Here is a 57,671-nt window from a genome sequence, read left to right as displayed (position 1 = left end):
ACCGTCATCGTTCCCGGTCTGCATCGCATTCCAACACGGGACACTTACTCCGCATTGGAATGGCTGGAAATGCCTACGCGCGGCGAAGACGGTTCCGGCGACGTCCTCATAGCGCCGCTTCCCGGCAAAGGTGGCGAGCCGGGCACTCTATTGAACTTCATCCGCACACGCAAACGCGCGCGGACCTACGCTGAAATCAAGCGGCTCTTCTACGTCGCCGTCACGCGTGCGCGCACCTCGCTGCATCTTTTCGCCTCACCAGAACTCTCTCAGAAAGGCGAGATCATTAATCGCGCCGGTACGCTCCTGAAGGCAGCCTGGCCAGCCGCGCAGAACTACGTGGTCATCCCTGTCGTTACGGAAGCCGAACAGGCGGAAGAAGCGGAGGCTGAATTACTCGCACTCGCAGCGGCCGCGGAACTCATCCCATTTCCAGCGCCGACGGCAACGCGTGAAGTTCGCCTGCCGACCATTCAACGTCTGCCGTCGGACGTTCACGCTGTAGAACGTCTCCGTGCAACGATGCCCGCCAATGCGGACAATACTCCCGCAACGCAACCATTCGCTCGCCCAGCAGGGACCTTTGGAGCACGCGCCGTCGGCAATGCCATTCACGCGTTTGTGGACCGCCTCTCCGGCGAACTGGCGACGCGCATCACCACAGGAGAAACCGTCGCCGAAGCGGCGCACTCTCTGCTCCACATCGTGCAATCCTGGCAACCCGCCATCCGCGCTACGCTCCGTGCAGGTTCACTGCCACCATCGGTAGTAGAACGCGCTTCGGCAACCGTCCTCCGCGCATTGACGGCCACACTGCAAAGCCCGGAGGGCCGCTGGATTCTGACACCTCACACCTCTGCTTCCGGCGAATCCGCATGGCATACCGGCGCGGCCGGTTCGGAAACACGCATCCGCCTGGACCGCAGTTTCTTCGCCGGTCGCGAACCGAATCAACCCGGCGATGACGTCTTCTGGATCATCGACTTCAAAACCGGAGACCGCACCGGCCCCAACGAAACCGAAGCAACCCGCAACGCTTTTCTGGAAGAAGAACGTGCCACCTACGAGGGGCAACTCCGTACCTATGCCGAGGTTCGCCGCCTGACCTTACCGCCCGATACGCCAATTCACCTGGCACTTTTCTATCCGCTGATGGATCGTCTTATCTGGTGGCCGTACGAAACATCCACATCCGTAACGCCAGAGCAGCCCATCGCTGCCAGCGAAGCAAACACCGACGGCCAGTATTCACTCTTCGGGTAAAACGATCACAAAAGTGAATGCCTGCATCGAAAGGATGCAGGCATTCACTTTGTAGCGAGTTGTTCGTTAGAAAATCTGGAAGTTCACAGCCACGTTCAACTCCACTGGCACGGCCTGGCCACCCTTGCGAGCCGGGCGGAACTTGTACTGTGCCACCGCCTCACGGGCCTTTTCATCCAGTCCCATACCTACCGGACGAATGACCTTCACGTTCGTAGGCCGTCCCTGCGCATCCACGATCAGGTGCACCAGCACTTCGCCCTGGAACTTCGCCTTGCGAGCCTCTTCACTGAACTCCGGATCCACCTGGTAGATCAACACAGGAGCGGAAACATCGCCACCAATGCGATACGCGCCACCACCGGTATTGCCACCGCTGCCGGGTCCAAGGCCATTTCCGTTGCCGCTGCCCAGACCACCACCACTCCCATTACCCAGCGACGCCACGCCAACATTTGGCGCATTCGGAATACCCAGGTTCGGCATGTTGTTGTTGGTCATGTGCAGATTTGTCTGCACGTTAATGGCAGGGTCGACCGTCAACTTCGGTTCAATCTTCGGCGGATTGGAGGGCGGAACAATCGGATGTGCTTCGAACTTCGGCAGGCGCCCTTGCGTCACCGGAGCGATATCATGCGCTCCGCCGCCGCCGCCCATAGCCTGCTTTGCAGGAGCCTTCAGGGGTGGCTGCGGTGCGGGTTTGTCGAAAGTGATGTCCGCAATCTGCGGCTTCTTGGCCACCACCACGGTGATGACTTTCTTGCCGATGTACCAGATCAGCAGGAAGATAAGCGCGTGGACGACAACAGCCACCGCGGTCGACTTCGGATCGCGCTTGACGTCCATCGGATTATCGACGGCGATCGGCTGCGATTCAAGGACAAGCGGTGGAAGCTTCTCCGGAAAGAAGACGTCCTTAACGTTCTGCACCAGCGACGCGAATGGGCTGACGGATTTCAGCTCTTCCGGTTCGCCGAGGTTCGGCCCGGCGTCGGTGCGGCGGCTATGTTCGGTGGGCGGTTCCTGAAGTATTGTCGCCATCGCCTCTTGATCTCAATCACTCGGCACGCTTAAACCGCGTGCGGAAAACTTTCTGTGGCCCGTACTCCGGATTCTTTTCGATCCTCCGGCTCACGAACAGTGCCGGATTTCAGAGTACACAAGCCAGGGTGCGGCGTCTTTGGCTTCCGTCCGCATTGTACAAAAGCGAATACCCCGGCGTCAGGTTCCGGGCACACAACAGCGCCAACTGTCGTGTACCTGTTTGACGCGCGAAACCCTGCATAAGTCACAACGCAGAGGTACGAAGTGTGGAACGCAGAAGTTCCAATTGTTCTGGCAATGACAGAAGACCGCTTACAATAAGAGTTTGGGCGCTGTGACGGGAGCGACTGGCCGTAAGTGCCGGTACGTCAAAGCCGGGGCCCACGAGGAACAGGATGGATCAGGCGAATACGCCGCAGCAGTTGCCCGTTCAGTTGAAAGATACGCTGAACCTGCCCAAAACCGCCTTCCCCATGAAGGCCAACCTGCCCGGCAATGAACCGGCGCGCCTGCAGGGATGGAACGAATCCGATCTCTACGGTCAGATTCGCAAAAGCCGCGAAGGCCGCGAAAAGTACATCCTGCATGACGGCCCGCCGTATGCCAACGGCGCCGTCCACCTGGGCCATGCGCTGAACAAGTGCATTAAAGACTTTGTTGTGAAGTCGAAAACCATGGCTGGCTTCGACGCTCCCTATGTTCCCGGATGGGACTGCCACGGCCTGCCGATTGAGATCAAAGTAGACGAACAACTTGGCCGCAGGAAACTGGAGATGGACGCACTGACCGTCCGCCAGCAGTGTCGCGAATATGCGCAGAAGTACGTCGATCTGCAAAAGTCGCAGTTCGTCCGCATGGGCGTGCTTGGCCGCTGGAATGATCCGTACCTGACCATGAGTTTCGGCTACGAAGCGCGCATCCTGGAGACGTTCTACGCCTTCTTTGAGAAGAATTTCGTCTACAAGGGTTTGCGCCCCGTGTACTGGTGCATGCACGACAAAACCGCATTGGCCGAAGCGGAAGTCGAATATGAAATGCATACTTCGCCCAGCGTTTACGTGCGATATGCGTTGACCTCTGCACCGGAAAAGATTGATCCGGCACTCGCTGACCTGAGCGTCTTCGGCCTCATCTGGACGACGACACCCTGGACCCTGCCTGCATCGCTGGCCATCGCGTTTCATCCTGAGTTTGAATACGCGGCCATCCAGATTGCCGAAGACAACGCCACGTGGGGCAAGGGCAACGTATACATCGTTGCGATGGAACTGCTGGAGTCGCTGAGTGCTGCGGCGCAGTTGCCTGCGTTTGAAATCCTCGCTCGTTTCCACGGACAAAAGCTGGAACGCGCCACCTTTGCGCATCCGTTCCTGCCGCGCGAAATCCTCGGCGTGATGGCTGAGTATGTCACCACGGAACAAGGCACCGGCGGCGTGCACACGGCACCCGCGCACGGCCCGGACGACTTCGCGACCGGCAGGAAATATGCCCTGAGCCAGGCTTGCGATGTGGACGAGGCAGGACGCCTTCGCAACGGCCTGCCTGAATACGACAACCTCAACGTTCACAAAGCAAACGCGCCCATCATCGAATTGCTGAAGGATCGCGGCGCGCTGATGTCGCAAAGCGAAATCCATCACAGCTATCCGCACTGCTGGCGCTGCCACAAACCGGTGATCTATCGCGCCACGGAGCAGTGGTTCATCGGCATGGAAACGCAGATGCCCGACGGCCGCACCTTCCGCCAGAGCGCACTGGATGAAATTGCCAAAGTCACATGGGATCCCGCATGGGGCCAGGAGCGCATCAGCAACATGATTGCGACGCGCCCCGACTGGTGCGTCAGCAGGCAGCGCATCTGGGGCGTGCCCATCGCGGTGTTCCTCTGTCAGAAGTGTCATGAGCCACTGAACGATGCCGCGATCAATGCGTCCATCGTGAAGAAATTTGAAGCGGAGAGCGCCGACGCCTGGTACAAGTACAGCGCCGAAGAGCTTCTGCCTGCGGGTACAAAGTGCAAGTGCGGCAGTGCTGAGTTCCGCAAGGAGATGGACATCCTCGACGTCTGGTTCGAGTCGGGTTCATCATGGCACGCCGTGCTGGAGACAGAACCGGAACTTCGTTTCCCCGCCGACATGTATACCGAAGGCGGCGATCAGCACCGCGGATGGTTCCATTCCTCACTGCTGACTTCCGTGGCTCTCCGCGGTGTCGCACCGTACAAGTACGTCGCTACATCCGGCTGGACACTGGATGAACAGCGCCGCGCTTTCTCGAAGTCACTGGGCAACGGCGTCGATCCGGTCAAAGTAATGGATGAGCTCGGCGGCGACATCGTTCGCCTCTGGGTTGCCTCCGTCGACTTCCGCGAAGATGTCATCGCATCCGTACCGCTGATGAAGCGCCTTGCGGAAGAGATCTACCGCAAACTGCGCAACACCTTCCGCTTCCTGCTCGCCAACCTCGACGGCTTCGTTCCGGCAACGGACGAAGTGGCGTGGAACGAGATGGAAGCGCTTGACCAGTACATGCTGGCGCGCACTTCAGAACTCGTCGAAAAGGTTCGAAACGCCTATGACAACTTTGAATTTCATCGCGTCTTCCATGCACTCAATGAGTTCGGCAACTCCGAACTATCAGCGTTCTATCTCGACGTACTGAAGGACCGCCTCTACACGCTGGCTCCGAAGGACACGCGCAGACTGAGTGCGCAGACAGCGGCATGGAAGATCACTGAGACACTCGTGCGCCTGATCGCTCCCATCCTTTCCTTCACTGCGGACGAGGTGTGGGGATATCTGCCGGAAGTATCAGGACGCGCAAAGAGCGTTCATATTGCGGAGTTCTCCGCTGCTTCCGATCTCGCCCCTGCTTCGTCTGAACTGCTGAAGGACATGGCGCAAATCCGCACCGTTCGCGAAGCCGCGCTCAAGGTACTGGAAGCGGCGCGTGCAGCGAAGGAGATCGGTAAAGCACTGGAAGCACGCATTGAAGTGGAAGTGCCCAGCGGTGAAATCGCAGTCGCGCTGTCGAAATACGAGCGCCAATTGCCAGAGCTGTTTGGCGTGTCGCAGGTTGTCCTGAAGCAGATAGAGAACGCGCCGTTGCAGGTTCGTTTTGTAAAGGCTGAAGGAACGCGCTGCGAACGCTGCTGGCGCTACACCGATGATGTTGGCAGCGAAGGCCGCTATCCCACGGTGTGCGCACGGTGTGCGGATGCGCTGGAGAAAATTAGCTTTCAACCTTACGCACAGGAGTAGACGTTCTTGAGCGAGACGCATTCCAAATCCAGGACGTCGCGTGATGCGCGATGGTGGCTTCTGCTGATTGCAGTCGCCGTCATCGCGCTCGACCGCATCACGAAGATCGTTGTGGCGACGCATGTTGAAAGCGGCACAGGCATTGTCGTAATTCCGAAGGTGTTCCGCATCACGCATGTGCTGAACACGGGCGCGGCATTCTCCATGTTTGCAGACGCCGCTTCACCCATTGCGGTGCGTCTTGGCCTGGTGGTGTTTTCGCTTCTGGTCACCATTGGAATCACCTTCCTGCTGTGGCGCTATGGAAAGGCGTGGTCTTCCGCAAGCGTTGGCTTCGCACTGATTCTGGGCGGAGCCATCGGCAACGTGTATGACCGCGCCGTGCTGCATTACGTGGTGGACTTTCTCGAAGTGCACATCGGCTCGTATCACTGGCCGGACTTCAACGTCGCGGATTCGGCCATCTGCGTGGGTGCGGTGCTATTGCTGACGGAGATGATCTGGCCGCAGGAAGAAGCGTCGTCTGCCTCCGAAGGAGAAGTTCGTGGCGCCTGAGAAGAAAGCAGGTCCATCGACTCCGCTTCCATCGGCTCAGAAGGACGGCGTCGCCGTGGAACGAAAACCGGTTTCACCCAACGATCACATCGTGATTCGTGGCGCACGCACGCATAACCTCAAGGGCATCGACGTCGATATTCCGCACAACATGCTCACCGTGGTAAGCGGCGTGTCTGGATCGGGTAAGAGTTCTCTCGCGTTTGACACGGTGTACGCCGAAGGCCAGCGACGTTATGTCGAATCGCTTTCGGCATACGCGCGGCAGTTTTTGGAGCGCATCGAAAAGCCCGATGTAGAACACATGGACGGCCTCGCTCCCGCCATCGCCATCAAACAAAAGAATCAGACACGCAATCCTCGTTCGACCGTCGCGACAGCAACGGAAATTTACGACTACATGCGCCTCCTGTACGCACGCTGCGGCACGGTCATGTGCGTTCACTGTGGCGGCATCGTGAAGCGTGACACGGTTGACGAAATTGCCACTGCGGTTCTGGCGATGGAAGAGGGTGCGCGGTTATATGCGCTATTCCCTATCGTGCGACGCGAGGTCGTGTTGGAACCGATGCAGGAGTTTGCAACTCCTGTGGTGGAAGAAGCTCCGCAGCCGAAAGCGAAGAAAGTAGCTGCAAAAAAGACAAAAACCGCGGAGCAGACAGTTGTCGATCCTTCTGAACCTCTGAAAGAACGACTTGTTGAGCTACGCCGTAGAGGCTTCAATCGCCTGTTTCAGAACAGCAACATCGTTGAATTCTCCACGCCGGAATCGTTGCTGGAACTGAACTTCAGCGAACCAATCTACGTCCTTGCCGATCGCCTCAGCGTGAGCGCGGATGTACGTTCGCGCATCGTCGACGCCATTGAAACGGGCTACCGCGAAAGTGGCGAGATCGTCTTCCTCACCGCACCGCGCGATGAGAGCGAACCGCAGCGCCTGCGCTTCTCTGCCGCATTTGAATGCGTGAACTGCCATCGTGCCTATCGCGATCCCGAACCGCGCCTCTTCAGCTTCAACAATCCCTTCGGCGCTTGCCCACGCTGCCAGGGCTTTGGCAATACCATCGACTTCGATCCCGACCTCATCATCCCCGACAAGTCAAAGACGCTCGACGAAGGCGCGATTGATCCATGGACGAAGCCGAAGTATCGCGAATATCACGGCGTGATGAAGCGCTTTGCGCAGGCAAACAATATCCCGCTCAAGACACCCTGGTATGACCTGACACCGGCGCAGCAGAACGCAATCTGGGATGGCGGAACAGGCTTCCCCGGCATTCGCGGCTTCTTCCGACTATTGGATACGAAAAAATACAAGCTGCATGTGCGCGTGTTTCTTTCGAAATATCGGGGCTACGCGCCATGCCCGGATTGTCGCGGACAACGGTTACGTGCAGAAGCCCGCGCAGTCCTGCTGAATGAGAAGAACATCTGCGAGGCCGCAGGGCTGACGATCAGTGCTGCTCGCGCATTCTTCGATGATCTGAAGCTATCGCCCGCGCAAACAGAAATCGCCGGAAAGATCCTCGAAGAAGTACGACAACGCATCGGATTTCTGGAACAGGTTGGGCTGGAATACCTGACGCTGGATCGCCTGTCGTCCACGCTAAGCGGTGGCGAATCGCAGCGCATTCAGCTTGCCACATCGCTGGGTTCGCGTTTGGTCGGCGCTCTGTATGTATTGGACGAACCTTCCATCGGCCTCCACTCTCGCGACACCGCAAAACTGGTTAAGATTCTTCACGAACTCCGCGATCTGGGTAACACCATCCTCGTCGTGGAACATGATCCCGATGTCATCACCAGTGCAGATCGGCTGATTGACCTCGGCCCCGGAGCAGGTGAACTCGGCGGTCACCTGCTTGCAACGGGAACGGTAGCGGAAATCCGCAAGGACGACCACTCCATCACCGGCAAGTATCTCTCCGGACGTTCGCGGATTCCTGTGCCCGCAGAACGTCGTGAGCCAACACGCGAAATGTTGAAGCTCAAGGGCGCACGCATCCACAATCTGCGCGGCGTTGACATCGAAATACCGTTAGGCATGTTAACGGTCGTCACCGGCGTCAGCGGCTCCGGCAAGAGCACCATCGTTCATCAGGTGCTGCATCGTGCGCTGGAGTTTTCACTTGGCGTGGAAGGCGTAAGCAGCGACGTCCAGCAGCTATACCGCGAACTCACCGGGACACACTTCATCCGCGAAGTTGTACTCGTGGATCAGTCGCCCATCGGACGTACGCCACGCTCCAACCCTGTGACATACATCAAGGCGTTCGATGCCATTCGCGAATTATTTGCCTCACAGCCGGATGCGCGTCGCAAGGGATACACCGCCGGTTCGTTCAGTTTCAACGTTCCCGGTGGACGCTGCGATACCTGCGAAGGCGACGGCACCGTCACAGTCGAAATGCAGTTCCTTGCCGATGTGGAACTCCCCTGTGAAGAGTGCAATGGCACGCGTTACAAGCCCGGCATCCTCGACATCAAGTACAAAAACCGCAACATCCACGACGTACTGAACATGACCGTGCGCGATGCGGTGCACTACTTTGCCGGTAATCCGAAGATCGTGGATCGGCTGCAGGTATTGGAAGAAGTTGGACTGGGCTATGTCCGTCTCGGACAGTCGGCAACAACGCTCTCCGGCGGTGAAGCACAACGCGTAAAGCTCGCTTCGCACCTTGCCAACATTCGTTCTACCTCGTCACGCGGTGAAACGAAGAAGGCCGCAAGTCGCGTGCTCTACATCCTGGATGAACCAACGACCGGCCTGCACTTTGCCGATGTGGCAACGCTATTGCATGCCTTCCGCAAACTGATTGATGGCGGCGGCTCGCTGCTGGTGATTGAGCACAACATGGACATCATCAAGAGCGCCGACTGGATCATCGACATGGGTCCGGAAGGCGGCTCCGCTGGTGGCCAGGTAGTCGCCGTCGGTACGCCGGAAGAGATCGCACGTGTGCCCGAGTCATACACCGGACGCTACCTGAAACCAGTACTGGAAGGTGCAGTGGCATGAGAATTCTGGCAGCAGCATTGCTGCTCTCCCTTCCCGCAGTCGCACAGATGGATCTGCCTCCAGGCACTACGTCTACAGTGCCGCAGCAGCAAACTGCGCCTTCCGCTTCGCAGGCAACGCTGGCCAAAGCAGAAGACGCCATCGCGAATGGCAAGTATGCCGACGCCGTCACGTTATTAACACCGCTCGCCACAGAGACGCAGACAAACGCGCGCGTGTTTTACGACCTGGGATTTGCCCACGATGCGCTGAATCAGGATGCGGACGCGGCAGCAGCCTATGCAAAATCCATTGCGCTGAAGAACGATGATGCAGGCGCGCACGTGTCGCTGGGCCTGCTCTACGCGCGCATGGGCGAAACAGCAAAGGCACAGGAGCAGTTGCGCTCCGCAACCAAGATCGAAGGCGCAGGCAGGGATTTGCTGGCGCGCGCATGGCGTGCGCTGGCAGAACTCGATCTGAAGTCGAACCCGGAGATGGCGCGCAATGATCTGCTCTCGGCATTGAAGTATGCGCCCGAAACACCGGACGATGCTGCCTCCGCCGCGGAAATCGCCGAGGCTATGGGCGATGATGCCGCCGCCGAGCAAGCTTATACGCACGCGTTCTCGCTCAACCCTGCCAGCGTGGATGTGGCGATGGGGTACGCCCGGACGCTGACCCGGCAAAAGAAATTTGTGCAGGCAGATCAGGTGTTGACCAGCGCACTCGCCCAACATCCCGGCAACCACGCGCTGATAGCCGAACGCGCATCGGAACAGCTACTGCAGGGAAAACCCGAAGCAGCGGTACCGGCGCTGGAGTCGCTTCATACGAACGAACCCGGAAACGTCGCCGTGGCCATGCTTCTGGCACGAGCGTATTCGGCGGCAGGTGCCCCGGAAAAAGCGGAACCGATCTACACCGCCCTCCTGAAAACTTCGCCGGACGATGTAACGCTGATGACGGAGGCGGCGGACACGCTGATCCGGCTGCGGCGCTCACCGGAAGCGGAGCCGTTGCTGCAGAAAGCGGTATCCCAGCCGGACAAGTTCCCTTCCAAAACCGCTTTGGCGCAGGCAGCGGGCGAATTGGCGTTCGCCGCTTCTGCCAACAAGGACGCCGCCACGGTCCTGAAAGCACTGGCCATTCGACAGCCGCTGGCGCCTTCTTCTCCCCCCTTTACTTTTCTTGAGGCATCGGCGCATGATACTTTGCATCACACGAAGCAGGCGGCAGATGCATACCGCCAGTTTCTGTCAGAGTCTGGCGGTAAGTATCCGGATCAGGAGTGGCAGGCGCAGCAGCGGCTGCAAATCCTGACAAGAACCAGGTAGGCCTCGTATGTGCCCCGGCTTTGGGGAGGTGTGCTATGCATTTCGCAGTGCCCTCGCAGTTCCGGTCTCACGCAATTCTTCCTTCGCGCCTTCGTGCCGCAGCGTGCTGCGGTGCCATGATGGCGCTTATGCCGCTGGCTTTGCATGCAGCAGACAATCTTGGCACGATTGACCCCACAATGATTGCCACGCTGCAACTGCGCGCGGAACAGGCGCCGCCACGCGAGCAGATGCAGCTATTCGCCGATCTGGCGGACAAAATCAGCTTGCTGGCTACGAAACAGATTGCTGACGGCGATGAAGAACACGCACAGGCCACGCTGAAACAACTGGAAGCCTGCACTTCGCAAATGGAAATCACCCTGAAGCTGGACAGCAAAGGTCTGAAGAAGACTGAAATGCTGCTCCACACCACCAATCGGCGATTGAAGGATCTGGTGCGTGAAGCTTCCGGTGACATGAAGCCTGTGGTGCAGTCCGCGCTGAAGCGACTGGATCAGGCGCAGACGACGTTGTTGAGTGCCATCTTTGCCAAATAAGCAGATGCTGGCGAAACGCTTTCTCCGTCTATGTGGTTGGGTCATGCTGTGTGCCCTTGCGGCACATGGCCAGCGGCATTCCACGGCCATCTCAGAAGCAGAGGAAGAGAAAATTCGCGATGCCGCCGCTGACCCCGCGCAGCGCGTCGTTGTGTTTCAGGAAATCATTGAAACCCGCGTGCACCGAATGCAGTCCATCCTGACCGACAAACGCGCACAGGGCCGCCGTGAAGATCTGAAACAGAACATGGACGAAATTGCCGGGCTGGTCGATGAGTTTGAAGACAACCTTGTGGAGTATGACAAGGCACATCGCGATCTGCGGAAACCGCTCCCGAAACTGGTCACAGCGATGGAACGTTGGGAGAGCGTGCTGAAACAGCCGCCCGTAGACGACAGCTACGAACTGACGCGGAAACTGGCGCTGGAAACCGTTGCCGACGTCAAAGCCGAAGTGACGGAGATGATCCCCGCACAGGCCGCGTACTTCAAGGCACATCCACCCGACAAGAATGCGAACCCGGGTGGCGTGGGCGAAATTCATCGCGAATAACGCGCGCATTTACACTACTTGTAGTGACACCGTTGGAACTGCAGCAGATATTTCAGGTTGCGTATCGCGATCTTCGACCGCGTGCGCCCATGCCCCCGTTTGAGATCAAATTCCGCCGATTTGTCTCGCTGAATACCACAATCCGGCTACGCGAAGGCCGCCTGCATGTCAGCCTCTCGGACTTGCTTGAGGGCGCACCGCCCTCCGTCCTGCAGGCCATCGCACACATCCTTCTCGCCAAGCTGTACCGCAAGCCGATTGAAGCATTTCATGCTGATCGCTACCGTCGTTACACGCAATCCGACGCGGTGAGCAGGCAGGCGGAACAGGCGCGGCAGACGCGTGGCCGCAAACAGATTCACACGCATCTGGGCCACTATTACGATCTGGAAGAGATCTTTGAGACCATCAATCGCCGCTTCTTTCACGGCCTGCTGGGTCGGCCCGTACTGACATGGAGCGCGCATCGTGCCCGCAGAATGCTGGGCCATTATGACGCGGCGCACAACACCATCGTGGTGAGCCGCATCTTTGATGGGCCAAAGGTGCCACGCTATGCGATTGAGTACCTGATGTACCACGAGATGCTGCATCTGAAGCATCCGGTACGTGTGCGTGCCGGGCGGCGATGCGTGCACTCACGCGAATTCCAGGCCGAAGAACGATTATTCCCCGAACTGGAAGAGGCGAAGGCGTTTCTGAAGCAGCTTTAAACGGCTTCGGCGGTCTCCGTTACAGGCTGATGCTTTGCGATCGCAATCAGGATCAAGCCGATCACAATCGTCGCCAGCGCCGCCACCTGCGCGTTGCTCATGCCCAGATAGAGCTTCTCATTGCGGCGAATAATCTCCACCAGAAAACGGCCTACACCGCTGAGGGCAAGGTATTCGCCGGTGAGCTGACCGATGGGCAGATTCTTCCGTCCGCGCACCCACAGGTACCAGCCAAGCGCCACAGAAAACAGGAACTCATACACCGGTGTGGGGTGAACCAGCAGGTCCGGAGGATTGGGCTGCGGCGGGTCAAGCGCGTCATCGTGGATGTGGACGCCCCATGGCAGTTTCGTCGCAATACCGTAGTCGCCATCGCCGGAGGTAAGGCAGCCGATGCGGCCCACACCGTAGCCGATTGCGGCTGCAGGAGCTGCAAAATCGAGGATGCGGACGGCGCCGATCTTCAGTGAGCGCCCCTGCCACATGAGCGTTCCCACGCCGAACAGAAGGCCACCAAACCACGCAAATCCTGCCTGGAACCAGTGCAGGAAGCGCAGAAGGACCTGGCCGGGTTCGTGCCATCCGGGCAGGATGATCTCCTCCATCTGCATGCGGAGTGCGAAGGGGTTCTGCAGTTCGTGCCAGACTTTGGCGCCGATGACGCCGGCAATCATGACCGTGGCGACGACCACAATTGCGTCTGCCGTAACGCCAGCGCGAACAAAAGAGCGGTGCAGCACCCAGGCCGCGGTCACGGCCGCAAGCCACATCAGGATGCCAAAGGTGCCCAGGGTGACTGAGCCGAGGTGAAGATACGGAAACATGCGCTTCACCCAGTATATCGGGGATGCGCCCCGGAATGCCTCCATCGGTTACGCTATACCTCATGGCACAACCCACCACACCCGCAGTTCCCGCCTCCGAGTGCGAGATTCTCTTTTCCGCAGACCAGATTGCCGAGCGCGTCAAAGCCATCGGCAAACAGATCAGCGACGACTATAAAGGCGACAGCATCGTCCTTGTCGGCGTGTTGAAGGGAGCCGCGATCTTCCTCGCAGACCTGGCGCGAGCCATTGAAGTGGACAACACCTTCGATTTCGTCGCGGTGTCCTCTTACGGTAAAGGCAAGACCACCAGCGGCGCAGTCAAGCTCATCAAAGACCTGGATACTCCCATTGAAGGCAAGAATGTCATCGTGGTGGAAGACATTCTTGATACCGGCCTGACCTTGAGCTATCTGCGTCGCCTGATGCTGCAACACAAGCCCGCATCGCTGAAGATTGCCACCTGCCTCGATAAGCCGGAGCGGCGCCTTGTTCCCATTGAAGCGGATTACGTCGGCTTCAGCATCCCCAATCAGTTTGTGATTGGTTATGGCATGGATTACGCAGAGAAGTATCGCAACGTGGCGGACATCCGCCTGTTCCCCGAAGACAAGGCTTAGGTCGTATCCACAGATACGGTTTTGAAATATGAGGTTTTGAAGGGGCCCGGTTTCAGCCGGGCCCCTCTGCATGGAACTATAAATAATTTCTTTACCTCTCTTGTCTTTAGCGGGAGAGGTAAAGAAAAACAGCGGGGATGGAAGATGGATGACGGCGCTTTACAGATGTCCCCCATCTGTTACTCTCCCCTCAGCACCCATTCATCTCAGCGACACACGAGGAGCCGATCATGCTCTTGCGCCGCCGTATTCTCTCCGCTGCCCTCATCGCGGCCACCTGCCTCCCTGCCCTCGCACAGTCAAAGTACCAGCCGCAAAAGGGCTCAGAGATTCTCTGGGACAAGTGGGGCGTCCCTCACATCTTCGCCAAATCGACGAAGGACATGTTCTACCTCTACGGCTACGCGCAGACTGAAGCCCACGGCGAACTCCTGATGCACGTCATGGCCGGATCACGCGGCCGCTCCAGCGAAATTTACGGCCCGGGCGACGGCGATCGCAACCTCAAAACCGACCGCTGGGTCTGGCTCAACGAAGTGCCAAAACGCTCTGCCCTCTGGCTCTCCGAACAAACGCCAGAGTTCCGCGGTTACCTTGAAGCCTTCGCCGCTGGCATCAATGCTTACGCCGCCAAACACCCCGACAGACTCAGCGCCGAAGCAAAGCAAGTCCTCCCCATCACCGCGCTCGATGTCGTGCAACACACGCATCACTTCGTCAACTTCGAATTCGTAGCCGGCAGCCGCCTCATGGATGCGCGCAACACCGAAACCGCCGCACTGGAATCGCCATTCGCTCCCACCAACATGGACATGCAGGACGGCTCCAACGGCTGGGCCATCGGTCCCTCACACACCACCAGCGGCAACGCGATGCTGCTCATGAATCCGCATCTCGCCATGGCAGGCGAACAGAGCTACTTTGAAGCGCAACTCGTCGCGCCCGGCATCAATCTCTTCGGCGCATCGCAGATCGGTCTGCCCGTCATGCGCTTCTGCTTTTCCGACTACGTAGCCATCACCAACACGGTCAACACCAACAACGGCGCACTGCAATTCACCATCAAGGAGCAGGACGGCGGCTATCTCTACGACGGCAAAGTCCTCAAGTACGAAACCGCGCAATATCCCTTCCGCGTGAAGCAGAAGGACGGCAGCCTGACCACCGAAATCGTGCAGGTGCAGAAGACCGTCCACGGCCCCATCGTGCGCCGCGACAACGGCATCCCCATCGCACTCTACGCCGCGGGCCTCGACAAGCCCTTCTTCCTGGAGCAGTACTGGAAGATGGACACCGCGCACAATCTCGCCGAGTATCAAACGCAGCTCAAGCGACTCGAAGTCCCCATGTACAACATCCTGTACGCGGACCGCGATGGCCACATTGAATACCTCTTCAACGCCAACGTCCCGCGCCGCACCGGCGACTGGGCCATGTGGACCAAACCCGTCGATGGCTCCACCAGCGGAACCATGCCGCACGGCATCCTCAGCTACGATGAACTGCCCAAGCAGGTCGATCCCGCCAGCGGCTACATCCAGAACTCCAACCAGCCGCCTTGGGACGCCGCATGGCCCACCATGATCGACCGCGCAAAGTACCCGGCGTACGTCTCATCCTTCTTCCCACTCTTCCGCTCCGACCGCGCCCTGCGCATGCTCAGCGAAGACCAGAAGTTTACCTTTGACATGCTGTTGCAGAAGAAGTTCTCCACCCGCATGGAGATGGCCGACCGCATGATGGACGACCTGCAATCCGCCGTCGCACAGTACGGCTCACCCAAGGCGAAGAAGGCCGCCGAAATCCTCAAGAACTGGGACCACGCCGCCGAAGCCAACTCCCGCGGCGCATTCCTCTTCTACGTGTGGGCGCAGAAGTTCATCGGCCCCTCCGTCGGCATGCAGACTCCAAAATCCATGCAGAACTTCGCCGTGCCTTACAAGTACGACGAACCTCTGACCACGCCGAGCGGCATCAAGGACCCCAAACTCGCCGCGCAGATGCTCGACGCCGCCTACGACGAAACCGTCAAGACCTACGGCGCACCCGACCGCCCCTGGGGCGAAGTGATGAAGTTTGAAATCAACGGCCAGTCCGACGGCAACACATCCGCGCCGCGCGGCGAAGCCCTCAACGGCGTCAGCCTCCCCGGCAACGGCGGCCCCGGCAACCTCGGCATCTTCCGCGTCATCACCTGGGGTCCCCTGATCGACGGCAAGAAAACACCCGTCCACGGCGACGGCTTCACCGTAGCGCTGGAATTCAGCAAAACCGGCGTCAAACAGGCCAAAACCTTCGTCTACTACGGCGAATCGTCCCAGCCCGGCTCACCCTTCCACACCGACGAACTGCCCCTTGCTGAAAAGAAGCAGTGGCGCGACGTGTGGCGCATCCGCAAAGAAGTCCTCGCAAACCTGAGCTCCCGCGAGACGTTCTAGCTGGCATATCCAGGAACGAACGCAGCGCTCGCAGCGGTCCGCCGCGCACGCTGCGTTCGCTCTTTTCAGCAGTTAAACTAAAAGACGATGCGTCACTTCCAACTCAAAGCCCTCGCGGCGCTCCTTGCGCTGCCGTTCTCCGCCTTCGCTGCCAGCACCATCACTGGCACCGTCACCAACGGCACTGTCAACAAGCCGTCCGCAGGTGACACCGTCACGCTCATCCGTCTTGCGCAGGGCATGCAGGAAGCCACGCACACCACCTCCGACGCCAAGGGCCACTACGAGCTCAACGTTCCCGACGAAGGCATCCATCTCGTCCGCGTCACGCATGAGGGAGCGAACTACTTCAAGCCAGCGCCTCCGGGGACCACCAGCGTTGACATCGACGTCTACAGCGTCGCCGCCAAAGTCCCCGGCGTAAAGCTCGAAGCCGACGTCATGCGCCTGCAGACAGACTCCGACGGCAAGAACCTGCGCGTCGTGCAGCACTTCTTCCTCAAGAACGACTCCGCACCGCCCAAGACACAGTTCTCCCCGGAAGCCACCTTTGACTTCACGCTTCCTGAAGGCGCAGTCATTGAAGGCGGAGCAGCACAAGGCCCCGGCGGCATGACCGTCCAGTCGCAGCCCATGCCGTTGCCCAAGAAGGGCCACTACAGCTTCAACTTCGCCATCCGTCCCGGCGGCCAGACGCAGTTCCAGGTCAGCTACCACGTGCCGTACTCCGGCAGCATGAAACTCACCCCAACCACCGTCATGCCTGCGGACAACGTCATCGTCATGATGCCGAAGCAGATGAAGTTCGACGGCGGCAGCACCCCGTGGGCACCCGTGCAGGACGAGGTGGACGCGCAAACCTTCGTCGCCCGCAACCTCGGCGCGAACGACGTGGCAGAGTTCACCGTCAGCGGCAGCGGCCAGCTTCCCAAGCCCACCGAAACCACCGACGGCAGCCCGCAAGCACCCCAGGGAGCACCCGGTGCAGCACAAGGGCCCATGCAGGCTCAGCCCACCGGCGCATCTGCTGAAAAGCCCGGCGGCGGCCTCGGCAACCCCATCGACACCCCCGATCCGCTCTCCAAGTACAAGTGGTGGATCATCGCAGGCGTAGGCCTCGCACTCGCAGCCGGAGCAGGCTTCCTTCTCTCTCGTCCGCAAAACACGCCTGCAACAGCAACCACTCCCGACGCGACGACAAACAGCTCCACCCCGACCACCGTTGTTCCCTCTCACGCGAATATTGCTCCGACAACGCTCCTCAGCGTCCTGCGCGACGAACTCTTCCAACTGGAAAGCGACAAGCTGACCGGAAAAATCACCGAAGAACAATACGCCCGCGTAAAGCCCGCGCTTGAGATCGTTCTGCAGAACGCACTCGAGCGTCAGAAGAACGCGTAGTCACAAAGCACTTCCAAACAAAGCCCGTCATCCCCAACAAGGATGACGGGCTTTTTGTTGCGAACAAGAAACCATCGAACCGCGATCCCCTCTCATCGACGAATCCTCCTCAGCCACAAATCCAAACCAGCTTCGCAAAGCGAAGCTCTTGCGGCCAAAAGGCCGTCCCACTAGCGAAGCTCTAACGGCCAAAGGCCGTCATCCTGAGCGAAACGAAGTGAAGCCGAAGGACCTGCATTCCTCACACCCTCTACGACGCAACAGGAAATCGAAAACCCACAAACAGCGCACGAATCAAACGCCACGGCCACCACGAAATAGTCAACGTCGCAACGAACCAAGCGCCAGAACCGCGACGAATAGCCAGCGTGGCATCGAATCAAACACCATGGCCACGACGAAATAGCCAGCGTGGCAACGAATCAAGCGCCAAAGGCGCGACGAGATATTAGCCTAGGCCGAAGGCCTAGGTAGCAAGCCCGCGAAGACAAAGGGCCAAAGGCCCGCTCTATCGGACCATCGACAAATCCAAATCAGCTTCGCTTACGGCGAGGCTTAAACGCGCTCCGCGAACTTATTACTAGCCACGAGATTCAGCGGATAATTCAATTAGATAAAAATTGGGTTGTCTATTCCCAACTGATATAGGTCACACGGGCGAGCAATACCATGCCATGAGATATGGCCTTCTCCGGATCACGGTTTCGGCTTATCGGGGTCTGAGCGGAATACGCTGCCAAAAAGGAAAAAGGAGCATACCCTCAACCCCGCGCGCCTCGCAGAACCACGCGGCTGGCCCACGCCGAAGGCGTCGAGAACCACCCAAAGTGCTGTCAAGCCCCAAACCATCCAACCCCAACAAACCAAAGGAAATAGAGTTGGCATGGTATTTCCCCAAAACCAACTAAAATAAAAACAAAGGAAAGCAAAAAGCCAAGAGCTAACAGCTAAAGGCTTTAGAAAGACGATTTTGCCCCTAACCCCAGCAGAAAGACGATTTTACAGCCACTAAAAACCGTAACCCATTTAGAAAGAAGATTTTAGAAAACATAGGGGAGGGGTCCCCCCGTACCGGCGCGATACCATGGAAAACGAATGGCGAAGTCAAAGAAAAAGCAGCAGAACCCACCCAAAACCGTCCAGGTCATCGATCCGCGCTGGCTCCTCAAAATGCTCGGCCTCACGATTGGCGCGGCCTTCGTCTGCGCCTATCTGGCAATGGGAGCGATGATCTACATGGGTTCCTGGCAGCTTGTCCTTCACCCCACGCGCAAGGCCAACGGAGGAACCGGGTTAGCCTCGGAGAAGCTCCGCTTCGGCACCGACGCCAGCGGCCAGCCGCAGCTCTCCGGCGAATGGATCACCGCCGGCGCGGAATCGCCGCGCGCCTCCTACGCCGTCCTCTACCTCCGCGGCGCAGACGGTCAGCTTGATGCCGCGGACAGCACACAGATCGCTGCCTTGCGCGACCTCGGCCTCAACGTGCTCGCCTTCGACTACCGCGGCTACGGCGACAGTGCACAGCGCCCGCATCCCAGCCAGGACCACATGCTGGCCGACGCCGTCTCTGCATGGGAATACCTCACCGGAACGCGCCACATCCAGCCGGATCATGTGCTGGTCTTCGGCAGCGGTATCGGCGTCTCCATCGGCACGCAACTACTCCAGAACTACGGTCCCGGCGCAGGTCTGATCGCCTACAACGCCGACCCGTCAGTGGAAACCCGTGTCCGCGCCGACGCCCGAGTACTGCTCTATCCCATGCACCTGGTCTTCCACGATGGCTTCCCGCTCGACGGCCTGCAGCACCTGGCTACACCCAAGCTGCTCTACACCGTCGGCCCACTGGATAAGGCCCGCACTGCCACCTATCAGGGTGCCGCCGACCCCAAGCTGACCGTCGAGGTACCCACCCACGACGCCGTCGTGGAAAGGGCTGCGCTGGCCCGCTTCCTGGACAGCATCCTGCCCGGTGGCCCCGTGCCGGTATTGGCACCCACAACGAAATAGCTACAAGGAATACAGCGAAAACACCTTAGCCTGACTTTGAGAGGTGTGTTTTCATGGGCCGATTTTTCGACCGTCTGCAACCCTTTACCCTGTTGATCCTGCGTCTTGTCTTTGGTGCGGCGCTCATCTCCGCAAGCTGGCATAAGGTGATTCCGCACGGCGGTCTGCACGGCAATAACCTCTTCTCCGCCATTGAGAAGTGGAACCACTACGTGATGACGCTGGGAATGCCCGCATGGCTCGGCACCATCTCCGCACTGGTGGAGTTTCTGGGTGGCTTCTGCATCCTACTGGGACTGTTTACACGCCTCTTCGGCGCGCTGATCACCATCACCCTGATCGTCGGCATCGCCAAGGTCACCTACCCTGCCTACGACGCCTCCAAGTACCCGCTCGCCATCTGCGTACTGGCCCTCGTCGCAGCCGCCTTCGGTGCCGGCATGCTCTCCCTCGACCGTCGTCTCAGCATCGAGTAGTACATACTTGACAGTCACGCACGCTGACAACAGGCATCACCCACAGCCCATACCGCCCTATAGAAGTGAAGGCTCCCGATACTCTGGGAGCCTTACATAAAAGGTGGGAAGATTTGTTGCGGATAGGTGAAACCGGTGTCGTAGAGGGTGACCCCGGCTAATTGCTGACTACATCCAATAAGACGCAATTTTCGACTAAAGGTTGCGCGGTCCAAAGGATGCTTTCACAGGAATCTAAATGGATACGTCGTGACATATCAGATGACGACATTTCCGTGTCCAAACGTGCGTTTGAAACCATCCTTAAACAAACTGCAGATACTGATCCTGCCCCAGTTTGGCGCCCGGAAACACCTGGGAAAGATCGCGTGTTCCCAACGCATGTTGCGTCGCTTCGGCCAATACCTGCCGGAAGTCCGTGGTGATCGCCAGATCGCGTCCCTCATTCAACTGGTGGTCTTCCAATCCGGGCCATTCACCATAGACCTTGCCCCCGCGAATAGTGCCTCCCAGCACAAACATCACGTTGCCATGCCCATGATCTGTGCCGCCGGTACCGTTCTGTCGTGCAGTACGACCAAACTCACTCATCGTGACCAGCGTGATGTGCTCGGCATCCTGCCCCATGTCATTCCAGAAGCACGCAATCGCCTCGCTGAACTCCTTCAGCCGATTCGCAAGACGTCCCTGCACTGCTCCCTGCGCCTGATGTGTGTCCCAGTCGTTGATGTCGGCAAACGCCGCTTCCACGCCGAGATTAGCCTTCATCAACTGCGCCACCTGCTTCAGGCTGTTGGCGAAGGAAGTGCTCGGATACACAACGCCATTGGCAGGCTGATAATGCGCAGGATCAGTTGCCTTTAGCATCCGCACAGCCTCAAACGTCTCCTGCCCTTCACCACTCAGGATGCGATCATGCGTTCCGGCATACATCTCCTGAAACGCGTTGGAGACAGCCGTGGCTTGCGCACCCTGGCTGTTGCCCACGGAGAAGTTCGCCACGTTCGACACAGCAACTGCAGGCAGACGCCCCTGCAACGTACGAGGCACCTGGGTTCCCAGCGCCACAGCACGAAATGCTCTTGCCGCCTTGGGATCGACACGCTCCGCCTGCAACGCACGATTCAGCCATCCATCCTGCGTACTCTTGATGCCGGGCGTGCCGCTCTCCATGTAGTCCTGCGCATCGAAGTGTGACCGCGTGGTATCCGGCGAACCCACGGCATGTACCACAGCCAGATGTCCCTTCTGATACAGCGGCAGCAGCGGAGCCATGGCGGGGTGTAATCCAAACTGCCCATCCAGATCCAGCACTTCATTCGGTTGAATGGCAATGTTCGGACGCATCGCATAGTAGTTCTTCTCGCGATACGGCACCACGATGTTCAGACCGTCCGCCGCGCCGCGTTGAAACAACACCACAAGCTTCTTCCCGTTGGCTTGTGCAGTAGCCTGTTCCGCCATCACGGAACGCACCAGGAACTGCGGAACTGTTGCTGTACCGACTAATGCAAGAGCGCCGTTCTTTACAAATGCCCGCCGTGAAAACATTGTGCTACCTCTCGCCTTACTGTTGCTTCGTTACCGCCGTTGAAACTCCGGCGCACCAAGCAGGAGTCCTGCCATTGCCGCAGCCTGTTTATCCGCAGGTGGCGGTCCCATCTTTGCTGGTGTTGCACCCAGACCGCGCTGCACAACCGCCTGCCCCTTCACTGCGCCTGCTGCTTTCGTGGGTGGCGGCATTCCGTTGCGGTGGCCCATCATCATCTCGTCCAACTTGTCCTGCTGCTGCGCATCTCTCTCAGCCGGCGTTAGCACTCGACCGTTGTTCGTCTGAGAGAACTGCTGCGAAGCCTGCGCTGCTACATTGTCATTGCCTTGCGAAATAACGGCAGAGCGTGTCTGCGCACTAACCGGAACCTCAAAGAGCTTCGCCTCCAGCAACGATTCCTTACGCATCGCCTCCGGATTAGACAATGCAGTTGAAGTCATCGCCACAGGATGCGTGGTTGCTGCATTCGAATCTGCGATCACCGGCGTCCAATCCACACTCACACCGCCAACGCGATTTGTTGCCAGCGTCAGCGAAAAGTTCATGCGATTGATCAGCGCCGAAGAACTTAACCATGTCTCTTCATCCCACTTGTAACCAGTCGGTGGCATGCATCCATACAAAGGCATACCAAGCTGCTGTAGCGATTGCACCAGTGGCAATGGATTTGTCACCTCTGCGCCGCTTGCACGTACTGCACTGGTGACGTATTCCAGCGGCGTCTTCAACTTTGCATTCACGGTCGCTGTGGTGAAGAACTCCTGAGAATGCACCATCGCCAGCAGCACCGCTTTGATATCGCCGTTCGATTTGAGAAACGTTTGTGCCATGCGATCTACCATCGCCTTCGGCGGTGCGTCACTTACAAATCGCTGTGCAAGCTCGGTACTGATGAAGTGAGCTGTCGCAGGGCTGGTGGCCAGCATGTGCAGTACTTCACGGCCTTCATCTTCGCCACCAGACTTAATCGTTTTGCCCAATACCGTCTTGCTTCCCGGCTCATGGCGATTGGGATTGAAGGAGTAATCACCACCGTCGTAAGGGCGTTCCAGTGTCCATCCCGTGAACACTTTTGCCACTTCGGTGACGTCTTTCTGTGTGTATCCCCCATTCACACCAAGCGTGTGTAGCTCCATGAGCTCGCGCCCGTAATTCTCATTCAATCCTGAATTCGATTTGTTCTTTGGGTTGCGTCTTTCACGCTGTGCTGCCAGCGAATTCGGGCCGGTACTGGTGGCGTTATCCAGATAACGAAGCATGGCTGGACTCTGCGCCGTGGCCACCAGAAGGTCTTCAAAATGTCCCAGTGCGTGGTCGCGGATCGTTTGCTCATATTGCGGAATCAGTGAAGGCTCCTGGCCGTCTTTGCCACTGAAAATGTTGAAGTGATTCAGCCAGAAATCTGTCATCACGGCTTCCAGTTGTCGTTGCGAATAGATATCACGTAACAGCCGCGCGCCCTGTGTTTCCGCGTTGATCATGCGGTTGGTGCCGGAAAGAGCCAGAAGCGTTTCCTTCTGCAAAGGAGACATGCCATCGACAAGCTTCGCTTCCAGAGGGCCACGTGCGCCTTTGCGCAGCGCAATCAGTTCTGCAGGAGGCATGTGCAGGAGTTGCACGTAACGGTCATTCGGGGAGAGGGCGAGAATGGCATCCACCTGCGGCTTTTCCATCGCGGGTGTGGTCTGTTCCAGATTGACAACTGCGGCCTGCGCTTGCACCTGCGCTGCTGTCTGCGCAGTAGGCTTTTCTGCTGCGCCGTTCATCATGGGAGCAGCCATGTTGTTGCCAGCAGGCTGCGCCTTGGCGGCTTTATTGTCCTGCACCATCTGGTAGAACTCCACCTGATCGCTGACAATAGCGCGCAACTCCGGATCGGCAGGCAATTTCCCGCTGCGTGCCAACACACGAACCGTCGCTGGTTCCGGATAGCGCTGCAGTCGCTCTGCCTGTGTCATGCGCAACGCGGGATAGACGTCCATGCGCGTTTCAAAACTCGAGTCGGGAATGTTCTCTGGATTCAACTGCTGCTGGAACCATGTCTCAATACCGACGCTGCGAATGCTTTGAAGATCCGATGCCGTAGGACCGAAGGTGAAGCGTTGCAGCATCAACTCCGCACGTGCGTTCCGATCCAGCGGTCGCACAGGATTGACTCGCGGCGCGGCGGGCATAGCCGGTGCCGCCAGGGTGCCACAGAGAACCGCAGAAAGACCGGCACGAAAAGCATTCGAGGCACGCATCGGGCAACAACCTCCGGCAAGCACGCAGGCTCGCTACATCCCTACTGACACGCGTGTTCTTGAGATTGTTGCGCGGAAGGTAAAACTTTGTGAGTCCTGGCGCATGTTCGCCGGCAATTTTTCGTTAAGACGAATATGTTCTGCGGTTTAACGGCGAGTGGCAATCCACTGCATCAGTCCAGATGCCTGTGGCTCCTGGGCAAGAAAACGCATGTTCTGACCAGCAGAAACACTCAATGCCTCTGCCGCAAGACGTCCGCTGCGTACCGCGCCTTCCATAGTGGAAGGCCATCCTGTAGCAGTCCAGTCACCCGCAATGAACAGGCCGGGCAGCCCCGTATCCTGCTTCGGACGATGTACGTCAAGCCCCGGTGTAACGGAGAACGTGGCGCGCGCTTCCTTCAGGATGCCGCTCTTTACCAACTTCGCTTCGTTCACCGCGGGGAAGAACATGGCGAGTTCGCGCAATGCGTTGGAGAAGATAGCCTCGCGCGTCTGGTGAAGCTGCTCAAATGATGCGGAGATCACCAGTTCGCAATAGCTTCCGCGCTCTACGGTCCAGCGGCGGATGCGCGATTTGTGAAAGAGCCACTGGATGCCGGTATCCAGCAACACAGCATGATCCAGCTCTGTAATCTGACGATCAAACCACAGATGAACCGTTGTGATGGGTGCGTTCTTGAAGTGCTGAAATGCGTCATTCGCCTGTGGTAACAGGCTTGCTGTCTGATGAAAATTCGTCGCCAGAATTACGTTATGCGCAACAAAATCGCCTTCAGACGTACTCACCCGCCACGCGTCTTCATTCCTGCGCAGCGCTGTTACCGACTGCGATAGACGAAGCTCCGCACCCTGCCGCACACATTGTTCAGCTACGTAGCCGTAAAACTGCGACAGCGGCAGAGTCGGAATCCCCAGACGTCCACCTTCTGCAGATTTCAAAAATGATTCGTGAAAGACCTGCCCGGCGTACTTCGTAGAACAGTTTTCAAAACTATCGTTTAACGCACCAACGATCACCGGTTCCCACAGATGCTTGATCGCGCCTTCTGTTTGTCCGGTGCGCTTTAACCATGTGGCAAAGCTTTCGCTGTCATCCTGCGGATAGCCACGCAGAAACTCCATCAATCCGCGCGCAACCGCAACCTTGTCCTTCATGGCCAGCATGGGTGCGCGCAGGAAATCAAACGAAGTATGAAACGGCGCAGGCATACCGCCGGGTTTCAGGCGTGTGCGCGGCGCATTTCCCGGCTGCAGAAACGTCAGTTCGTCATACCAGCGGATACGATCCGCTACACCCGACTTCGCACATAAATCAATCAGGTTTGTGCAGCATCCCAGCAGCACGTGCTGGCAATCAATCTCTTCGTGCAGAACAGGATGTTCATAGGAATATGCACGACCGCCGACGAAGGGCTTGCGCTCCAGTATGAGTACCGATGCACCTGCCGCGGACAACGACGACGCTGCAGCAAGACCAGCCAGACCTGCACCGACAACGATAACGTCAAACGACGGAACGCTCACGCCGTTCCTCCGCGAGCCAGCAGTGCACGCACCATGCCGCCCGCCAGCACACGCAACTTGCGTCCTGTAGAGACGCTCACACGCTGCTGCAGCACGTCATAGTTGCGTGCAACGATCTCCTTCAGCAACAGGTGATAGATCGTAATGAGAACGCGCATCGCGGGCCGGCTATCGCGGTCGAGCAGCGGGATCAAATCCTCCGCAGCAGCGTAGTATTTCTCTGCGCGAGTGGCAACTTCCGCAAGCAATGTGCGCAACTCCGGACGCATTGAGCCGCTTGCAGACGCTGCCAGAACATCCTGTGCTGTTAATTGATGCTTTGCGAGCAGGTCTTCCGGAAGATAGACACGGCCACGTTCTGCATCTTCCTTCACATCGCGCAGAATATTCGTCAGTTGAAACGCAAGCCCAATCTTCTCTGCATACTCTTCCGCAACGTGATCGCAGTAGCCGAAGATACGGATCGTCGTAAGCCCCACGACAGACGCCACAAGGTAGCAATAGCCTTCCAGCGCCTGCATCGTCTCGTAAACATCTACCGTGCGGCTCTCCAACTGTATGCGGCGAACACCCTGCGGCGGCTCCACCTTCAGGTCCATCGTGGTGCCAACGATAAGCTGTTCCAACAGATTGTCCGACACGCCGAAACTCTGCTGCACGTCCGCAACCGCAAGAAAGACAGCATGATCACGCTTATCTTCCGGCAGCACGGGCGACTCATCATGAAACGCCGCGCGGCGAAACCCGTTCCAGGAAGCCAGCCATCCAGCCATTTGCATGCGGCGCGTTTCGAGCGTGAAACTTTCATCGTCGCTGATGTCATCTGCACGACGCATAAACGCATACACGGCGCACATGGCTTCGCGCTTGTGTTTTGGCAACGCGAGGAAGCCATAGTAAAAATTCTTGGCTTCGCGCTTGGCAATGGCGCAGCACTCCGCATACGCGGCTTCGAGTTGCACTGTGCGACGCATCTTCAACGGAGACCCCGCGATCCACGATGCACACCAAGCTTACTCAGTCCGGCGCCAAACAGCAGCTTTAACTTTGCACTCTTGCTGACTTCAGGGCGCTGACTCAGCGTGTTGTACCCAATGGCTGCAATTGCATCCAGGATGGCAAGGCCGCCCTGCGTAAAGAGCCGCAGCGTCGCCGCAAGTTCGCGGTCCACGCGATCAATCAACGGTGCGCCTTCCAGCAACATCACGCGCGTCTCTGCGCATAGTTCCTGCAACATCGTGCGATAGCCAGCCGTCTCGCGTCCGCTGCGAAGGTCCGCTTCCGTCACGCCAAACTTCTCCATCCGATCCTGCGGCAGATAGATACGGTCGCGTTCGTGCAGGTCTTCGCCCACATCCTGCCAGAAGTTTGCAAGCTGCAGTGCCGTGCATGTCTTATGGCTCAACGCATGAAGCGCAGGATCACGATAGCCGCACAGATACAGCACCAACGAGCCAACCGGATTTGCCGAATACACGGAGTATTCTTCGTCCTCGCGCAACGTAGCAAAACGCGTCTTCACCTGGTCTAGCTCAAACGCTGCAATGAGATCGGTAAATGGTTGCTTCGGCAAATCGCAAGCCACGATCGTTGGCCGCAAAGCAACAAAGACAGGATGCCGCGACAATTCCGGCGCGTCGTAGCACTCATCCAACATCTGGCGCCACGTAGACAACAGGCGCGTGGCTGTTGCCGTGTCCGCGACTTCATCCCCCAGATCATCCGACACGCGGCAGAAGGCATACACCGCATGAAAGTGTGAACGCAACGGCTTCGACAGGAATGCCGTGGCTACATGGAAGTTTTCGTAATGCGATTCAGCCAGCGCCTTGCACCATGCCTGCGCCTCCTCCAGCGTGGGACGCGTGGCTGGCTCCAGTAATTCCACTGGAGCGCCTTCCAGCCGCTGCTCTGCCACGGACGTCATGCCGCGCTCCCGGGCAGGATGGCCGTCTTGATGTCGAGCATGCGGTTGCCGCTGCGTACCAGCATCTTCGCGAAAACATCCGGTACATCACTCAACGATGCGGTGGCAGTAATGAAATCTTCCGCATGCATGCGTCCGCTGGTGATGAGTTCAAAAGCACGGCGATTCGTGGCCGGTGTGTGATGGAACGTGGCCTTCAGAGTGATGTCGCCGTAGTGCAGCCGATTGGTATCCAGCGCCACGACCGTACCGCTTGGTGGGCCGCCGAAGAAATTCACCGTGCCGCCCTTACGCACCATGTCGACGGACTGCTCCCACGTGGCCGGTGTGGCAACACATTCCACCACAATGTCCGCGCCTTCATTTTCAGGCGTCAGAGCACGCACAGCCGCAACGGTATCGACGCCATCCGCAATCTGAACCACTTCATCCGCGCCAAATCTCCTCGCGCTGGCAACCTGGTCATCACGCTTCACCACGGCAATCACACGGCACCCGCTAATGTGCGCCGTGCGGATGAACATGAGTCCAATCGGACCGGCTCCGATAACCACCAGAGTGTCACCCGGCTTGGGGAAACATTGCTCCAACCCCAGGACCACACACGCCAATGGCTCCATCAGAGCAGCTTGCTCAAACGGAACTCCGTCCGGGATGTGCAGTGTATTCTTCTCCACGATGCGCGCCGGAATACGGATATATTCGGCATAGGCGCCGTTATTAAACATCAAATCGCTGCACAGGTTCGGCTGATCGCGACGGCAGAACAGGCAAACGCCACAAGGAGCCGAATTCGACGCCACAACACGATCACCGGGCTGAAAACCGGCAACTCCCTCACCCATAGCCACGATGGTTCCGGCAATTTCATGCCCGAAGAGCGTGGGAGGGACCAGCATTTTCGCGTGGTATCCGCGGCGGAACACCTTCAGGTCTGTCCCACAGGTCAAGGCCGCGCCAGCGCGAACCAAAAGCTCTCCGGGACCAATTTCTGGAACAGAAACCGTCTCCAGCCTCAGGTCTTCCCTGCCATGGAGAACTACGGCTTGCATCGTCTTTGCCATTCGTTACTATTTTCTCACCTGTTGCAGTGTTGGGCAGACGATCCGAAACGGATGATCCCTTCTTCGCATCTGATACCTTGACCGGGACTTCCAAAACTTTTAAGGACAGGCCAGCGACCACGGATGAAGTTTGTTTCGCCAACCGAATTTACAAAAGACAAGCTGTGGTCCGTGCAGGAGTATTCCCTGCTCTGCGGTCGCTCCATCGCCTCTCTCTTTTCGCGTCCCATCTACTTTTCCGACATCTTCACGCAGATGGATTCCATCGGCATCGGATCGTTGCCCATCGTGATTCTGTCGGGCTTTTTCACCGGATGCGTTCTCGCCCTGCAGTCTGTGTCTTCCCTGAAGGAGTTCGGCGCCGTCTCCATGACCGGCACACTCGTTGCGCTCTCCATGGTGAAGGAGCTTGGCCCTGTGCTGACCGGCCTGATGGTCTCGGGCCGTAACGCCTCGGGTATGGCCAGCGAGCTTGGTTCCATGAAGGTGACGGAGCAACTCGACGCCATGCGTGCCCTCGGCGTCGACCCCATCCGCAAACTCGTCGCGCCACGCGTCTCTGCAACGGTCTTCATGCTCTTCTGGCTTACGGTCATTTCGGACGCGGTAGGTATGCTGGGCGGCGGTCTTGTCGGCGTCTTTATGCTGGGGCTGAACGGACACTCCTACTGGCGCACCAGTTACCGCGCTCTGAACTACGGGGATGTGGTCCAGGGCATGACCAAGCCTGTCTTCTTTGGGTTCATTATTGCCACGGTGGGCTGCTACTTCGGCATGAGCACCAAGGGTGGGACCCAGGGTGTGGGCAAAGCCACCACCCAGGCCGTCGTGGTGTCCTCTGTGTTGATCATCGTGGTGGACTTTCTCATCAGCCGCCTGACCATCGGCATTTTCGGGCGGTGATCGCGATGCCAGAAGAAAAAACCAAAGAACCGGTGCTCGAGGTTCGAAACGTCAGCATCGCCTTCGATAACAATCACGTTCTCGACGATGTCAGCTTCACGCTGTACAGCGGCGAAACCTGTATCCTGCTGGGGCCCGCGGGCGGCGGCAAAAGCGTTCTGCTGAAGATCATCAATGGACTGATTCCACCGGACAGCGGCAGCATCCGCATCTTCGGCCAGGAGATCACCACCATGACGCAGCAGGAACTCTTCAAGATGCGGCGTCGCGTGGGCATGGTCTTCCAGGAGTCTGCCCTGTTTGATTCCATGAACGTGGAAGACAACGTGGCCTATCGCCTGAACGAAGAGGGTGTTGACCCGGCAGAAGCGCATAAGCGAGTGGAAGAGTCACTGGAGTTCGTGGAACTCAGCCAGGCCATCAACAAGTTTCCATCAGAGCTTTCCGGCGGTATGCGGCGTCGCGTCTCCATCGCGCGTGCGTTGATCACCAAGCCTGACTTGATCCTTTACGATTCGCCCACGGGCGGCCTGGACCCCATTACATCCACGACGATTGTGGAGTTGGTCCTGAAGCAGCGTGATGAATCCCACACTGCCTCCCTGATGATTACGCACCGCCTGCAGGACGCGTTCTTCCTGGCCACGCATCATTGGGATAGCGCGACAAAGTCCGCACAACTCATCCCGGATGGCGGTGTGGATCAGAACACAAAATTCCTGGTCTTGAACGAAGGGCGAGTCGTCTTCGACGGGTCCACGCTGGAGCTGACTCACAGCGAAGACCCGTGGTTGCAGAACTTCCTCTCGTAACCCTATCGGTCTCCCTGTCCCAGTCGTCGCGCAAAAAAGTCCAGTGTCTCGCGATACAGGTGCAGTGCAAGTGCTGGATCGTAGCGGGCGCCTTCATCGCGCATGAACGCATGTGCTCCGTTTACTTCATGCCATGCAAAGCGAAGGTTCAACTCATCCAAACGCGCAAGGATCGTACGACGTCCTTCCAACGGAATGTGCGGGTCCTGTCGCCCCCAGATCATCAGCAACTCACCTTTGATCTCTGCAGCACGGGCTAACGAATCATCGTTCTGCCCCTTGCCCAGCGAACCTTTGTGGATGTCCGTGCCATAGAAGCAAACCGTGGCACGCACGTCTGGCTCAAAGGCAGCGCGGAACGACAGATGACCACCAAGACAGATGCCAATGGCGCCAAGCTCGCCTGTGCAATCCTCGCGCGATTTCAGGTGATCCAGCACCGCGCGCGTATCCGCGTCATAGCTGGCCAGTTCCTTTTCATACTTGTGCTTGTTGCCCACGTCGCTGCCGGCCTGATCGTATGCCAGCACTTCACCCACGGGCAGAAACTCATGGTAAACCTCTGGCATGGCAACGACATAGCCGTGCCCTGCAAGCAACGCAGCCGTGCGACGGATGGGCTCGGTAACCTGAAATATCTCCGAATAAAACACCAGTCCCGGATACTTGCCAGGAGCTGCCGGACGCACGATATGCGTGCGCATGGGGCCATAAGGAGTTTCAAGGGTTACATATTCGTGCGGTGCAAGGATCACAGTTCCATCTCCATTTCTGTCTCAGCGAAAACTCACCGCAAGATGCCAGCGCACTCCGCGGTCCGCAGCTTTGCGAAGAACTGTTTCATACTCCTCCAGCTCTTCGCGAATGAACTCACCCTCGCTGCCGATCAGCGCAGGATCTTCTTTCAATGCCTGCAGCATGGGCGACACCGTGGCCAATCCTTCGTATCCGCTGAACCACTGCGGTGGAAGCAGCCTTCCCTGTAACTCAGGATCGCCAGCGCCTTCTTCAAGCAACAGCGCCATGGCGTTGTCATCCGCGGAAAAGAAATCAATGAGAGGACGCACGCCCAGGTGGATCGCCAGACGTTCCAGCGGATCTTCGTTACGCGCCAGTGCGCGACCGTTCACAAACGTATCGAAGCCGGGATCGTCTCCCTCAACGACGATGTACATCGAAGCTGCCATCTGCGGCCTAGTGTAAATAAAACAGGCTTGTGCAAGGCTCGCGTTCGCCGTTTACCGGCGACGCAGACCCAGAAGGCTAAGGAAGAAGCTACCGAAACAAACCTGCGTTCCCAACATCAGGCACAACATGGCAGGCAGCGTGCGACGCATCATCTCTACCGGAGGTAGTGGGCCATAGCCCGTATGCGCCCATCCGACAACCGAAGAGATGGCAATTCCGACACCCACCAGCAGTAGCAATACGCCTGCAATCAGGCCGGTTTCCAGCGTGATGTACCGAAACCAACGGTCAAAGCTTTCGTCTTCCGGCAGAAGTCCCTCGGTGATGGCAAACACTTTCGCCGCAACACCAAAGAAGACAAGTTGGAAGCCTAACAACACAGCCGCAGCCGCATAGGCCAGCGTATCCACGCCCAGGTTGACATGTCCCAGCGGACGCTCCGCAGGCAGCAGCCATGCCATCAACCCAAAACCGCCAAGCATCAGCGTGAGACCAGGAAACAGGAAGAGCCAACGCGGCGAATACAACAGGAGAAAGCGGAAGTGACGCCATCCGTCACGCCACGTTTTCAGATGCGGAGGACGGCTGCGGCCATCCTTCTGCAACGTCGTCGGCACTTCGACAATCTTCTGTTTCTGCAGCGACGCCTTCACCACCATCTCGCTGGCAAACTCCATGCCCGTGGTGCGCAGCGCGAGAGACTCATAGGCGTTCTTACTGAAGGCACGGATGCCACAATGGAAGTCGCCAACGGGTGTGTGGAACAGCGTGCGTCCCATCCAGCTCAGGACCGGATTGCCAAGATATTTATGCAGCGGCGGCATCGCTCCCGGCCCAATTCCACCGGCGAAGCGATTGCCCATAACCAGATCTGCGCCATTGCGAAGTTGTTCCAGGAACCGCGGAATATGCGCGAAGTTGTAGCTGTCGTCCGCATCCGCCATCAACACATACTTGCCTTGCGCGGCGAGAATGCCCGCGTTTAATGCAGCTCCGTAACCACGGATAGGTACGTTCACTACCCGTGCGCCGTGGTCTGTGGCAATCTGCTGCGAACCGTCGGTGGAACCGTTGTCCGCAACCACCACTTCCCCTGCGATGTTGTTCTCGCGCAGTGCCGCTATCGCTTTGTCTACGCAAACGGCAAGTGTTTCTGCCTCGTTCAGGCAGGGCATAACAACTGTGAGTTCCAACGAACCTGTATGTGCGGCTTCCTGTGAGCTCATTGCATTCATCATGGCATGACTTAAGACTTCGGGCTTAACCGGAGAGCGTAATACTTAGTCTCACCAAGCCGTTGCCACCCTTCTGTGGCGGGATGGTTGCTGTTCATCTCTCCCGGGTCAAACGCCCCCACGATTACCTTCGCTCCCTGAGTGCGAAGGGCTTCATATGCCTGCTGTCGATTCGGCATCGCATCCAGTTGCATGGCCAGATGCTTCGCTTCAGGCGCATATATTTCATCGACGATACGAACGCCAGCCACACGCGCCCAGTAGTGGTCATTGACGCAGGCAATGGTTCCAATACAGGCAATGCTGTCACCGGTCGTCAGGCCCATCTTCTGCAATCCTTCTGCGGCACCAAAGATCTGCGCGTCACGCCACGCTGGCACCTGTCCCATGATAGAAAGCTGCCGCCGACTTTCTGCCGCCTGGCGCGCCATCGCTCCCAAAGGCAACAGAGCAAACAGAAGCAATACCGCAGACGGCAAAACCAGCAAAGTGCTTTCATACGGTTTGCGCTTTTCAAATGCAGCGAAAACCGCAATTACAATCAGCAGATATCCCGCCGTTACGTAACGCTCTTCCACATTCACGAGAGCGTAAATCGCCCAGATCAAAATGCCCAATCCCACGGAAGGCCATGCGTAACGGCCACGCCAATTGAGCCTGCCGCATGTCAGCAACAGAACAAGGAGCAACAGCAGCGGCTCCGGATGATTCAACAGATAGCGGAAGACGAGCACTACATTGCGCTCGTCACGCGAGACCAGCCGGGACAGCGAAAATTTCGCCGTAATGTGATCGTTCCAGTAGGTCGGATCAAACCACGGTGCATACGTTCCGTGCTGCATCTGCGTGTAGCTATAGACACCCGGCGTCCGCATCAATTCCTGCTCAGGATGCTTCAACTCGACCGTCGCCGACCCGAATGAGTCCGTCATCCGCTGCTGCAGATGCATCTTCTCTGTGCCGGAGACATACCAGATGTAGTTCAAACTGCCGGAGTCGCCAAAATCAAATCGATGATGCTGACGGGAAAGCGCTGCAACATAAGGCCCAGCGACAACCCCAAAGGCGACGAATGCAACGATGCTTTGCACAAGCACCGCAGGTATACGCCGTTTACACACCAACACTGAAAACGACACAAGCGCGGCGACACACAAGAGCATCAGTAAGAATGCAAATGACTTGGTCAGATAGGCAAAACCCAGCGTGAGCCCCATCAATCCTGCATACAAGAATGCCGCGCTGCCCTCCGCAGCCAGTGCTTCCAGCAACAGCCCCACACCAGAAAGTATCAACGCCTGCAGAAGACTGTCCGTTCGAACTTTGCCCAACGAGAGCTCACGCGTGGTGGCAATCACCAGCAGCGAAAGACCAAACAGGGAAAGCAGCTCGGCAGAGAGCAGGCTCTCCACGGCGGGTGCTAACCGTTTACGCAGACGCACCAGTCCATGCACCAGAAGTAGGATGCTGCCCACTTCCAGAAAAAAGATAAGGACATTCACCGCGTAATACGCGCCCAGTTCATTCCAGCGGTTCACATGGAATATCGCCTGCGCCGCAGCCAGAAACGCCGGGTATAGCGGGTGCCAATAGCCATTCACTGCCGCGTGCAGGTTGTGTCCGCGGATCAGATCGGCCAGATCCATATAGGCTACGGCGTCTCCATCGATGCCGTAGGCATCATACCGCGCAGAAAACCATGCCAGCGGCACCAGCAGCAGCAGGTATATCCAAAGGACTTTTCGTATCGCTGAAGCGTTCACGCGCCTTCCAGGGTCAAAGAGATGGGGGAGCACAGTGGAAGCACCTTCAGGATAGCGTATGCTGCGGCGCTGGCTGTTGCGACAAGGTCAAAAGAAGAAGACCGCGGCATTTTTGCCGCGGTCTTCTTCTTATTCCAGTAACAAGTGTTACGCGCGAGGAGCACCGCTGTTGCCACCAGCACCAGGTGCACGACGTCCGCCACGACGACGGCGACGACGACGCTGTGCCTGAGCTGCGTCGCCTGCATTCTGCGACGGCGCATCCGGGTTCGCGGCATCGGGCTCATCACCTTCGTCCTCGCCCTCATCGTCCAGATCATCGTCCTCGTCGTAGTCATCGCCACCTTCCAGCGTGATGGTCTCCGTCGGAGCAGGAGTTGCCGGACGCGGAGCACGCGGCGCAGGATCGCTACTGCCCTCTTCTACCTGCGGATCAGGCAGACCAAGCTTCGCGCGCTGCTCCTTCAGAACAGCCTTTCGGCTCAGCTTGATACGGTTGCCTTCAATCGCCAGTACCTTCACCAGGATCTGATCGCCTTCGCGCAGTTCGTCCTTCACGTCCTTCACACGATGCTCTGCGATCTCCGAAACGTGGAGCAGGCCATCCGTACCGGGGAAGATTTCGACGAACGCGCCGAACTCTGCCAGACGAACCACCTTACCCAGGTAGGTCTTACCGGGCTCAGGAACCGCAGTCAGATCGGAAATCATCTGGATCGCGCGTGCCAGACCATCGGGATCGCTCGACGAAACATCAACCTTACCGCTGTCGTCCACGTCGATCTTCACCTGCGTGGCTTCGATAATGCCGCGGATCACCTTACCGCCAGGTCCGATCAGGTCACGAATCTTGTCCGTCGGAATCTGCAGGGTCTTGATCTGCGGAGCGTAACGCGACTTCTCTTCCGACGCCGACGCGATCACCGCATCCATCTTGTCCAGCAGGAAGATGCGAGCAGCCTTGGCCTGTGCCAGAGCCTCACGCATGATCTGGGCGGTAATGCCCATGATCTTGATATCCATCTGCAGCGCGGTAATACCCTCGCGCGTTCCGGCTACCTTGAAGTCCATATCGCCATAGTGGTCTTCCGCACCGGCAATGTCAGTCAGGACGGCGTAATCATCGCCTTCCTTTACCAGGCCCATTGCGATACCGGCCACAGCAGCCTTCAGAGGAATGCCCGCCTGCATCAGCGACAGCGAAGCGCCGCAGACCGAAGCCATGGAGGAAGAACCGTTCGATTCCGTGATGTCCGACACCACGCGCAGCGTGTACGGCGAGGACTTCTCGTCCGGCAGAACCGCCTCAATCGCACGCGACGCCAGCGCGCCGTGGCCGATTTCGCGACGACCGGTGCCGGTCATACGTCCAACTTCACCAACGGAATACGGCGGGAAGTTATAGTGCAGCATGAAGCGACGCTTCTGTTCGCCTTCGTAAGTCTCCAGACGCTGTGCATCGTCGCCGGTGCCGAGCGTTGCGGTGACCAGAGCCTGCGTCTCACCACGGGTGAACAGAGCCGAACCATGCGTGCGCGGCAGAACTCCCACTTCGATGTCGATAGCGCGAACCTGATCGAATGCGCGACGGTCGGGACGGATGCGGTCCTTAAGAACCTGATCGCGGAAGATGTTTTCGCGAAGCAGTTCGTAGACCTTGCCCAGGCGCTTGGCTGCGGCAGCATCGCCTTCAGGCAGAGCCTTCTTCAGGCGCGACTTGATCTCAGCGATCTTGCTGTAGCTCTCGGTCTTGGCGTATTTCTGCGTGTTCAGAGCGTCGGCCAGTTCTTCGCCGATCTGCCCCTTCAGTTCGTTGTAGTAGCCGGAAAGGTCTTCGGCTTCTGCAACGGCACGCTTCGGCTTGCCAGCCTTCGCGACCAGTTCATTGATGGCAGCGCAGATCAGCTTGATCTGCTCATGCGCAAACTCGATTGCCTCAACAGCCTTGTCTTCCGACACTTCCTTCGCGCCGGACTCCACCATCGTGATGCCGTCCTTCGTACCGGCCACCATGATGTTCAGAAGACTCTTCTGACGCTCCTCATAGGTGGGGTTCACGATGAACTGGTCATCGACAATACCAATGCGAACCGCACCGATGGGGCCGAGGAACGGAATATCCGACAGCGCCAAGGCGCACGATGCACCATTGATCGCAATCGCATCTGGATCGTTCTGCTTGTCTGCGGAGTACACGAACGCAACCACCTGGGTTTCGTTGCGGTAAGTCTCTGCGAACAAGGGACGAATGGGGCGGTCAATCTGGCGCGAGGTGAGGATTTCCTTCTCAGAAGGGCGTCCTTCGCGCTTGATGAAGCCACCGGGGATGCGGCCACCAGCATAGCTGGTTTCACGATATTCAACGGTTAGCGGAAAGAAGTCGATGCCTTCCTTCGGCTCCGGAGCGCCAACGGCCGTTGCCAGAATAACCGTGTCGCCGCTGCTTACGAAAGCCGCGCCGGATGCCTGCTTGGCAATGCGGCCCGTCTCAAATTTGATGGACTTGCCACCGGCAAGCTCAACGATAATCTCCTGCTTCATAGCGGGTTTTCTCTCTTTGTGATGTATGGAAATGGATTTGCGCAGACAAGCGCATGCGCACGCACGGCACACTGGCCTGCGTGGCGCGAAATTCTTGAAAATAACGATGCGGGGGTAGTTCCGGACGACATCCGGAACGGAACACAGGATGTGCCGAAGAGTAGGCTCAACCGTTCACGCTCCTGTGAAAGAGCGTGTGGCCGGGACGAAAACGTCCCGGCACAACAGATACGGTGCTCCCGATAAACGAATGCACGAGAAGCGGCCCTCGGAATAACTTGAAGGAAGATTTACTTACGGATGCCGAGCTTTGCGATCACTTCGCGATAGCGGTCGGAGTCGTTCTTCTTCAGGTAATCCAGCAGGCTGCGGCGCTTGGATACCAGCATCAGCAGGCCGCGGCGCGAACCATGGTCCTTCTTGTGCGTCTTGAAATGCTCGGTCAACTGACCGATGCGCTCGCTCAGAATAGCGATCTGCACTTCGGGGCTGCCGGTATCGGTATCGTGCACACGATACTTGCTGATGATCTCGTTCTTTTTAACTGTTGCCAACACTGTCTTGTAGTGCTCCTAAAATTCAATCAAGCCGATTTGGTCTATGAAACAGGATACCACCGGGATTACGATTCGCCAAAGGCAACCTACAGTTTTGGCAATGGTTTCTGCGACGGCGGAGTACCCTGCAAGGCACCCGTCGGTCGCCGGGTGTCAAAAGCGTCCCGTACTGCCGCAAATGCCGGTTTCGCCTTCAGGTGACCGTCAAACAGCAGAGGTCGTTGGGGTAAACCGTCTTCCCTCGCCCGGTCCTTGCCGTTGTTGAGCCATGTCCCCGCGTCTGAAACGCCCCATGTCAGCACAGCAGTCACATTTCTTTCCGGCAGCAGCAGATCCAGATAGCTGCGATAGCGATTGGCCACGCCAATATCCCGCGTTGCAACATCGGCAGGCAGCGTCCGGTCGTTCACATCCAGTTCCGTAATAAAGACTTCCAGCCCCATCTCACGGCAATCCTGCACAAACCGCTGCAAACCAGCCCCATAGCCATACAAGGGTTGCGCCTGCAAATGGGACTGAATACCAACGGCGTCCAACGGCACATTTCGTTGCTTCAACCGCCGCAGCATCAGCAACACCGCCGCCCGCTTCCTGGCGGCTTCCTGCGTTTCCTGCTCAATCCCGTACTCGTTATAGGTCAACAACGCCGACGGATCGGCGTCTCGCGCCACACGAAACGCCATTTCGATGTAATCCGTGCCGATGAGTTGCAGCCAGGGAGTGTTGCGAAGACCATCTGGACGGCCATCCTTCACCTCGATCGCCTCGTTCACAACATCCCAGGAATGCATCCGCCCGGCATAACGACCGGCAACGGTGCGGATATGGTCCCGCAGCAACTGGCGCGCATTCACCTGCGTCACCTGTTTCGAGAACCACTCCGGCAGCGCCTCATGCCAACAAAGGTTATGGCCGCGCAGACGGATGTGACGCCGGGCAGCAAATTCCACCAGTGCATCCGCATCTGCAAAGGAAAATTGGTCGATAGCCGGGCGTAGCGCACGCCATTTCATCGCATTCTCCGCGACGATGATGCTGCACTGCTGTTCTATAAGAGCGCGATAGGCCGTATCATCGCGCAGCTTCTGCGTATTCACCGCGAAACCAAAGAGCATACGCGCATCCATCGCGTGTGCCTTCAAAGAGTGAGCCCCGCTCACGTCCACTCCTGGCAATCCATACCTGGAGCCAGTCGTCCTCTTTGGGCCGCATCCAGTCACCGCAACCATAGCGGCAGAGGCCACTGCACCCTGGAGCAACTCTCTACGGCTCAAGGAACGCACCTCAGGCATGTGGGGTTTTGCTCTCTTTGCGGATCTCTTCTGTCCAGCGAAGAAACCGCAGGAACTGCCACTTCTCCTGCCAGAGGAAGCGCATCACATCCTTCGCACCAATCTCCTCGGCATGCATGCCTGAATAGGTCTCAATACGCCATAGCAGGTAAGGACTGCGCCACGGACGCAGTCTTGCACCGCGTGTGCTGTTCCATAGAAAACTGAGCGCGCCCATCACATGCCGAGTGTACCGGATATCGGCATCACGCCGCTGTTAGAGATAGTCGAAGAGGCTTCCCTTTTGCACCACCGCGATCGTACTCAGCAACGCGGAGCGCTGCGTGGTCACTGCCGAAAGCTCCGTTGCGAGCGTTGGCGTATCGGCAGACAACAGCGACGATTGCTGTGCCAGGAGATTCGTCTTCTGGGCAGTGATGTAATCACTCTCGCCCGAAAGCCGGCTCTGCGCGGAGTTCAAAGTGGCACGTTGCGAAATGACATTATTCAACGCATCCCGTAGTCCGCCCACAAGCGATGCTGGATCTGTCGATGTTCCGCTCTGCAATGCCGTAATGATGTTGTTCAAAGCGTCAAAGACCGACGCTCCGGATGCCGTGAAAATACTACTCCCTGCAAGAGAGGTGCTCACCGTGCCGCCCGATGTCAGTGCGACACTTGTCGCGTCGTTATTTCCGGTATAAGTTACATTTCCCGAAGCATCTTCCGTAAAAGGAGTTGCGGTAGAAGATCCGGAGAACAGATAAGCTCCGCCATAACTGCTATTGGCAAGTGAGACTATCGTGTCGCGAATAGAAGCCAGCGATTGCGCAGCTACGGCACGCGTTGTTGCATTTCCAGTGCCGCTCAACGCGCCTGTCGCGGTACTGATCGCGGATGTTAGCTGCGACACAACCGACCCCAAAGCAGTATCTGCAGTCTGCATACGATTGGTAGCGCTGTTGGCCGTGGACAGAAATGCTGCGTCCTGCCGCAATGTATCGGCCATCGTTACCGCCTGGCCCGACGCTACAGGATCATCTCCCAGTGACGTGATACGAAGTCCAGAAGACATCTCCTGCGAGATGCGAGTCTGTTGATCGCTCAGGTTCGATAGGGATGACAGCATCTGCTGCAATGATGTGGTGCTATTCAACATGGGTCATTCTCCTGCTGGCCGCATTACGACACCGTCGTCTGCTGGCCGAGATTAATCGCCTGTGCCATCAGTTCATTCACAATGGACATAACCTTCGCCGCCGCTTCATACGCCCGCTGATACTGTGTGAGATTGGCAGCTTCCGTATCCAGCGAAACACCCGACACATTCGCCACCTGCGTCGAGGTTTGTGCCAGCACGGCATCGTTCGCGGATTTGGTTGTGCTGACAGAGGATACCGTTTGCCCCAGCGATGTGATCATTGAGGAGAAAGCTCCAGACGCCGTCAGCGATCCTACAATTGCCTGCGATGCAACTGCCCCAATCGCCGCGGCATTGCTCCCATCCGAAGATGTGGCAATACCATCGCCACTGCTGATGGCCAGCTTCAGTGTTGCCGCAGTATTGCCAGAGAAAATATCTCCTCCAGCATTCCCGCTTGCGTCAGTTCCGCTGGCGTTCTGAGTATTCACCGCAGATGCAATCGCCGATACGACCGTGTCCAGTTGTTGCTGCACGGCAGGAATATCCTGATCACGAACCTGCAGCAAACCACCGATACTGCCCGACAGAATCGAACCGGTAACGTCATTTCCATTGGAAAGAATGTGTACGTTGCCATTCACCGTAGCTGTACTCAGGTTGATCGCTTGCGTTCCGTTCAACAGGGGCGTCCCGTCTGACAGTGAAAGATTCACCGTGCCATCCGTTGCCGTGACCGTATTCACATCCACCAGCTTTGCAAGCGAGAGAACCGCCTGGTCGCGCTGATCCTGCAAGCCACTCGTATCCTGGCCGCCCGTTTGCTGAATCTGTTTGTTCAACGATGCAATATTGCTGAGAAGACTGTTGACCTGATCCACAGACGTACCAATCTGTTGATTGAGCGATGCCGTCTGCGATGCCAGTTGCGATGCCGTCCGATTCATCGTCGTTACCAGCGCCTGCGCAGCGGTATAGGCAGTCTGCCGAGCATTCGTGTCTGAAGCCGACGATGCAAGCGACGTTACGCTGTTAAAGAAGTCACTGATCGCCGCACCAATCCCGGATGCGTCAGCACCGGAGCTATCGATCGTGAACAGCGACTGTACATTATCCAGCGCAGTAGCGCGCGCGCTGCTGGCACTCGAAGCTTCCGTAGCCTGCTGCAAAGATCGTTGCAGAACACGGTCTCGCTGAGCGGTCACGGTCGCAGTCACACCAGAACTGGTCGAAATGCCGCTCACATTCACCATATCCGAGCTGGAAAAGCTGGCAACACGGCGCGTGTAACCATCGGTATTTTGATTGCTGATGTTGGATGCAGTCGCAGAAAGCGCCACCTGGTCTGCAGCCAGCGCGCTTGAGCTGAGATGCAGAAGACCAATTAAAGTGCCCATGGGTTGTGCTCTTTCTGCGTGGGTAGCTGTGATGAGATCCCCAGATGCACTTCCGCCACACGCACCTGCCGTGCAAGAACATCCGTAGCATTGGATAACTCGCGTAAGTTCAGACTCAATGGATGAACGCTTTGTGCCAGGGCAGCCTCTACCAGACGTTCCAACTCGTCCGCATCCTGTTGGACAAGAGCGCGTGATGCTGCCTGAATCAGTGTGTGCATACCTATTCCAACATTGAACTCAAGAGCTTATCCGCCACAGCATCGGCAGGAACGTTATAGTTGCCGGAATCGACCGCCGCTTTCAGAGATGCCACGCGATCCGTACGTACATCGTCGGTATTGGCAGATGCCACAGCCAACACACTGCCTGCGCCGCTGAAACTGGCCACATCCTGCGATGCCTGTGTTTTCGTAGCATCCACAGCGGTTGACCTGGACGGTTTATCCGTTTGTGGCGTGCGGTCCGTCCGGTCAACCACTCCGTTCGTCAGTGCATTGCTTCCGATCCCATTCATCTGCGCCATTGCGAGTCCCCTTTCTCCTGCATATCGGCTCCTTGCGAAAGAACTTTAGGTGGTTGTGGCAACATTTTTCTGCTCGTGCGATTCCACGGCTTTCACCATCTTGTCCGCAAAGCCCAGCGCTCCAGAACGCGCCAATGCCCCTGCCATCGCTTCCACGCCATAGCTCTGCATAGGATTGGACGAGCTTTCATCAGCATCCTCTCCGATGGCCGCACCGCTCCCCAGCGGCTTCATTAACTCGCCCATCATCACTGCTTCAAACTGCTGTGCCGCATGCACCAGCTTCGTATGGCGTATCGCATTCGAAGCAGTGTCTGTTTGTGTATTGACGACCGACCCCCGTGAAATCATCACAGCACCTCGATCTCTGCTTCCATCGCTCCGGCTGACTTCATCGCCTGGAGAATGGAAATTACATCACGCGCTGACGCGCCGATCATCTGCAGGCTACGCACCAGGTCCTCCACGGTGGACCCACCCTTCAGGTCGATGCGATTCACCGGCTTATCCTTCACATCTACCTGCGTCTGCTGCACCACCTTCGTCTGTCCCTGCGAAAACGAATTGGGCTGCGACACTTCAAATTCGCTCACGATGTTCACTGCAAGACCACCATGCAGAATCGATGCCGGCTGCAACACCACGTTGCCTCCAATGACCACCGTTCCGGTGCGTTCATTCACCACAACCTTCGCTTTGGGATACAGTGCGACCTCAATCGCTTCCACGCGTGAAAGCAGCTCAGGCACATCTTCTCCAGATTTCACCTGCAGCTCCACGCTGCGACTGTTGATCGCATGTGCCGCGGTACGGCCCAATTCTTTGTTGATCGCAGACGCAACCGACTCCGCACTGCGAAAATCCGCATCCTGCAGCAGGAACATGAAACTTGTTTTACCCGCAATCTCCAGAGCAACACCGCGTTCCACCGAACCTCCCTGCGGAACACGTGCCGTCGTTGGGTGATTCATCGACTTAGTGTTTCCATTGGCAGAAACGGAGTAACCACCAAGCACAAGCGGCCCCTGTGCTTCTGCGTAAATCTTGCCGTCAGCGCCATAAAGCGGTGTCATCAAAAGAAGCCCGCCCTCCAGGCTGCGAGCGTCACCAGCAGAAGAAACAGTCAGGTCAATCCGCGTTCCCGATCGAGCAAATGGTGGCAGCGACGCCGAGATAAAGACAGCCGCCATATTCTGTACGCGGATCGAAGTCGCCGGGATACTGACCCCCATGCGCAACAAAGTCGCAGCCAGTGTCTGTGCGGGGAACGCCGTCTGCTGACTATCCCCCGTCCCATTCAGGCCCACGACAATGCCATAACCCACAAGCTGGTTTTCGCGGATCCCCTCAATGGATGCAATGTCCTTAATGCGTGCCTGCCGCTGCACCGCAGTGGGAACGGGATCTGCAAGGAGGCAACGCTGCATCATCAGCAGCAATGCGAATGTTGCGATAACTCGGAATGTACGTGAGCAAGTCATAGGTTCAGAAAATGAGTGCGCGCTGCAGCAGACGCACCAGGACGTTTGGCCGATGTGTGTAATCTGTGACAATACCGTGACCGCGCACCTGCAACGTCAGGTCGCTGATGGAAGTGGAAAGAACACGATTCGCCTGTGAGATATCCTCCGGTCGCACCAGCCCACGCAATACCACTGTCTGCGTCTGCTGACTGAACTCCACCTGGCGAGCTGCCTCAATCAACAACATCCCATTCGGCAGTACCTCCACCACTTCACCACCAAGCACTGTGGTTAAGGAGGAGTTGTTCGCGCTCTGTCCCTGCGCATTCAATGCAGACTGCGCATTCATGTTGACTAAATTCTGCGCCGCCGAGGCAGCAGATAGTTTTTGAAAAAGCGACGAGACTGCGGAACTTGCAGAAGACGACCGGCTTCCCTTTACCGTTCCGTCCGTCGATGACTGCAGACCTTCTGAGACCACCACCTGCACCAGATCATGCGTCTGCAGCGCACGCACATCTGCGGCAAGCCGAGAAAAACGACTTCCCTCTGTCCAGATAGCGCCAGCCGCAGGCTGGTTTGCCATCGATTCCGCGTGCACCTTTCGCAGATATTCATCCAATGAGCCAACGGCCGGATCTTTTGCGGAACGCGTCGCATTGGCCGCAGTAATCGGCTTCGCCTGCCCATGCATAAGAACTGCGCCCAGCAGCAGCAGAACGCCTGCACTCATCGCAATAAACCGATATTGCAACACGGGCATGGATACATTCGCGGGGTTCACGGCGTTACCTCTACGGAACCATCTGCACGCACCATGCCACGAATTCTGTGCTCTGGCTCATCTGCAGGCGCACCCGGACGACGCTTCAATAGAAGCGAGATGGTTTGTCCCGCGCTCCCGGGCTGCAGCGCCTGCGCCGCCACCTCCATATGCATGACCGGCGAAGTAAAAAAAGCATGTACGGACTGCCCTGCCTGAACAAGGATCTGGTGCGAGACCTCAGGCGCAAGGCGCTCGATCGCAACGTCCTTCGGCTGTGCGTCAGGCGTAATAGAAGCTGCCATTCTCACAGGCGCCGAGATCGGGACCAGCACAGCAGGCGCATTCGGCATATCGCAACGGCGCACACGCATCCATGCACGCCGCAGCACAGGATCCACCTCAACCTCTTCCAGTCGATATCCCGCGTTCCCTTCACTGCCGCTTGCGTGTCCTCCCAAAGCAGCTTTCGCTGCCATCTCCGGCGTAGCAGCACACTCAGCCACCAGCGGTGCGGGTATCCAGCAACAGATCAAAAAGAAAACCCACCGCAACCGCATCAACGCACCATATTGTTGACCTGCGAATACATATCATCCGCAGTCTTGATCACCTTCGAATTACTCTCATACGCACGTTGTGCCAGCACCATCTGCACAAACTCTTCCACCACATCCACGTTGCTTGCTTCCAGATACCCCTGCTGCAACGTGCCCAATCCTGTAGTGCCTCCTGGGTTGTCGACAATCGGAGTCCCAGAAGCTCCCGTGGCAACAAGCAGGTTGCCACCAACGGAACTTAGACCTCCCGGGTTGGCGAATGTCGCCAACTGAATCTGTCCAAGCGTGGCCGCAGTCGTCTGCCCCGGAATCGTCGCAGTCACCACACCATATTGCGAAATGCTGACATTCGTTGCATTCGTCGGAATCGTGATGGATGGAGACAGAAGCTCGCCATTCGCATCCGTCATCTGACCGGAAGAATTCAGATGGAAGCTGCCATCGCGCGTATATGCCGTGGTGCCATCCGGCCTGGTTATCTGGAAGAAGCCAGTACCACTAATCGCAAGGTCAAGCTGATTGCCGGTCTGATTGAAATCTCCCTGCGTGTTTATAACTTCGGTTGATACGGCATGGGTTCCAAGTCCGATCTGTAAACCCGCCTGCGTTGTGCTTGTGGTCTGTGCCGCACCGGGTGTTACCAGATTCTGGTAGTACATATCTTCAAATTGAAGGTTGCGCCGGCGAAATCCGGTAGTGGACGAGTTCGCCAGGTTATTGGCAACCGTGTCCAGGTTTGCCTGCTGCGCGCTCATACCACTGGCAGCTGTGTACAGTGCACGAATCATTGCCTCACCTCTTTGCTATTGCGCTAAACCTTACCCAGCTCTTCAGCCGCGGTCTTATCAAACTCGTTATGGAAGACGTTCAATGCCTTCTGCATCATCTCTGCCTGCCGTTGGATCAACATGAGTTGCATCGTTCCTTGCACGGCATCCTCGTTCGCACCTTCAAGCTGCCCCTCACGCACCTCTGCACTAGAAGCCGTTGCTTTCGCACCATCGCGCACCGTGAAACGATTCCCACCCACTGCCGCCAGATCGTCCGCACTGTAGTTCACGATCCCCAGACTTCCGGCAATGGAGCTGACGCCATCCGCCGTGCTGACGGAGATATCTCCACCACTGCCGATGTGGACCGCACCCGTGGGTAACACAATCGGTGCACCAGCAGCATCCAGAACAGGCTCCCCCTGCTGCGTCGTCAGCGTTCCATCACTCGCGCGCAGAAACGCTCCGTCCCTTGTCAACTGAGTGCCATGCGCCGTCTTGATCTGAAAAAAACCATCGCCATTCAACGCGACATCCAGAGGGTTTCCCGTTGTCGTTAGTTGTCCCTGCGCCAGGTTGAGTCGGCTTCCTGCCAGCATGGAATACTGATTCACCGCGCTGCTTAAGCCATCGCTCTTTGCCTCAGGGCTATAAGCCGCCAACACACCACGGAAATAGTCCTGCTGCGCGCGAAACCCATTGGTATTGGCATTCGCAAGATTATTAGCAGCAGTTTCCAGGGCCTGCGTTCGTGCAAGCAGTCCGGTGTACGCCGCATAGAGTCCGCTATCCATACTCCACGACAATGCACGCACGCATCCAATAAAACGTCGTTGAGTTTAGAACGATTTAACGCTTCGCAGCATCCGCATTCCCGCCGGGAAGATGAAAGATAAAATCCATCACATCTTCCGTTTGCTGCAAGCCTCCGGCAAGCGCCGATAGCTCCAGCCACATGCGAACCCACACCATGTCACGCACGCGGGCCCACCGGCTTTCGACAGGCGCCTGGCGCTGAATCGTCCGCGTGAGTATCCGCACCAGATCCGCTTCGTCTTCACAGTAAAGCTCCACCACCGGAACTGCGGCCTGCCTCTTGATGTGATCCACCGCGGAAGCAAAGTCACTTACAGCAGCAATGCCCGCATCCACCGGCCGATCATGAATCCTGCGTACGGCGAACACGGCCTGTGCATCCGGTGCAGCCGCAAACGCTACGCTGATCGTTCCATCGGCATGCATACGCAGAGGCAGCATCTCTGCCGCTCGCAATACGGCATACGGAGCGATACACGCCATGCCATCCGGAATACTTCCCTTGATATCCCAGGCGGTGCAACCCCATTGGGCCGCAAGCCCTTGCACCAGCCGTTGTTCTGAGAGTCCGCAATGTTGAACAAGAACTGTCCCGATACGTTCGCCGGTGTATTCCGCATGGTCACGCGCAAATCGTAGTTGTTCCTGCGTAATAGCGCTCTGCGACAACAACAGAAGTCCCAACGGAACACGGTGCTGATGTTCTTGCCGCAATGAGTGCTTCGGTAAGCCTCGACGCACAAATGACGCCACACGCGCCCGCAAACACTGTTCGCTGCAGCACCAGCGGCCTTCTACAACAGGACGCGTGCGACTTCTCAGACCGAAGCGCACCTGCAGCGGAAGGCGTGAACCGCAAAGGCATGCGCCAGCAACCAATTCACGAACCTTCAAGGCAGCATCTGGTGACTCCAAAGAAGTCGTCGGGACAGAAAGTACCTGTGCTCCTCTGCCATGCATTAATGAAGACATCTGACACTCTCCAGTCGCAGGCGAGGCACAGCAACCTCTGTCACCTGCAGTGCAAAATTGCCACCCACTATTACGACTTCGCCACGTGCAACGATTCGGTCTCCAACAAGGAGGTCGACTGGGTCAGATACAAGACGATCCAACTCCAGAACATCGCCTGGGTTTAACTCCAGCACTTCGGAGAGCAGCATCTCACGACTTCCAAGATGAATGCGTGCTTCCACCTCAATATCCAGGAAGGCATCTCTATCCCCGGTAAGGAGTGATTCCACGGAAGGCTGTTCAATCTCCTGCTCCATAGCCGGTTCACCTGCTCCATACATTTCGTTCATTCGGTTCCCGCCTCCGTTCTGAGCGTTTCTACCAACTGCATCAACTGGGCGCCACGCTGTTCTCCGTAACGTACCGGGCGCGCGCGATAGACCGTTACGTTACCTACCCTCAATTCCGCAGTAGCTCCGCTCTGTAACGGCAGGCCAAGCGTGACACCCGGTTTCAGTGTCCGAAGATCCTGCGCATAGAGACGCATTGCGGGTAGAAGAAGCGCCATCCGCAGCTTCGCATTTCCTATGCGTAATTCCATGCGAGCTCGCTCTTCTGTCGTTCGCATCCGTTGTCGATCTTGACGATGCGACATGGCTTTCATCGTCGAAGTCACTGCCGACGACGGAAGGCAGAACAGCAGGTCGCCTGTAACATCCGCCAGCGTGATTGCAAACCGCACAAACAGGACTTTCTCCTGCAGCGGCATCAATCGTTGTCCATGACTGTCCCGTTCGCGCCGTTCGCCAAGAAACTCCACCCCCATGGCCGTCCAGGCGCTTGTCCATTCCCGAAGCACGATATCCAGAACCGACCCGAGGACCGCTTCTTCAATCTCCGTGAGTTCACGATCGATGCGAGTCGTCTTTCCACTTCCACCCAATAAAAGATCAATAATCGCCGGGGCCAGTTGAATATCCAGCGACAGCGCGGCGCGTACATGCATCGGATCCATGCGAAGCGGAAGCACAAAACATCCTGCGGACGTCTGCTCCATGAATTGGCTGAAAGTCACCTGCGAGGCCGGCTGAGGTGCAATGGTGATGGTAGTTCGCAACCACGCTCCAAGCGTGTGTGTCAGATTGCGTGCAAACTGTTCGTCCAGCGTGCGCAGTGTGCGCAACTGATCATTGGCCACCAGCCCTGCACGACTGAAGTTAAACGCTGCCGCGTCGGTTGCAGGAGCGGAGTCAGCGGCCATGTGCCACGCTCTTTCTGCGACTGCGTGCAGCGGCCTTCTCAGCGCCAAGGTCGGTCAGCGCAGCACGAAGCTTTACCACGGCCGAGGTATGAATCTGCGATACGCGCGATTCCACAACCCCCAGAACAACACCAATTTCTTTCATCGTAAGTTCTTCATGATAGTAGAGAGACACCACCATGCGCTCCTTCTCCGGAAGCCCCTCGATTGCATCCACCAACCGCTGACGCAACTCACCTTTCAGGCAGCGAAAGAGCGGCTCATCACTCTCCGAACCCGGAAGATACGATAACTCGTCGTCACCGCCGTCTTCATTGCGCTCCAGGTTAAGACTGCCAATCTCCAGCCCCTTCAATTCACCAAGCAGTTGCTGATACTCCTGAAGCGACATCGCCATCTCATCCGCGACTTCTGTTTCGACAGGAGAGCGCCCCAGGCGCTGTGTAAGTGTGCGAACCGCATCTTCCACCGCACGCCCTTTTCTGCGAAGCTCGCGCGGACTCCAATCCAGCGTGCGTAACGAATCCAGAATGGCGCCGCGTATACGAAACTGCGCATAGCTTTTGAATTGGACTTGTTTGGCGTGGTCAAACTTGGCAAAGGCATCCATCAATCCGACAATGCCTGCTGAGACCAGATCGTCGATATCCACATGCTGCGGCAGGCGCTCATGGATCCGTCGCGCAACAAATCGAACCGTGGAAAGGTGCTCCACCAGCAACTGGTCTCGCACAGCCTGATGCATTCGCAGTGGTTCGATGCCTATGGATCCATAGGCATCCACCCCGGCAAATGATCCCGCATTTCCACCAAACAATACACCACCAGGAATGTCGCCTATGCTTCGTTCCTCTGAATGTCCAGGCTGCTCCATGTACATTTCTCCTGTCGTACGGCTGCGTCTCGTAGCCACGTTAACCACCTGCCAACTGCTGTCCTACCGTCCCCAGACTGCGCACGCGCACCTCTGGAGGAATCTCGCCCGGTGAAAGTACAGTTACTTTGGGCAGAAACGGTTCCAGCCAACGCCGCAGGTGATAGCGTGCCGGCGAAGGACAAAGAAGCACGGGAATTGCCATTGGTGTGGCATCGCCTGTTAGGCGTTTCACAGAGTCCAGCAACGGACGAAGAAAGTTGGTACTCAACGGAGCGCTGCGTGTATTGCCACCCAGTAGCCGCACAGCGCCCTCTGGATCAAAGGTCCGTATGATCTGCTCTTCCAGTGAGCGTTCCAGGGTCAGTACATTCAAACCGCCTTCAGCATCCAGAAGAGGGCGCACAATATTCCGCGCCAACACCTGCCGTATCTGCTCCGTTAGGAAAACCACATCTTTCGATTGCGGAGCGTACTCCACGATAGTTTCCAGAATTGTTCCCAGGTTGCGAATGCTCACTTGTTCACGCAACAACTGCTGCAACACCTTTTGAATCTCGCCCAGCGTCATCAACTTGGGCAGCAACTCTTCCATCAACTTCGGATAACTCTCGTTCACCGAATCCAGCAAACGCTTTGTCTCCGCACGCCCCAGCAACTCATACGCATTCCGGCGGATCAACTCCGCCAAATGCGTTCCAATGACCGCGGTCTGATCCACCACGGAATATCCAGCGGCCAAAGCTTGCTCTTCTAATCCCGGATCAATCCATCGGGCAGGCACACCAAAAGCGGGCTCGCGTGTCTCCATTCCCGGTATCACGCGTGCCTTGGGGTCGCTGTTCACGGCAAGCATGCAATTGCCTTCCGTCTGCCATCGTCCAATCTCATTGCCGCGAAGCTGCACAACATACTCTCGCGGACGAAGTCGAAGATTGTCCGTAATATGAACTGGAGGAACAATGAACCCAAGCTCCGTGGCGAGATGTCGACGCAGTGCTCGCACACGGTTGAGCATCTGGCCATTTTGTTTTTCATCCACCATTGGAATGAGTTGAAATCCGATTTCGAGAGTTAATTCATCAACCTTCAGAAGGCCCGTGAGGTCCTCTATTGCTGGTGCACCCGCAACAGAATTGCCTGTTGCTCCTGCAACCGCATCCTCAGCCACCTTCAAACTCTCTGCAGGCAGTGCGCGGCCAAAAAAGAAGACACCTAGAGCTACCAGCAGAAATGGGATCTTCGGAATTCCTGGGATCAAGGCCATCGCAGTCAACACACCGGCAGTAAGAAACAAAACATTCCTCTGCGAGAAGAGCTGCGTGTTGATCTCTTGATCAAGCGTTCCCGAACTGGAAGCGCGGGTCAGCACCAGGCCACCGGCCATCGACACCAACAGACTCGGGATCAGGGTTACCAGACCATCCCCAACTGTCAGGATCGTGTACGTTTTGACTGCGGTCAGTAGATCCACACCTTGCTGCAATACACCAATCAGCAGTCCGGCAATGATGTTGATGGCGGTAATTAAAATCGTTGCCATGGCATCGCGTTGATTGAATCTGGCGGCTCCATCCATGGCGCCGTAAAACTCCGCCTCTCGCGCAATGTTTTCCCGGCGCTTTCTGGCAGTCTGTTCATCAATCAGGCCAGCATTCATGTCCGCATCAATGGCCATCTGTTTACCGGGCAACGCATCCAGAGTGAAGCGCGCCGTCACCTCTGCCGTACGCACCGCACCATGCGACACAACCAGAAACTGAATCGCAATCAACGCGAGAAACAGCACGAATCCCACGACATAATTGCCACCCACAACAAACTGCCCAAAGGCCTGGATCACATCGCCAGCGGCAGAGGTGCCTTCACTTCCATGCAGCAGAATGCGACGACTCGATGCCAGATTCAGCGAAAGCCGGAACAGCGTCAGCAATAGCAATAACGTTGGAAATACAGACAGATCGGTAGCTTTCCTAACCTGTACCGCAGTCAGGAAGACAAGGAGCGATGCTGTAATTGACACAGCCAGAAGCAGATCCAGCAAGACCGCTGGCAGCGGTACCAGCATCACAAAGATGGCACACATTGCGGCAGCAGGTAGAAGGAGTGGCTTCGCATGAACCAACATGCCGAAGCGCTTGCTTTGAACCATCTCACTCATGAAGACTCTCCGGTTGTGTCTGACGCTGCAGAATATTCAGTCAAGCCCAGCATCATGCGAGTGGGTGCTGCGTATCCATAACTGCGGTGATGTGTTGCATGGGACGACGCGCGCTGACGGCTCTCGCGGAAAAGGAATGCAAGAATCGCTGCCACCGCGGAATACAGTTCAAAAGGAATGTCTCTGCCCTCGTCCACACTGCGATAGAGCGCGCGCGCCAGAGGTGGATTTTCCACGATCGGTACACCAGCCCATCGTGCTTCTTCACGAATCTCCAGTGCATGCAGATCGCGCCCTTTCATCAGCACCTTGGGCGCAGTCATCGTGGCAAAGTCAAACTGAAGCGCAACGGCATAATGCGTAGGGTTAGTAATCACCACCGCGGCCTTCGATAAATCGGCCTTCACGCGACGTCCCCGCATGGCGCGCTGAATCTGACGAATCCTGCCCTTGGTTTGTGGGTTCCCGTTTGATTCCTTCACCTCTTGCTTGACCTCTTCCTTGGTCATCTTCAGTGAGGTATTCCACGATCGCCATTCATTGATGTAGTCGATGGCAGACCAGCCAAGTGAGATCCACGCCGCCTCCAACGCCACTCCATACGCAGCTGACAATGTACTGGGAAGTCTTGCCTCACTCATCACGGGCATAGGCAAAACAGAGCGACGAAGCGCCATCGATGCAAGCGCTGCCACTGCAGCCGCAGGGATCAACGACTTTGCAAATCGCAGAACGGAACGCGCCGAAAACAGATTTTTAATGTTTGTTGCCGGATTGAGGCGACCTGGCTTCCATGCAAGCGCAGCGCCATGAATCTGCACTCCTCCCGTCTGCATGGCACCAACGGCAATCGCAGCAAACAACGCGCCTGCAAGTACCACCGCCACAGGTGTAACGCCAGGAAGAAGTAGCTCGGGAAGAGCCCGGCTCATACCTTCCGGTGTGTCATAGGAGCGCATACCAAGGTGCACCGCAGCCGTGTACGCATTACTCCAGCGCATCGCAAACTGTTCTGCAGCACCGCGCAACAGTAGTAACCCACCTACCATCGCAGCAGCATTCGTCAACTCTCGACTACGGACACCTTCGCCCTTCTCGCGCGATTTTCGTTTCCGCTGCTCGGATGCCTTTTCTGTGCGCTCGCCGCTCATAGCCGGATGTTCCTTTGAGCTGTATCCAGTAACGCTGCGAAACGATGCTCAATCCACAACGGCCACAATGACAGGCCACCGATGAGTACGATGTACGAAACAATGGTCTTCACTGGAACAGAGGCGATTTGCGCAGGCATCGCAGGTGCAAGTCGACTCACCAATCCCACCGCTACTTCGACAAGAATGGCTGCAGCAAGAACCGGCGCAGCCAGTTGCACTCCTGAGAGAAATATCCCGGAAGCCATCGCGGCAAAAGCCTTTGCAGACGCAATCCCCGCAGGCGCATGTCCCAGCGGCACAGTTGTCAGCGTGCGCAGCAGGGCTGCCAGCATCGTGCGATGTAGGCCAGCAGCAAGCATCACAAGCATGCCAAGCCAGTTCAGCACGGTACCTAATACTTCTGTTTCAACCTGCGAATTTGGATCAACCAGATTTGCAAGAGAAAAGGAGAAAGCCGATCCCATCAACGCAGCACTGAACACTAAGGCTTCCGAGAGCAGCATCAATGTCAGACCGAAACACAATCCCACCACGACTTCACTGATAAGCGCAGGACCCGAGAGTGTTAAATGGGCATTCGGCTGGAGCGCCGCCACGGGTGTAATCACAATGGTCAGCACAAGTATCAATACCGCTTTCACGCGGGCAGGAATGGCAACCGAGCTAAACACCGGCAGCGTCACCATTGCACTCCCGAAGCGCAATAGAACCAGCACGCCGGCTTCAAGGAGTGGTTTCAGCGCATCTTGATCTGTTACCTGCATGCTTATCCGAGATACCGATGAAAGTCTGACCACAGGTGCAGCGTGTAGGTCGTCGCGTGTCGCAGAAACCAGGGCAAACTAATCAATCCAACAGCGAAAACAACAAGCAACCGTGGTACCGCCGTGATGGTCTGTTCCTGAATGCCAGTTAATGTCTGCATCAGCGTAAGCAATACACTCACCATGCATCCCACGATCAACAGAGGCGCACTCAACAACAACGCTTCCAGCAGAAGATGCCGCATCAGTTCCGTCACCATATCCGGGCTCATCGCGTATCTCCTGTCAAAAACTCTTCAAGAGTGAACTTGCAAGCAGATGCCATCCATCCACCATGACGAACAACAGAATCTTCACGGGCGTGGAGATTACAGTAGGCGGCATCTGCAACATACCGATGGACGTGGTCACACTGGCAACCACAAGGTCCACTAATAGAAATGGAAGAAAAAGTATTGCCCCGATCTGGAACCCGCTCTTCAATTCACTCAGCATGTATGCCGGAACCACCACCTGCATCGGCGCATCCTCACGTCGATGCAAACGTGTCGGCTGCGATGCCGCCGCAAACAATTCCAGATCTTTATCGCGTGCATAGCGCAACATGAATGTCTTCACAGGAACCGTGGCTTTGCTAAGTGCGTCTTCCCCAGACATCACACCGGCACGATATGGTGCAACCGCCACATCGTTCACCTGCGTAATCACGGGTTGCATCAGAAACCAGGTCATCATCAACCCCAATGCCATCAGGACCTGATTCGACGGGGCTGTTTGCGTTCCCAGTGCCTGTCTCAAAAAATGGAAGACAACCAGGAGCCGAATCAATGGCGTCATCGCCAGAAGAATCGCAGGCGCCAGTGTCAACAGCGTAAGCCCAACAACAACCGTCCATTGCGAACTATGTCCTGTCGCAAGAGCCTCGGCAATACTTTGAGCTCCGGCAGGCTCTGCGACTTTCGTCGCAGGACGATTCGACGTCGCGGCCCCTCCTTCTTTGCGCTTCCCAACAGCCTCTGGCTTCGCAATTTTCTGCGGAGAACGAGCAACATGCACAGCGTTTGCCGCGCGCAATGCCGGCGCCGGTGGGTGCACCCAGAACGAATGCGAGCTTTGTCCCATCAGCGACACATGTGCGACAAGCAGAAGTGCAAGTGCCACCATACGAATGGTTCGTATCAACGCCTGTCCTCCGCGGCAAAGCGCTGGGTTAACGGAACAGGTGCACTTAGACCATCCGCAACAAGAAAGCGCTGGCCTTCACATTCCAGCAGGTGAACACTTCGCTTTGTTCCAAACGAAAGTGTTTCAATATGCCGGAGTGATTTCTCCCGCGACCGAGTTTTGGCAAGTGCTTTGACAAAGCGCCGCAGCTGATACATCCAGGGCGACACGGAGATAGCATCTGCTTCTGTCGATACATCAAAACCGTTTTCAGTACGGATAGGGAGGACCATGCTGTTCCAATCAGTCCAGACGCGTGAGTCGAACAGCCATCTGTCCATCAACGTTATCCAGTTCGGCATGCCCCAGTAAGGCATCACCAACACTGACCGGAACATCCTCCGCGGCCGAGACACCAGTGAGAAGCAACTGCCCCTGCCGCAGGTCTCGCAAACCGAGCAATCTCCAACCAAGCAATGGAATCGTCACCGACAACCGAAACGGAATGTTACGTACCTGTCCTCGGATCAACGAGCCGCCCGATACGGCAAGCTCCACGGTCTTCTCAGCCGACTGCTGCGCAGCCGTATTTTCAAAGTCGTTCATCCTCGCTGCACCAGAAAATCCGTAAAGTAGACCTCAAGAACCGGTATCTCAATATTGCGTTGCTTGTATTCATGCTCTAACGCCTTCTTCAACGTTTCCCTGCCGTCTGGAAGCAGTAATTCGTCAGAAGTTTGCCGACTAAGTATTGCCAGCGTCGTATCTCTTAATTCAGTAGAAACGGTATCGATTGCCTTCGGATCCTTCTTCTCTTCTTTCTTCTCAGCCTTCTCTTCGTCCTTAATCCTCAAACTTACCGATGCACGTAAATACGCATGGCCACCTGCGTCGGAAAGATTAACGATCATCGGCTCCAACGCAAGAACGTGCGATGCAGGTGGCGCAACCACGATGATGGGGGCAACGGCCGATTGAGTAGGCGCAGCCTGAGCTATGGCCCCAAGCTTGCCCGAGCGAATCAGATAGAAGCCCCCGCCGCCCACAACACCCAGGGTTAACACCGTGGACAGGAGCACCGGAATCAGGATCACTCCAAGTCCCACCTTCGATGGGGTTGGAGTAACGATTTCTGTGGTTGTTGTATCAACAGTTGCTGCGTTGGACATGCCCAACGCGATGCATGTCGTGGACCAAAAAGAAGAAGACCGCATTAGTCGAAACTAAGGCGATCTCATCTCAAATGGAGTCACTGCTTACCGAATCATGTTGATCGTGTCCTGTGTAATTGTGTCAAAGGCGGTGACGGTCTTCGAATTTGCCTCGAACGAACGCTGGGCAACGATCAGGTTCGCAAACTCCGTAGAAATATCCACGTTGGATTGCTCTAACGTGCTATCCGAAATGCTTCCACGACTTCCTGCTCCAGCAACCCCAATATCCATCGCTCCCGACGCCTGATTTACCGAATACAGGTTACTCCCCAGGCGTCCTAGTGATTCTGGGCTTGCGACGGTCGCAATCGCGATTTGCCCTAATACTTCCGTGCCACCATTCGTGTAGGTCGCTCGCATCACGCCCTGGGCATCCACGGAAAAGCTCTTATAGGTTCCAGATGGATAGCCATCCTGCAAGCTTGAATTTGTGCTGGAGGTTCCGGCGCTTTGCGTTATCAGACTGTTACCGTTTGCATCGCGCAGCGACCAACTCAACGTCATGTCACCAGCGCCTCCAGCAAGTCCGCTAAAGCTGATCCCCGCTACGTCTCCAGTGGGTGAAGCAAGTGTTCCGTCCGAATTAAACTCAAGCGTTCCAGTGTTATTCGATGTCGTCGCAGCATCCCCGCCCGGCATGGCAATGCTATAACCCCATTCGTTATTCGCCGTTTTCGTAAACGTCACACTCACATTATGAGCTGTTCCCTGCGAGTCATACATCGGCATAGAGGAGGTATACGTAGCACCCACGTCAGAACTCGAATTGAGACTCGTCGTGAAAGAAAATCCAGTTGTTGGGTGTGCCAATTGTGTCTTTGCTGTCGGCACATTCATCTGAATGAGAGCAGCATTCGTATCGAGAACTCCATTCACTACGGGATATCCCATAACCGAATAGCCTTCGCTCGTAGTGAGATTTCCCGTGGGACTCAACTGAAAGTTCCCGGTCCGCGTCAACTCATTCGTTCCGCTCTGCTGGACAACGAAAAACCCGTTTCCATTAATCGCCATATCCGTTGCGTTTCCGGTGGAATTCAGGTTCCCCTGGGAGAAGTCGCTACTGATAGATGAGACACGAGTACCGATGCCGACCTGCATGGGAGCGCTTGACCCGGACGTGCCGATTGTTTGATAGAACATGTCGGCAAAGTTAACGGTCTCTTTTTTGAACGCCGTAGTATTCAGGTTGGCCAGGTTGTTTCCGATCGTGTTGAGTGCGGTAGAGTCCGCCTGCAATCCGCTGAGTGCAATAGAAAATGAGGGCATGACAGTATCTTCCTTTCTTCGATAAGTAACTGTTGCTACGACGCGCTCGTCGTAGAAGTGGATCCGCCGAGAGAAGTAAGTTGCTTATTCACATCGATAAGCTGCTGCAGGCTATTCACACCCACTAATTGAGAAACATACTCAGTTGGGTCTGAGGGCTGCGTAGGATCTTGGTTCTTGAGTTGGGTGACCAGAAGGGTCAAGAAATCAGTAGAAGTAATCGTTGTCCCATCCGTCGTGGAAGAATCGCTATTGCTGCTTCCACTCCCCTGGGTAGCAAATGCCGTTGCGACTGCGTGGGCGCTGTTTGAAATCGTATTCATTTCACCTCTCAAATATGGATACTTAAATGGCTTAGTTCTGTCTGTACTGCTTGCGTCATCGGAGCCGATAAGACAGCTATCGGCTTCTCTTCGTCTTCCTCGTCAACTCTGTTGTGCGGATCGTGATTGCGTGCAGAAGAACCAGAGCTTTCATCACGATAAGAAAGCGAGGTCTGCGCTCCGGTTCCGGCTGAAGTATTCGCATCGAAGCCACCAACTTCTGAGATATGCTTCACCCCCTCCACGCCGTTTATCTGGAGGGAATGCACAGGTATCCGACTTTCTTCCAGAAACTGATGTAACTCGGCAGGACTGACGGAGGAACTTACATGAGAGCCATTCACGACGGCATGCAGAACGCCTTCCCTCATTTCGGCACGCACTGAGATATCCCCCAGCATTCCATCTTTCCACTGCAAATCAAGATGGCTCACCGGAGCGCTGACAGTCGATGGCGTTAATGTTTCCGCAGCCGTCAAC

Annotated in this window: 56 protein-coding genes (2 of these 56 only partly in view); 15 read left to right on the top strand and 41 right to left on the bottom strand. The window is 56.9% G+C overall.

The window, feature by feature from the left end:
• On the top strand, window positions 1-1,263 hold the end of the coding sequence (locus AB6729_RS03145; protein ID WP_371080098.1) for a UvrD-helicase domain-containing protein. 2,418 nt of this gene lie to the left of the window's left edge; only the last 1,263 of its 3,681 coding nucleotides appear in the window; its start codon lies beyond the left edge, outside the window; its stop codon occupies window positions 1,261-1,263.
• Between the two features lie 66 nt (window positions 1,264-1,329).
• Here AB6729_RS03145 and AB6729_RS03140 read toward each other — a convergent pair whose 3' ends face one another.
• Complete coding sequence (locus AB6729_RS03140; protein WP_371080097.1) at window positions 1,330-2,304, bottom strand: energy transducer TonB; 975 nt, start codon at window positions 2,302-2,304, stop codon at window positions 1,330-1,332.
• 398 nt (window positions 2,305-2,702) lie between these two features.
• Between AB6729_RS03140 and ileS the strand changes: the two genes are divergently transcribed.
• Genes ileS through AB6729_RS03105 form a run of 7 tightly spaced genes read left to right on the top strand, consistent with a single transcriptional unit; the run spans window position 2,703 to window position 12,265 of the window.
• Window positions 2,703-5,567: an isoleucine--tRNA ligase gene (gene ileS, locus AB6729_RS03135; RefSeq protein ID WP_371080096.1), complete on the top strand. Its 2,865-nt coding sequence runs from the start codon at window positions 2,703-2,705 to the stop codon at window positions 5,565-5,567.
• 6 nt (window positions 5,568-5,573) lie between these two features.
• Window positions 5,574-6,122 carry a signal peptidase II gene (lspA, locus tag AB6729_RS03130; RefSeq protein ID WP_371080095.1) on the top strand — a complete coding sequence of 183 codons (549 nt, stop codon included), beginning with the start codon at window positions 5,574-5,576 and terminating at the stop codon, window positions 6,120-6,122.
• Between the two features lie 55 nt (window positions 6,123-6,177).
• Window positions 6,178-9,144, top strand: coding sequence for an excinuclease ABC subunit UvrA (uvrA, locus tag AB6729_RS03125; RefSeq protein ID WP_371081186.1), 2,967 nt, complete (start codon window positions 6,178-6,180; stop codon window positions 9,142-9,144).
• Entirely contained in the window at window positions 9,141-10,460 is a 1,320-nt protein-coding gene (locus AB6729_RS03120; protein ID WP_371080094.1) for a tetratricopeptide repeat protein, read from the top strand. The genes uvrA and AB6729_RS03120 overlap by 4 nt, the downstream gene beginning before the upstream one ends.
• Window positions 10,461-10,495: 35 nt before the next feature.
• The gene (locus AB6729_RS03115; RefSeq protein WP_371080092.1) at window positions 10,496-10,999 is read left to right on the top strand and encodes a hypothetical protein; all 504 of its coding nucleotides are present in this window, start codon (window positions 10,496-10,498) and stop codon (window positions 10,997-10,999) included.
• Window positions 11,000-11,042: 43 nt separating this feature from the next.
• Window positions 11,043-11,552 (top strand): hypothetical protein, encoded by a 510-nt coding sequence (locus AB6729_RS03110; RefSeq protein WP_371080091.1) that lies wholly within the window; start codon window positions 11,043-11,045, stop codon window positions 11,550-11,552.
• 23 nt (window positions 11,553-11,575) lie between these two features.
• Window positions 11,576-12,265, top strand: a complete 690-nt coding sequence (locus AB6729_RS03105) for a M48 family peptidase (RefSeq protein WP_371080090.1) — start codon at window positions 11,576-11,578, stop codon at window positions 12,263-12,265.
• Here AB6729_RS03105 and AB6729_RS03100 read toward each other — a convergent pair.
• Complete coding sequence (locus AB6729_RS03100; protein WP_371080089.1) at window positions 12,262-13,089, bottom strand: prolipoprotein diacylglyceryl transferase; 828 nt, start codon at window positions 13,087-13,089, stop codon at window positions 12,262-12,264. The genes AB6729_RS03105 and AB6729_RS03100 overlap by 4 nt on opposite strands.
• Window positions 13,090-13,151: 62 nt before the next feature.
• Between AB6729_RS03100 and hpt the strand changes: the two genes are divergently transcribed.
• The 5 genes from hpt to AB6729_RS03075 all read left to right on the top strand — a co-directional run bounded on the left by hpt (window position 13,152) and on the right by AB6729_RS03075 (window position 20,034).
• Entirely contained in the window at window positions 13,152-13,709 is a 558-nt protein-coding gene (hpt, locus tag AB6729_RS03095; protein ID WP_371081185.1) for a hypoxanthine phosphoribosyltransferase, read from the top strand.
• A gap of 230 nt (window positions 13,710-13,939) precedes the next feature.
• Window positions 13,940-16,147: a penicillin acylase family protein gene (locus AB6729_RS03090; RefSeq protein WP_371080088.1), complete on the top strand. Its 2,208-nt coding sequence runs from the start codon at window positions 13,940-13,942 to the stop codon at window positions 16,145-16,147.
• An 87-nt stretch (window positions 16,148-16,234) separates the two neighbouring features.
• Complete coding sequence (locus tag AB6729_RS03085; RefSeq protein ID WP_371080087.1) at window positions 16,235-17,548, top strand: carboxypeptidase regulatory-like domain-containing protein; 1,314 nt, start codon at window positions 16,235-16,237, stop codon at window positions 17,546-17,548.
• Window positions 17,549-18,643: 1,095 nt separating this feature from the next.
• Window positions 18,644-19,558 (top strand): serine aminopeptidase domain-containing protein, encoded by a 915-nt coding sequence (locus AB6729_RS03080; RefSeq protein ID WP_371080086.1) that lies wholly within the window; start codon window positions 18,644-18,646, stop codon window positions 19,556-19,558.
• A 53-nt stretch (window positions 19,559-19,611) separates the two neighbouring features.
• Window positions 19,612-20,034 (top strand): DoxX family protein, encoded by a 423-nt coding sequence (locus AB6729_RS03075; RefSeq protein ID WP_371080085.1) that lies wholly within the window; start codon window positions 19,612-19,614, stop codon window positions 20,032-20,034.
• Between the two features lie 303 nt (window positions 20,035-20,337).
• Here AB6729_RS03075 and AB6729_RS03070 read toward each other — a convergent pair whose 3' ends face one another.
• The 6 genes from AB6729_RS03070 to AB6729_RS03045 all read right to left on the bottom strand — a co-directional run bounded on the left by AB6729_RS03070 (window position 20,338) and on the right by AB6729_RS03045 (window position 28,347).
• Window positions 20,338-21,585, bottom strand: a complete 1,248-nt coding sequence (locus tag AB6729_RS03070; protein WP_371080084.1) for a DUF1501 domain-containing protein — start codon at window positions 21,583-21,585, stop codon at window positions 20,338-20,340.
• A gap of 30 nt (window positions 21,586-21,615) precedes the next feature.
• The gene (locus AB6729_RS03065; protein ID WP_371080083.1) at window positions 21,616-23,829 is read right to left on the bottom strand and encodes a DUF1800 domain-containing protein; all 2,214 of its coding nucleotides are present in this window, start codon (window positions 23,827-23,829) and stop codon (window positions 21,616-21,618) included.
• Between the two features lie 147 nt (window positions 23,830-23,976).
• Window positions 23,977-25,356 (bottom strand): hydroxysqualene dehydroxylase HpnE, encoded by a 1,380-nt coding sequence (gene hpnE / locus AB6729_RS03060; protein ID WP_371080082.1) that lies wholly within the window; start codon window positions 25,354-25,356, stop codon window positions 23,977-23,979.
• A complete protein-coding gene (locus tag AB6729_RS03055; RefSeq protein WP_371080081.1) occupies window positions 25,353-26,330 on the bottom strand; it encodes a phytoene/squalene synthase family protein in 978 nt (325 codons plus the stop codon). The genes hpnE and AB6729_RS03055 overlap by 4 nt, the downstream gene beginning before the upstream one ends.
• A gap of 2 nt (window positions 26,331-26,332) precedes the next feature.
• Window positions 26,333-27,283, bottom strand: a complete 951-nt coding sequence (hpnC, locus tag AB6729_RS03050) for a squalene synthase HpnC (protein WP_371080080.1) — start codon at window positions 27,281-27,283, stop codon at window positions 26,333-26,335.
• Window positions 27,280-28,347 carry a zinc-binding dehydrogenase gene (locus AB6729_RS03045; protein WP_371080079.1) on the bottom strand — a complete coding sequence of 356 codons (1,068 nt, stop codon included), beginning with the start codon at window positions 28,345-28,347 and terminating at the stop codon, window positions 27,280-27,282. Before AB6729_RS03045 ends, hpnC begins: the two co-directional genes overlap by 4 nt.
• A 123-nt stretch (window positions 28,348-28,470) precedes the next feature.
• Between AB6729_RS03045 and AB6729_RS03040 the strand changes: the two genes are divergently transcribed.
• Window positions 28,471-29,250: an MlaE family ABC transporter permease gene (locus AB6729_RS03040; protein WP_371080078.1), complete on the top strand. Its 780-nt coding sequence runs from the start codon at window positions 28,471-28,473 to the stop codon at window positions 29,248-29,250.
• Window positions 29,251-29,255: 5 nt separating this feature from the next.
• Window positions 29,256-30,062: an ABC transporter ATP-binding protein gene (locus AB6729_RS03035; RefSeq protein WP_371080077.1), complete on the top strand. Its 807-nt coding sequence runs from the start codon at window positions 29,256-29,258 to the stop codon at window positions 30,060-30,062.
• Window positions 30,063-30,064: 2 nt separating this feature from the next.
• Here AB6729_RS03035 and AB6729_RS03030 read toward each other — a convergent pair whose 3' ends face one another.
• The 33 genes from AB6729_RS03030 to AB6729_RS02870 all read right to left on the bottom strand — a co-directional run.
• The gene (locus AB6729_RS03030; protein ID WP_371080076.1) at window positions 30,065-30,817 is read right to left on the bottom strand and encodes a dienelactone hydrolase family protein; all 753 of its coding nucleotides are present in this window, start codon (window positions 30,815-30,817) and stop codon (window positions 30,065-30,067) included.
• Between the two features lie 21 nt (window positions 30,818-30,838).
• The gene (locus AB6729_RS03025) at window positions 30,839-31,249 is read right to left on the bottom strand and encodes a hypothetical protein (protein WP_371080075.1); all 411 of its coding nucleotides are present in this window, start codon (window positions 31,247-31,249) and stop codon (window positions 30,839-30,841) included.
• A gap of 51 nt (window positions 31,250-31,300) precedes the next feature.
• Window positions 31,301-32,476: a glycosyltransferase family 2 protein gene (locus tag AB6729_RS03020; protein WP_371080074.1), complete on the bottom strand. Its 1,176-nt coding sequence runs from the start codon at window positions 32,474-32,476 to the stop codon at window positions 31,301-31,303.
• Window positions 32,477-32,496: 20 nt separating this feature from the next.
• Entirely contained in the window at window positions 32,497-34,248 is a 1,752-nt protein-coding gene (locus tag AB6729_RS03015; RefSeq protein WP_371080073.1) for a hypothetical protein, read from the bottom strand.
• A 147-nt stretch (window positions 34,249-34,395) separates the two neighbouring features.
• Window positions 34,396-36,789: a polyribonucleotide nucleotidyltransferase gene (pnp, locus tag AB6729_RS03010; protein ID WP_371080072.1), complete on the bottom strand. Its 2,394-nt coding sequence runs from the start codon at window positions 36,787-36,789 to the stop codon at window positions 34,396-34,398.
• A gap of 290 nt (window positions 36,790-37,079) precedes the next feature.
• Window positions 37,080-37,346 (bottom strand): 30S ribosomal protein S15, encoded by a 267-nt coding sequence (rpsO, locus tag AB6729_RS03005; RefSeq protein ID WP_047487890.1) that lies wholly within the window; start codon window positions 37,344-37,346, stop codon window positions 37,080-37,082.
• 86 nt (window positions 37,347-37,432) lie between these two features.
• Window positions 37,433-38,506: an endo-1,4-beta-xylanase gene (locus tag AB6729_RS03000; protein WP_371080071.1), complete on the bottom strand. Its 1,074-nt coding sequence runs from the start codon at window positions 38,504-38,506 to the stop codon at window positions 37,433-37,435.
• A gap of 124 nt (window positions 38,507-38,630) precedes the next feature.
• Window positions 38,631-38,855, bottom strand: coding sequence for a hypothetical protein (locus tag AB6729_RS02995; RefSeq protein WP_371080070.1), 225 nt, complete (start codon window positions 38,853-38,855; stop codon window positions 38,631-38,633).
• 39 nt (window positions 38,856-38,894) lie between these two features.
• On the bottom strand, window positions 38,895-39,776 hold the full coding sequence (locus tag AB6729_RS02990; protein ID WP_371080069.1) for a flagellin: 882 nt from the start codon (window positions 39,774-39,776) through the stop codon (window positions 38,895-38,897).
• Window positions 39,777-39,799: 23 nt separating this feature from the next.
• On the bottom strand, window positions 39,800-41,155 hold the full coding sequence (gene flgK, locus AB6729_RS02985; protein WP_371080068.1) for a flagellar hook-associated protein FlgK: 1,356 nt from the start codon (window positions 41,153-41,155) through the stop codon (window positions 39,800-39,802).
• Window positions 41,143-41,376 carry a hypothetical protein gene (locus AB6729_RS02980; RefSeq protein WP_371080067.1) on the bottom strand — a complete coding sequence of 78 codons (234 nt, stop codon included), beginning with the start codon at window positions 41,374-41,376 and terminating at the stop codon, window positions 41,143-41,145. Before AB6729_RS02980 ends, flgK begins: the two co-directional genes overlap by 13 nt.
• 2 nt (window positions 41,377-41,378) lie before the next feature.
• On the bottom strand, window positions 41,379-41,681 hold the full coding sequence (gene flgM / locus AB6729_RS02975; RefSeq protein ID WP_371080066.1) for a flagellar biosynthesis anti-sigma factor FlgM: 303 nt from the start codon (window positions 41,679-41,681) through the stop codon (window positions 41,379-41,381).
• Between the two features lie 45 nt (window positions 41,682-41,726).
• Window positions 41,727-42,035 carry a hypothetical protein gene (locus tag AB6729_RS02970; protein WP_371080065.1) on the bottom strand — a complete coding sequence of 103 codons (309 nt, stop codon included), beginning with the start codon at window positions 42,033-42,035 and terminating at the stop codon, window positions 41,727-41,729.
• Complete coding sequence (locus AB6729_RS02965) at window positions 42,032-43,111, bottom strand: flagellar basal body P-ring protein FlgI (RefSeq protein ID WP_371080064.1); 1,080 nt, start codon at window positions 43,109-43,111, stop codon at window positions 42,032-42,034. Before AB6729_RS02965 ends, AB6729_RS02970 begins: the two co-directional genes overlap by 4 nt.
• Window positions 43,112-43,166: 55 nt before the next feature.
• Window positions 43,167-43,928: a flagellar basal body L-ring protein FlgH gene (locus tag AB6729_RS02960; RefSeq protein WP_371080063.1), complete on the bottom strand. Its 762-nt coding sequence runs from the start codon at window positions 43,926-43,928 to the stop codon at window positions 43,167-43,169.
• Window positions 43,925-44,413 (bottom strand): hypothetical protein, encoded by a 489-nt coding sequence (locus tag AB6729_RS02955; RefSeq protein WP_371080062.1) that lies wholly within the window; start codon window positions 44,411-44,413, stop codon window positions 43,925-43,927. Before AB6729_RS02955 ends, AB6729_RS02960 begins: the two co-directional genes overlap by 4 nt.
• Before the next feature lie 53 nt (window positions 44,414-44,466).
• Window positions 44,467-45,255: a flagellar basal-body rod protein FlgG gene (flgG, locus tag AB6729_RS02950; RefSeq protein WP_371080061.1), complete on the bottom strand. Its 789-nt coding sequence runs from the start codon at window positions 45,253-45,255 to the stop codon at window positions 44,467-44,469.
• Window positions 45,256-45,278: 23 nt separating this feature from the next.
• Window positions 45,279-46,052 (bottom strand): flagellar hook-basal body protein, encoded by a 774-nt coding sequence (locus AB6729_RS02945; RefSeq protein WP_371080060.1) that lies wholly within the window; start codon window positions 46,050-46,052, stop codon window positions 45,279-45,281.
• A 34-nt stretch (window positions 46,053-46,086) separates the two neighbouring features.
• A complete protein-coding gene (locus AB6729_RS02940) occupies window positions 46,087-46,767 on the bottom strand; it encodes a hypothetical protein (protein ID WP_371080059.1) in 681 nt (226 codons plus the stop codon).
• Between the two features lie 245 nt (window positions 46,768-47,012).
• On the bottom strand, window positions 47,013-47,357 hold the full coding sequence (locus tag AB6729_RS02935; protein ID WP_371080058.1) for a FliM/FliN family flagellar motor switch protein: 345 nt from the start codon (window positions 47,355-47,357) through the stop codon (window positions 47,013-47,015).
• Window positions 47,354-48,268, bottom strand: a complete 915-nt coding sequence (locus AB6729_RS02930; RefSeq protein ID WP_371080057.1) for a flagellar motor switch protein FliM — start codon at window positions 48,266-48,268, stop codon at window positions 47,354-47,356. The genes AB6729_RS02935 and AB6729_RS02930 overlap by 4 nt, the downstream gene beginning before the upstream one ends.
• Complete coding sequence (locus AB6729_RS02925; RefSeq protein WP_371080056.1) at window positions 48,258-49,142, bottom strand: FliA/WhiG family RNA polymerase sigma factor; 885 nt, start codon at window positions 49,140-49,142, stop codon at window positions 48,258-48,260. The genes AB6729_RS02930 and AB6729_RS02925 overlap by 11 nt, the downstream gene beginning before the upstream one ends.
• 40 nt (window positions 49,143-49,182) lie before the next feature.
• Complete coding sequence (flhA, locus tag AB6729_RS02920) at window positions 49,183-51,303, bottom strand: flagellar biosynthesis protein FlhA (RefSeq protein WP_371080055.1); 2,121 nt, start codon at window positions 51,301-51,303, stop codon at window positions 49,183-49,185.
• On the bottom strand, window positions 51,300-52,454 hold the full coding sequence (locus tag AB6729_RS02915) for a flagellar biosynthesis protein FlhB (RefSeq protein ID WP_371080054.1): 1,155 nt from the start codon (window positions 52,452-52,454) through the stop codon (window positions 51,300-51,302). Before AB6729_RS02915 ends, flhA begins: the two co-directional genes overlap by 4 nt.
• Window positions 52,451-53,221 (bottom strand): flagellar biosynthetic protein FliR, encoded by a 771-nt coding sequence (locus tag AB6729_RS02910; RefSeq protein ID WP_371080053.1) that lies wholly within the window; start codon window positions 53,219-53,221, stop codon window positions 52,451-52,453. The genes AB6729_RS02915 and AB6729_RS02910 overlap by 4 nt, the downstream gene beginning before the upstream one ends.
• A gap of 2 nt (window positions 53,222-53,223) precedes the next feature.
• Complete coding sequence (locus AB6729_RS02905; protein WP_371080052.1) at window positions 53,224-53,493, bottom strand: flagellar biosynthetic protein FliQ; 270 nt, start codon at window positions 53,491-53,493, stop codon at window positions 53,224-53,226.
• A gap of 13 nt (window positions 53,494-53,506) precedes the next feature.
• Window positions 53,507-54,403, bottom strand: coding sequence for a flagellar type III secretion system pore protein FliP (gene fliP, locus AB6729_RS02900; RefSeq protein WP_371080051.1), 897 nt, complete (start codon window positions 54,401-54,403; stop codon window positions 53,507-53,509).
• Entirely contained in the window at window positions 54,400-54,726 is a 327-nt protein-coding gene (locus tag AB6729_RS02895) for a flagellar biosynthetic protein FliO (RefSeq protein WP_371080050.1), read from the bottom strand. Before AB6729_RS02895 ends, fliP begins: the two co-directional genes overlap by 4 nt.
• Window positions 54,689-54,991, bottom strand: coding sequence for a FliM/FliN family flagellar motor C-terminal domain-containing protein (locus AB6729_RS02890; protein ID WP_371080049.1), 303 nt, complete (start codon window positions 54,989-54,991; stop codon window positions 54,689-54,691). Before AB6729_RS02890 ends, AB6729_RS02895 begins: the two co-directional genes overlap by 38 nt.
• Window positions 54,988-55,554: a flagellar basal body-associated protein FliL gene (gene fliL, locus AB6729_RS02885; RefSeq protein WP_371080048.1), complete on the bottom strand. Its 567-nt coding sequence runs from the start codon at window positions 55,552-55,554 to the stop codon at window positions 54,988-54,990. The genes AB6729_RS02890 and fliL overlap by 4 nt, the downstream gene beginning before the upstream one ends.
• An 87-nt stretch (window positions 55,555-55,641) precedes the next feature.
• Entirely contained in the window at window positions 55,642-56,868 is a 1,227-nt protein-coding gene (locus tag AB6729_RS02880) for a flagellar hook protein FlgE (protein WP_371080047.1), read from the bottom strand.
• Between the two features lie 35 nt (window positions 56,869-56,903).
• Window positions 56,904-57,191 carry a flagellar hook capping FlgD N-terminal domain-containing protein gene (locus AB6729_RS02875; protein ID WP_371080046.1) on the bottom strand — a complete coding sequence of 96 codons (288 nt, stop codon included), beginning with the start codon at window positions 57,189-57,191 and terminating at the stop codon, window positions 56,904-56,906.
• Between the two features lie 8 nt (window positions 57,192-57,199).
• Window positions 57,200-57,671 carry the 3' portion of a hypothetical protein gene (locus tag AB6729_RS02870; protein WP_371080045.1) on the bottom strand. It continues 1,007 nt past the right edge of the window, so 472 of the gene's 1,479 nt are visible here — the last part of the coding sequence; its start codon lies beyond the right edge, outside the window; the stop codon is at window positions 57,200-57,202.

It is taken from the genome of Terriglobus sp. RCC_193 (assembly GCF_041355105.1).
GTDB lineage: Bacteria > Acidobacteriota > Terriglobia > Terriglobales > Acidobacteriaceae > Terriglobus.
The sequence above is the reverse complement of the archived record's forward strand: the minus strand, read 5'-3'. Positions and strand labels throughout refer to the sequence as shown.

Excerpts from the sequence above, each read along its gene's own strand:
- AB6729_RS03140 (WP_371080097.1), bottom strand. The coding sequence starts at position 2,304 with ATGGCGACAATACTTCAGGAACCGCCCACCGAACATAGCCGCCGCACC.
- ileS (WP_371080096.1), top strand. The coding sequence starts at position 2,703 with ATGGATCAGGCGAATACGCCGCAGCAGTTGCCCGTTCAGTTGAAAGAT.
- AB6729_RS03120 (WP_371080094.1), top strand. The coding sequence starts at position 9,141 with ATGAGAATTCTGGCAGCAGCATTGCTGCTCTCCCTTCCCGCAGTCGCA.
- AB6729_RS03115 (WP_371080092.1), top strand. The coding sequence starts at position 10,496 with ATGCATTTCGCAGTGCCCTCGCAGTTCCGGTCTCACGCAATTCTTCCT.
- AB6729_RS03110 (WP_371080091.1), top strand. The coding sequence starts at position 11,043 with ATGCTGTGTGCCCTTGCGGCACATGGCCAGCGGCATTCCACGGCCATC.
- AB6729_RS03100 (WP_371080089.1), bottom strand. The coding sequence starts at position 13,089 with ATGTTTCCGTATCTTCACCTCGGCTCAGTCACCCTGGGCACCTTTGGC.
- hpt (WP_371081185.1), top strand. The coding sequence starts at position 13,152 with ATGGCACAACCCACCACACCCGCAGTTCCCGCCTCCGAGTGCGAGATT.
- AB6729_RS03090 (WP_371080088.1), top strand. The coding sequence starts at position 13,940 with ATGCTCTTGCGCCGCCGTATTCTCTCCGCTGCCCTCATCGCGGCCACC.
- AB6729_RS03085 (WP_371080087.1), top strand. The coding sequence starts at position 16,235 with ATGCGTCACTTCCAACTCAAAGCCCTCGCGGCGCTCCTTGCGCTGCCG.
- AB6729_RS03080 (WP_371080086.1), top strand. The coding sequence starts at position 18,644 with ATGGCGAAGTCAAAGAAAAAGCAGCAGAACCCACCCAAAACCGTCCAG.
- AB6729_RS03075 (WP_371080085.1), top strand. The coding sequence starts at position 19,612 with ATGGGCCGATTTTTCGACCGTCTGCAACCCTTTACCCTGTTGATCCTG.
- AB6729_RS03070 (WP_371080084.1), bottom strand. The coding sequence starts at position 21,585 with ATGTTTTCACGGCGGGCATTTGTAAAGAACGGCGCTCTTGCATTAGTC.
- AB6729_RS03065 (WP_371080083.1), bottom strand. The coding sequence starts at position 23,829 with ATGCGTGCCTCGAATGCTTTTCGTGCCGGTCTTTCTGCGGTTCTCTGT.
- AB6729_RS03055 (WP_371080081.1), bottom strand. The coding sequence starts at position 26,330 with ATGCGTCGCACAGTGCAACTCGAAGCCGCGTATGCGGAGTGCTGCGCC.
- hpnC (WP_371080080.1), bottom strand. The coding sequence starts at position 27,283 with ATGACGTCCGTGGCAGAGCAGCGGCTGGAAGGCGCTCCAGTGGAATTA.
- AB6729_RS03045 (WP_371080079.1), bottom strand. The coding sequence starts at position 28,347 with ATGGCAAAGACGATGCAAGCCGTAGTTCTCCATGGCAGGGAAGACCTG.
- AB6729_RS03040 (WP_371080078.1), top strand. The coding sequence starts at position 28,471 with ATGAAGTTTGTTTCGCCAACCGAATTTACAAAAGACAAGCTGTGGTCC.
- AB6729_RS03035 (WP_371080077.1), top strand. The coding sequence starts at position 29,256 with ATGCCAGAAGAAAAAACCAAAGAACCGGTGCTCGAGGTTCGAAACGTC.
- AB6729_RS03025 (WP_371080075.1), bottom strand. The coding sequence starts at position 31,249 with ATGGCAGCTTCGATGTACATCGTCGTTGAGGGAGACGATCCCGGCTTC.
- AB6729_RS03020 (WP_371080074.1), bottom strand. The coding sequence starts at position 32,476 with ATGAGCTCACAGGAAGCCGCACATACAGGTTCGTTGGAACTCACAGTT.
- pnp (WP_371080072.1), bottom strand. The coding sequence starts at position 36,789 with ATGAAGCAGGAGATTATCGTTGAGCTTGCCGGTGGCAAGTCCATCAAA.
- AB6729_RS02995 (WP_371080070.1), bottom strand. The coding sequence starts at position 38,855 with ATGGGCGCGCTCAGTTTTCTATGGAACAGCACACGCGGTGCAAGACTG.
- AB6729_RS02990 (WP_371080069.1), bottom strand. The coding sequence starts at position 39,776 with ATGTTGAATAGCACCACATCATTGCAGCAGATGCTGTCATCCCTATCG.
- flgK (WP_371080068.1), bottom strand. The coding sequence starts at position 41,155 with ATGGGCACTTTAATTGGTCTTCTGCATCTCAGCTCAAGCGCGCTGGCT.
- AB6729_RS02980 (WP_371080067.1), bottom strand. The coding sequence starts at position 41,376 with ATGCACACACTGATTCAGGCAGCATCACGCGCTCTTGTCCAACAGGAT.
- flgM (WP_371080066.1), bottom strand. The coding sequence starts at position 41,681 with ATGGCGCAGATGAATGGGATCGGAAGCAATGCACTGACGAACGGAGTG.
- AB6729_RS02965 (WP_371080064.1), bottom strand. The coding sequence starts at position 43,111 with ATGATGCAGCGTTGCCTCCTTGCAGATCCCGTTCCCACTGCGGTGCAG.
- flgG (WP_371080061.1), bottom strand. The coding sequence starts at position 45,255 with ATGATTCGTGCACTGTACACAGCTGCCAGTGGTATGAGCGCGCAGCAG.
- AB6729_RS02935 (WP_371080058.1), bottom strand. The coding sequence starts at position 47,357 with ATGAACGAAATGTATGGAGCAGGTGAACCGGCTATGGAGCAGGAGATT.
- AB6729_RS02930 (WP_371080057.1), bottom strand. The coding sequence starts at position 48,268 with ATGGCCGCTGACTCCGCTCCTGCAACCGACGCGGCAGCGTTTAACTTC.
- AB6729_RS02925 (WP_371080056.1), bottom strand. The coding sequence starts at position 49,142 with ATGGAGCAGCCTGGACATTCAGAGGAACGAAGCATAGGCGACATTCCT.
- flhA (WP_371080055.1), bottom strand. The coding sequence starts at position 51,303 with ATGAGTGAGATGGTTCAAAGCAAGCGCTTCGGCATGTTGGTTCATGCG.
- AB6729_RS02915 (WP_371080054.1), bottom strand. The coding sequence starts at position 52,454 with ATGAGCGGCGAGCGCACAGAAAAGGCATCCGAGCAGCGGAAACGAAAA.
- AB6729_RS02910 (WP_371080053.1), bottom strand. The coding sequence starts at position 53,221 with ATGCAGGTAACAGATCAAGATGCGCTGAAACCACTCCTTGAAGCCGGC.
- AB6729_RS02905 (WP_371080052.1), bottom strand. The coding sequence starts at position 53,493 with ATGAGCCCGGATATGGTGACGGAACTGATGCGGCATCTTCTGCTGGAA.
- AB6729_RS02895 (WP_371080050.1), bottom strand. The coding sequence starts at position 54,726 with ATGGACAGATGGCTGTTCGACTCACGCGTCTGGACTGATTGGAACAGC.
- AB6729_RS02890 (WP_371080049.1), bottom strand. The coding sequence starts at position 54,991 with ATGAACGACTTTGAAAATACGGCTGCGCAGCAGTCGGCTGAGAAGACC.
- fliL (WP_371080048.1), bottom strand. The coding sequence starts at position 55,554 with ATGTCCAACGCAGCAACTGTTGATACAACAACCACAGAAATCGTTACT.
- AB6729_RS02880 (WP_371080047.1), bottom strand. The coding sequence starts at position 56,868 with ATGCCCTCATTTTCTATTGCACTCAGCGGATTGCAGGCGGACTCTACC.
- AB6729_RS02875 (WP_371080046.1), bottom strand. The coding sequence starts at position 57,191 with ATGAATACGATTTCAAACAGCGCCCACGCAGTCGCAACGGCATTTGCT.